The organism is Campylobacter lari (assembly GCF_900638335.1).
GTDB classification, from domain to species: Bacteria; Campylobacterota; Campylobacteria; order Campylobacterales; family Campylobacteraceae; genus Campylobacter_D; species Campylobacter_D lari_E.
Genome location: NZ_LR134508.1, coordinates 1,211,104 through 1,268,774, shown reverse-complemented (window position 1 = coordinate 1,268,774; position 57,671 = coordinate 1,211,104). Strand labels below are relative to the sequence as shown.

The window sequence follows — 57,671 nt, the reverse complement described above, 5'->3', positions numbered from 1 at the left end:
GGCTCTATCTATATTGCTAAGATAAGCAGTTCTTGCTAAAAGCGAGGTGCTTTGAGTAGAGTTTTTGGAGCTAATTTGTAAATTAACTTGCAAAAGATAGTAATTTTCTACTTCCATTTCAAAAACATCATCTATTTTATCAAAGTCATTATAAAAAAATCTCGCATTAGAGGCAATTAGCCTTTGTGCGTAAGAAAATTTTTTAAAATCTACTATATTGAGATAGATTTTATAATCACTTTGAGTATTATCTAAAACCAATCCCAAATTTTGTAATTTTTGAGTGAGTTTGGCTTCTAAATTTGTGTTTAATTTTGAAGGGTTGTTGATGTGTAAAGAAAAACTTTGATTTTTATTAGCATGTAGGAAAATACCCTCATTGTTTGTTTGGATAAAAGTTTGCATAGGGCCTGTGCAAGCACTTAAAAATAGTGCAAGCACAAGTAAGAAAAGATTATTTTTGAGCATCGATTATGGTTGGTACGGCACGAAGACCGAGTTTAGAGTATTTTGCAAAAGTTTCTCTTACTGCTTTAACCTCAGCCTCACTAGGCTTTTTATAATCTTTTAAGTCTTTATCATAGTATTTTTTCATGATAGCGATTTTTTGTGTATCATCTTTAATGTTTTTACTTTCTTTATAAATTAATGCAGATTTTTCAAATGCGCTTGTATCATGGATAGGAGTTAAGATAAATTTAACTTGATGAGTTTTTAGTGTTTCTTCTATTTTATCTAAATGCATTCTACAATATGGACATTCAGGATCGCTAAAAACATAAAGTAAAGGTTTGTTTTTATCACCTAAAGAAATAAACATTTTTTCTTTTTTAAGTTCCACTAGAGCTTTTTTTGAAAATTCAGCTTGTTGTTTTTCCATAAGTTTGGCTTGATAAACTTGAGAATAAAATTCACCTTTTTTTACATCAATTACTTCAGTTGTGATGATATTATCTTGAGTAAAAACGATTTCTTGGAAATTTTTACCACTAATTTCAAAATTAACTACCACAGCTTCAAAGCTAGTGTCAGGAATTTTTTCTCTACTAGAAACACTGATGTTTGCATTTGATAAATTTGGATTTTTCTTAAAAAAATTAATAATTTCTTCATTACTTGCAGCAAATAAAGAGCTAGCAAGAGTTAAAAGAGCTAGAGATTTTTTCATTTTTTTCCTTTATTTTAAATTTCCATACATTATAAAATGTAAATTTTAACACTTAGACTTTTAGCATTCTTTTTTCCTCAATTTTTATCACTTGAGGATAGTTTTTATCAAGGTATTCTAAATAAGCTATGGCATATTTTCTTGAAATTTGAAAATGATTTTTTACAAAAGCGACATCTAAATGATGATTTTGTAAAAGATTTAAAAACTCTTGCATGAGATTTTCAAGGGCATTTTTTTCTATAAAAAGATTATGTGCTAATCTTTTGACTTTGTTTTCTTTGGTGAGTTTTTTTAAGATAAGATCTCCATTTTTCCTATCAAGCTCTAAATATTCATAAAGATTGTAAGGTGCGGTAGGTTTTATGCCTTCTTTTTTTAAAATTTCATAAAGCTCACAATGAGCCTTTTCTTGTAATTTTTCAAAATTTTGTCCTTTTAAAAACCATATGCCATCTTTAAAATCTAATTTTTCTTGCATTTGCTTGAGTACATAAGCACAAAAACTCTCACTCGCCCAGCTAAGCCTTAAGGCGATAGAATGAGGCGAGATTAAAGCATAAGGATTTTTAGAGAAAATAAAATCAATAAATTCTTTCAAAGTTTGCATAGCATTTAAATCATACACATTTAAAGCTTGCTCATCAACAAAAACACGATCTAAGCTTTTTGCTAAGTTTAAGGCTTGCTCATGAGTGAGTTTAAAGCGTTGATAGCTTGAAAGCAAGCCAAAGCCAAGTTTGTGAGTTTGTTTTAAAAACTCAAATACTTTTTTAAAATCTTTTTGTTCTAAAAGTGCTAAATACTTAGCTTTTATATCTTTTTTTAAAGGCTCACTCACTGCATTTAATACCACACCACCACTTTTAATACGCCCATTTTCAAGCAAGATAAATTTATCATCAAAACACAAAGGTAGGCTTTTATCAAACTCTAAGCTAATATAAGTTTTATCTTCAAATTCTTTGATTACATTAATTTTTGCATTAAGCTTTTTTGAACCACTACAAAATTCTAAAATACTCCCATGTTTAATCTCTGTATTAAAAACAACCCCATCGATACTTTTAAAGCTTTTAAAAACACCTTTTTTGCTTAATACATAGCCTTTTTTTAATTCATGATAATCACAATTTAAACTCAAAGCAACTCTATTATAAGCTTTTGTTTCTAAAACATTTTCTTCATGAATTTGTATGTTTTTTACAATGATATCTTTTTGATTTTCAAGGCAAAAGGTTTTTTCATTTTTGCTGATTTTTCCTTCATTTAAGCTCCCTGTTACTACCGTGCCTATACCTTTTAGAGAAAAAACCCTATCAATGTAGTATCTAAAAATCAAATTTTCATCATTTTCTTTAGGCTTTAAACTAAGTAAATAGTTTTTTAAATTTAATATACTTTGCTCATCATAAATGCTTGTTGGGAAAACTTTTAAGATATTGATTTTAAAGGCTTTTAATTCTTTTAAAAGCTCTGTTTGTTTTTGCGCTAAATCTTTGCATAAATCAACCTTACTTAAAATAAGCACTACATCTTTTACGCCTAAAAATTCCAAAACCCTTAAATGCTCTATACTTTGAGCCTTTAAACCCTCATTTATATCTATGACAAACATACATACTCTAAAGCCAAAAGCACCACTTATCATAGTTTTAATTAAACTTTCATGCCCAGGCACATCGATAAAAGCAATATTTAAATTTTCACTTTTTAAATTTGAAAAGCTAAGATTAATCGTAATACCTTTTTCTTGCTCTTCTTTTAAATTATCACCTTCAAAACCATTTAAAGCTTTAATAAGCGAAGTTTTACCATGGTCAATATGCCCAGCAGTGCCTATGATGATACTATGCATGAAATACCTCTTTGATAGCGTGGATTAAACGGTTTAAATCTTTTTCTAAAATACTTCTAAAATCTAGCACAAAATGCCCATTTTCAACACGGCCAATCACACCTTTTTTTCTAAATTTTTCTTGTAAAAGCAAAGCTTTCTCATCAAAACTTAGCACAAAAGTATCTAAGCTTTTATCGGGCATAGATCCACCACCTACTAAACTTTTAGAAGCTTTCAACTCACATTTTGTAGGAATTTTTTCTTTAACAAAGAGTGCTTTTTTTTCTATGGTTTTTAAATCATCATTTAAAAGTTTTAGTGTAGGAATTTTTTCATATTCTTTTTCTAAGTATGCTTTGGTAGTTTCATTTAAAAAAGCTAGAGTGATTTTATCAACCCTTAGCATTCTTAGAAGTTGATTTTTCTTTAATTGTTGAATGTATTTTTTCTTTCCAAGTATAATGCCTGCTTGAGTAGAACCAAAAAGTTTATCACCGCTAAAACTTAAAATATCACAATATTTTAAAAGCTCTTTCACACTTGGCTCGTTTTTACTAAGTTGTTTATTAATTTTTTCACACCAGCCAGCACCCAAATCATAATAAGATATGAGTTTTTTCTTTTTTGTTAAAGCATGAATTTCACTTAAGCTTACTTCTTCAAAAAATCCTTTAAAAGCAAAATTAGAGCGATGAGTTTTTAAAATCATTTTAGTATTTTCATTGATGGCTTTTTCATAATCATACAGATGGGTTTTATTAGTCGTGCCTATTTCTTTTAGCTTAACACCAGCTGCTAGCATAACTTCAGGAATTCTAAAATTTCCCCCAATCTCAACTAGCTCACTTCTTGAAGTAATAACTTCTTCATTTTTTGCTAAGGTGTTTAAGATCAAAAATACAGCCGAGGCGTTATTATTAACAACCAAGCAATCTTCACAATCAAATAATATTTTTAAATTCGCACTAAGTGCATCATACCTTGAGCCTCTTTTGCCACTTTGCATGTTAAACTCTAAATTTGAATAAGAGCAGATGATTTCTTTAGTTCTTTCAAAAATACTCTCATCAATAATACTACGACCAAGATTAGTATGAATGATAACTCCAGTAGCATTGATCAAACTTTGACTTTGCATATTTAAAAACTCATCAATACTTTGAGCAATTTTACTTAGCAAATCTTGCAAGCTAAAATTTAAATTTTCATTTTTACTTAGTTCTTTTTTACAATTTGAAACAACTATTTTTGCAAAATGAGATCTTAAATATAAAGGATAATTAGCCAAGTTTTTATCGTTTATAAGTGTGTTTATGGGTGGAAAATTTCTAAATTTGTTCATCTTAAACCTTAAGAATAAATTAGTAAAATTATAACTTTTTTATAATGAAATTTATATAATTAAGATTAAAAATTTAAAAAGAGAGCATTATGAAAGATTTTGTATTTTTAGAAAATGAAGATTTAATTCCTTTAAGTGATGATATTAGCATAGTTCAAAAAGCCTGTAATGAAGAAGTTTTTATAGGAAATTCAAAGCTTTTAAACCCTGAAGTTTATGCGCCTGAGATTAATTTTTATCTTAAAAACTCACAAGATGATGTGCTAAAAAAAGCTAAAACCATTGAGTCTTTATACAAGATTAGATCTAAAATTTATGATTTGGGACTTGATTTAGAATACACCAAAGAAGTGGGTAAAAATGTAATTATTGTAAGCAATGAGAATCAAAATGAGCTTATAAAAAGTTTAAAAAAACAAGAATACAAGGTTTTAAAACTAAGCAATGAGCAATGTTTGGGTATTTTAGGTTGCGTAGGTGAGCTTTGTGTGATAGCTTTAAAAGATAATGAGCAAGTAGAGATTGATTGTGATTTTTTCTTATATGATGTAAAAAAAGAAAGTTTTGATCAACAAAGTGGTTGTTACGATTTAACCACCTTAAGTCAAGAAGAACTTATAAAACTTTTAAATTCTAATTCTCCAAAATATAAATTTAGAAATTATATTAGTTATGATGATAGCATTTGTCAATACCATGAAAGAAGAAGTGTTCATTGTGGAAAATGTGCTGAAATTTGTCCTAGTGTGGCTATTTTAAAAGATGATGAGCAAAGAAAATTAGAATTTTCTCATGTGGATTGTTTAAGCTGTGGTGATTGTGTGGGGGTTTGTCCTAGTGGGGCGCTTGATTATGCACCTATGCCACGTAATAGCTTTTATGAAATTTTAAAATTTTATGAAGATAAAATCATTTTAATAATCCCTGAGAAAATGTCTATAGAAAATTTAAATATCGCTTTAAAAGAAGATGTAATGCCTTTTATGATTAAAGGCGAAAACTATCTTGATCAAGCGCATTTTTTAGCTATGCTTCAAACAAGTGGTGCGAGTGTGATTTTTTATAGCGATGGCTTATCACAAGGTGCTTTAGAAGTGATAGCTTTGATGAATGAAATTTTTCAAAGAAAATTTAAACAAAATGCAATTTTTCTAGCTAAAGATGAAAAAGAACTTTTAGAGGCTATAAATCAAGCACATTTTATAGAAAATCTTAAATTTATATCTTATAATCCTGCGCTTTTAAAAAGAGAAGATTTTGCTATAAGATTAAGAGAGCTTATAAAAGAAGAAAATTTAGGCAATATTCCAAGTAAAGAATGGATACGCTATGGAAAAATCACTATCAATACAGATACCTGCACCTTATGTCTTTCTTGTGTGGGAGCTTGTAACGTAGGAGCTTTAGTAGCTGATGCTAAGGATAATTCTTTGAAATTTAATGCAAGCTTATGCACCACCTGTGGATATTGTGAAGCAAGTTGTGCTGAAAAAGATACTTTAATGCTTCAAAGAAGTGGGATAGACTTAGAAAAAGAGTATTTTTCTTTTATGGTTTTAGCTCAAGATGAGCTTTTTGCTTGTGTAGAATGTGGGAAAGAATTTGCTACTAAAAAGGCTATTGAAAAAATTGCTAGCATTATGAAGCCAAGATTTATGGGCGATGAAGCCAAGATAAAAACACTATATTGCTGTGCTGAATGCAAAGCAAAAGTAATGATACAAAGTATGAATGTGCTTTAAGCCAAAAGGCTTAAGCACTAAGTTTTAATCCCACAACTCCAATGACAATTAAAACAATAAAAATAAGTTTATTAATGGTTATTGTTTCTTTAAAGATTAAAAAGCCCACAACACTAATAAGTGTTATACCGCAACCAGCCCATATAGCATAAGCTATACTTAAATCAATTTTTTCAAAGCATAAAACAAGCCTGCTAAAGAAAATGAAAAAAATATCGCAAAAACAATTAAGTAAAGATTGTTTTTGCTAATGCTTGCATACTTCATTGAACTTGTCGCAATCACTTCAAAAACTATACTAATTGCCAAAACTAACCAATGCATTTTATATCCTTTTAACTAATTTAAAAATGAAATTACAAAAGGATAAAAGGTGGCGCAGTAGGAGTTATAAAATAACCATAAGATAATCTTATCTTCCATTTTGTCCATAAGCTAGTATAAAATTTTAAGATAAAAAATCCATAAGTCATTTATAACCTTGCAATAATTTATCTTATTTTAGCATTGTTTTTTATATCTTAGCTAAATTTAACGCAAAAGCTTTTTGACTTAAAAGTACTTCATCGTTTTCTTTAAAATCTTTAGCTTCTAAAGGACTTAGTGCTACTTGACTGATTTGATTACCTATGGCAAGTATGGCTATAAATATGCTATCTTGTTTTTGTAGTTTTAAAATGCGTGCTTTTATAGCAAATTTTTGCGAGCCTTGTGTCTTTAAAAAAACTTCATTAGGCGAACCTTTTTTGATGATGGCTCCATTTTCTAAAACAATGACTTTATTAGCCAGTTTATAAACTTCACTTACATCATGGCTGATTAAAATAGTAGTGATTTTGTAAGTTTTATGTATATTTAAAAGATAATCATGCAAGTGCAGTTTTATCTCATTATCTAAGGCGCTAAATGGCTCATCTAAAAGTAAAAGTTTGGGTTTTTGCATAATGGCTCTTGCTAAAGCTACGCGTTGTTTTTGTCCTCCACTTAGTTCTAAAATATGACTTTTTTTGTGTTTGCTTAAATTTAAAAGTTCTAAAAGCTCATTAGCAAATTTTAGATCTTTTTTGGCAAAAAGTAAGTTTTGCTCTACATTCATATTTTCAAATAAAGCATAATCTTGAAAAACAAAGCCAAGTTTTCTTTTTTGCGGGCTTAGAAAGTTTTTATCATCAAAAAATACCGTATTATTAAAAGTGCAAATTCCTTGCGCTTTTTCAAAACCTGCTAAAATTCTTAAAAGCGTAGTTTTGCCACTACCACTTTTTCCAAAAATAGCACAAAATTCTCCTTCTTTAACTTCAAAATTAACCTTAAGTTTGAATTCTTTTTCTTTATTTTTAAAGATTTTTTCAAAGTCAAGTTTTAGCATAAATACTCTTTAATAAATAAAGCACTAGGATGTACATAAACAAATACAAAATCATTTTTTTGATAATTTTGCTCTAAAAACTCATGGGTGCTAATTTGAGCTTCGAAAGTACAAATTTCATTTTCTAATCTTATTATAGTGATGATTTGTCCTTGAAAAATATCAATGATTTTTGCATAAAAGGTATTTAAAAATGAATTTTCTAAATTTTTTTTACTAAGCAAGCACTCGCTACTTTTAAAAGCAAGTAAAACTTCTTGGTTAATGCTTGCTTTTTCATCAAGTTCTAAAGCAAGCATATATAATTTATGTTTTTTTATAAGGAATTCTACCCAGCTTATATTTTCATGATTTTTTATAGTATTTATTTTAGCTTTAATCATGGGATATTATAGCCATAAGCTTTGAAAATTTCCTTAGCCTTTTTGCTTAAAATAAAATCATAAAATTTCTTAGCTTTGGCATTATTTTTACCATAAGAAGTGATAACAATGCCTTGATTGATTGGCTCATAAAGCTTTGGATTGATTAAAATATAATTTTTTCCTTCTTGGAGTTTATAAGATTTTAGCGTATCTTCATATAAAGCACTTGCTGCTATAAAACCCGCATCGGCTGCTTTTAGTGTTTGAGTAAGTGCTTCTCCTATAGATTTTGCTTCGATGATTTTAGCTTTTGCTTGCTCATAAATTTTAGCATTTTGTAAAGTTTCTATACTAGCTTGACCATAAGGAGCTGCTTTGGGATTAGCTATGGTAATGATTTTTATTTTTTCTTCTTTAAGTGTGTCTAATCCTTTGTTTAAATCCATTCTTACACTTAATAAAGCTAAAGCTCCTTGAGCATAAATAACAGGTTTTGTGCTAGCAAAATTATCATCATACAAGCTTTGTGCAAATTTCATATTTGCAGCCATAAATATATCAAATGGCGCTCCATTTTTGATTTGTGAGACTAAATTTCCACTAGCACCTAAGCTTACATTAATACTAATATCAGGGTTTTCTTTTTGAAATTCTTTTTGTAAGGCTTTAAAAGCATAAGCTACATTTGCAGCTGCAGCGATATTTACATCAGCGCCATAGCTAAAAATACACAAAAAAAGTAGAGCGAAAATTTTTTTCATTTTTTATCCTTTTAGTTGTAAATTTTGAAAAAATTATAGCTTATTTTTAAAAGCAAAAATAAATTTGTATTTTTTGCATATTTTCTAAGACTTATTTTATAAGCAAATAAAAATTTTTAATTTTTTTAAAGAATATTTTAAAAGCATATTAATGTAAAAATTTATTTTAATTTTTGTATAATTTACGATTTTAATTTATGAAATTTTAAAAGGAAAAACTTGTTAAAATATATACTAAGTTTGTGTTTATTTTTGAATATTTTAGTTTTAGCAAATGACTTTGAAGATTTTGAACAAGAATATCAAAAAAAAGAAGTCAAAGATAGCTTTTATACTTACAATAAAGCTATGAGTAAATTTAATTATGATCTTTATACTTATTTTTTAAGGCCAGTTGCACTTTCTTATAAAAGTGTTACTCCAAGTTTTATAAGAACAGGAGTAAAAAATGCTTTTGATACCACAAGATCGCCTTTTAGATTTATCAACCACCTTTTAAGTTTAGAATTTAGAAAAGCTGGCGAGGAATTTGGAAGATTTTGTGTGAATGTGATTTTTGGATTTGGTTTGTTAGATAGTGCGAGCAAAACTCCTTTAAAAAGTTATGAAGCAGACTTTGGAACAACTTTGGGTAAATGGGGAGTAGGTAGTGGACCACACTTAGTACTTCCACTTTTAGGTCCTTATAATGTAAGAGATGCTTTAGCTTTGCCTGTAAATTGGTTTATGGTGCCTGAGGGGTATATTGAGAATTTTTGGGTTGGTGTGGGTGTAAATGCTGCATTAAAACTGAATGAATTAAGTTTTGAACATGAAAAAATAGATGATATTTACCAAAATAGTGTAGATTATTATACTTTTATACGCGATGCGTATGAACAAAGACGCCAAGAACTCATCAAATAAGGAGAATAAATGAAAAAAATCATAGTTTTGCTTTTTAGCGTAGTATTTGCCTTTGCTTTAAATTTGCAAGATATTTCTAAAACCATGCAGGAAAAGATTGATGAGAGTTTAAAAATTTTAGATCAAAATAAAAACAATAAAGCCAAAGCAGCGGAAAAAATCTTTACTTTATTTGATGGTGTTTTTGATTATGAACTTATGGCTAAACTTAGTCTTTCTACAAGATATAAAAAATTAAGTGAAAACGAAAAAAATGAATTTAACAAAGCTTTTGAAAAAAACCTTAAAAAAAGTTTCACAGACAAGCTTGCTTTGTATGATTCTCAAAAATTAAAAGTAATTAATTTAGAAGAAAAAAATAAAAGAGCTTTTTTAAAAACTTCCATGATAGTAGATGGCAAAGAAAATTTTGTGATCTTTAAATTTTATGATAAAAATAATGATTGGCAAATTTATGATGTGGATATTTTTGGTATAAGTATCATACAAACTTATCGCTCACAATTTAAAGATGTCTTGCAAAATGGTGATTTTAAAACCTTGCTTGAAAAGCTTTCTAGTGTTGATTTTTCTAAATAATGCTAAGTAAAATTTTAAAAATCTTTCTTAATTTCCCAAAGCTAACTTTGGGAATTACTCTAATTTTTTGTATATTTTTTAGTTTTTTTGCTAAAAATTTAAGTGTTGATGCAAGTGCTGAAAGCTTGCTTTTAGAACATGATGAAGGTTTGAAACTATATAGAGAAGTTTCAGCACGTTATGGTAATGATAATTTTTTAATGCTTGCTTTTGCTCCTAAAGATAATGATATTTTTACTAAAGAAAATTTAGAAACTATAAAAAACTTAACTCTTGATTTAGAAAAAATCAATGGAGTACAAAAGGTATTTTCTATCGCTAATGCACCTTTGCTTGCAAGTTCTAAAGGTAAAGAGTTAAAAGAGCTTATCCAAAATATACCTAATATTTTTAGTCAAGATGTGGATGTTAATCTAGCTAAAAAAGAAATTTTAAACCAACCCTTTTATAAAGACAATATCATCTCAAAAGATGGAAAAACAACGGGAATTTTGATTTATCTAGCGCCTGATCTTGTTTATAATGACTTGATTAATTCAAGAGATAATGCAAAAAGCGAAAATGAAAAAGAGCATTTTAGAGCCTTGATTAAAAAGCACCAAGAAAACTCAAGAGAATTTAGCGCAAAAAGATTAGAAGAAATCACTAAAATAGTATCTAAGTATAGTCAAAATGGAGACTTCTTGCACCTTGGCGGTGTAGAAATGATCGCTAATGATATGATTAATTATGTAAAAAGTGATTTAAAAATTTATGGTCTTAGTTTAGTAGGACTTTTACTTATAGCACTTTGGTGGTTTTTTGGTTCTTTGCGTTTGGTGTTTTTGGCTTTGGGAATTTGTATGATTTCTCTTTTTACTTCAAGCGGGATTTTTGCACTTTTGGGCTTTGATATTACTGTGGTCTCTTCAAACTATGTTGCTTTAGTGCTTATTATCACTGTTTCTGTTGTGATACATTTAATCGTGCATTTTATAGAAAATTTACACAAACACCCAAAAGCTAGCGTTTATAAGCTTTTGCTTTCAACCTTACTTGATAAAGCAAGTCCTAGTTTTTTTGCTATTTTAACCACAGTTGTTGGATTTTTGAGTTTTGTTTTTTCAGATATTGAGCCTATTATCAAACTTGGTATTATGATGAGTCTTGGTATCAGTGTAAGTTTGATTTTAGCTTATATTTATTTTGCAAGTATTTTGATATTAATGCCGCGTTTAAATTTTAAAGAGCTTAATCAAAATTCATTGAAATTTTTAAGTTTTTGCGCAAATGTAAGTTTAAAACATAGAAAAGTTATCTATGGTATAAGTTTATTTTGCGTAGTTTTTGCTTTGTATGGAATTTTACAAATTAAAGTGGAAAATAGTTTTGTGAGTTATTTTAAAGATAGTTCTAGAATAAAACAAGGTTTGTTGATTATAGATAAAGAGCTAGGTGGAACTATGCCTTTAGATGTGATTGTCAAGTTTAAGCAAGATCCAAAAAAAAATGAAAGTTTAGATGAGTTTGAACAAGAATTTGATGATTTGGCCAAAGATGATAGGTATTTTTTTAGTAGTGAAAAAACAAGAATAGCTGCTAAGGTTCATGAGTTTTTAAGTAAGCAAAAATACGTAGGCTCTGTGCTTAGCTTACAAAGTTTGTTAGAACTTGGAAAAAGTATTAATGATGGTAAGGCTTTAGATGATTTTGCCTTAGCGTTTTTATATGAAAATTTAGATGAGAATTTTAAAAAGCAAGTTTTAGCCCCTTATGTAAGTGTAGAAAATAACGAGCTGCGATTTAGCGTGCGTATGCTAGATAGTGATCCAAATTTAAGACGCGATGTTTTTTTAAAACAGCTTGAAAAAGACTTAAATGAGCTTTTGCAAAATGATAATGTAGAAGTTAAAATCAGTGGTATTATGCCTTTGTATAATAATATGCTTCAAAGTCTTTTTTCATCACAATTTGACACTTTAGCCTTTGTGGTGCTTGTGATTTTTGCTTTGTTTGTGGTGATTTTTAGAAGTTTTGTTTATGCTTTTGTGGCGATTTTGGCTAATCTCATACCTTTGGCTTTAGTATTTGGCTTAATGGGTATTTTAAATATACCGCTTGATATTATGAGTATTACCATAGCTGCTATTTGTATAGGAATAGGGGTTGATGATATGATTCATTATATTCATCGTTTTAAAGAAGAATTAAAACATAAAAGCTTAGAAGAGGCTATAAAAGCTTCACATATGGGTATAGGAAGTGCAATTTATTATACTAGTGTTACGATTATTCTAGGCTTTTTAGTGATGATTAGTAGTAATTTTATCCCGACGATTTATTTTGGTTTGCTTACTGTTTTGGCTATGAGTTTGCTTTTATTTGGTTCGCTTTTTTTATTACCAAGTTTTATTTTAAGCTATCATTATCTTAAGCAAAATTATAATAAAACAACATCCAAATCACATAAAGCCCAAAAGCAATAAGCATATATTTTATAAATTGTTTCATTAATGCTCCATTTTTTCTAATGCTCTTAAAATATAAGTAGCAAACATTAGTGCTTGTGAGCGGTGTGAAATTTTTAATTTTACTTGCTCATCTAATTCACCTAAGGTTTTATCAAAACCTTTTGGGACAAATAAAGGATCATATCCAAAGCCATTATTACCCTTTGGAGTATCAATGGCAAGACCATGCATATATCCATGTGTGCTAAAATGTCCATACTTTGAGCTTATAGCTATGGCTGCAGTGTAAAAAGCTTTACTTTGGTGTAGATTTTTTTCATGTAAAGCTTGAATGAGCTTGTTTCTATTAGCCTCATCAGTGCCTTCTTGAGAGTATCTTGCAGAAAAAATTCCTGGTGCATTATCCAAAGCCTCTACGCTTATACCACTATCATCGCTTAAGGTAATAAATTCATCTTGTTTTTTGCCTAAGGCATTAAAAATAGCCTTAGATTTTATCAAAGCATTTTCTTTAAAACTCGCACCATCTTCGATGATCTCAAAAGGAGTGATGATTTCGTTTAAGGCATAAATTTCATAAGTAGTTAAAAAATTTCTGATTTCTTCTACTTTGTGTGCGTTAGAAGTTGCTAGAATGATTTTTAATTTTTTCTTCATAAATTACTCTTTTTATTTTAACTTTAAAAAAAGTTTATCAAAATCATAGTAAAATTATCCTTTATAAGGAGAGAAGATGTTAAAAACTGTTTTACCTTTGTCTTTTATCGTAGGAACTAGATTTTTTGGATTGTTTATAGTTTTACCAGTTTTAAGTTTATATGCTTTAAATTTAAAAGGAGCTAATGAGTTTTTAGTAGGGCTTTTAGTAGGCGTGTATGCTCTAACTCAAATGGCATTACAAGTTCCTTTTGGTATGATTTCAGATAAAATAGGACGCAAAAAAACCATGTTAATAGGACTTGTGGTATTTATCATAGGTTCTTTGGTGTGTTCATATGCTGATGATATTTATACGATGATGTTTGGAAGATTATTGCAAGGAGCAGGAGCCATAGGAGCAGTAGCTACTGCTATGATAAGTGATTTTATCAATGAAGAAAATCGTGGCAAGGCTATGGCTATCATGGGTTCATTTATAGGGCTTTCTTTTGCAGCTTCTTTGGTGCTTTCTCCATTAATGAGTGCTAAATTTGGACTTTCTAGTTTGTTTGATTTAAGTGCGATTTTGAGTTTAATTTGTATAGTGCTTTTATTTAGCGTTGTTCCAAAAGAGCATACAATAGTGCATGAAAATACTAAAACCCCATTAAAAAAACTTTTAAAAGAAAAAAACTTAGCTTTGATGAATCTTACTAACTGTATGCAAAAAATGCTTATGAGTATAGCATTTTTAAGTATCCCTTTGGTTTTGGTGCATGAGTTTAACTACCCAAGTGAGAATTTATGGCATGTTTATGTTAGTTCTATGGTGCTTGGGTTTTTAGCTATGGGTTTATCAGGATCTTTAGGAGAAAAAAGAGGCTTAAGTAAAGAAATACTACTTTTAGGTGTGGCATTTTTTATCATTGCTTATGTTATATTTGCCTTTTCACATAATGCCTTGGTGTTTATGGTGGGTGTTGTAGTATTTTTTATAGGGTTTAATTTGCATGAGCCTATCATGCAAAGTTGTGCGAGTAAATTTGCTAAGGTAAATGAAAAAGGCGCAGCTTTGGGTGTGTTTAATGCTTTTGGTTATTTTGGAAGCTTTTTAGGTGGTGTTGTTGGAGGGTATTTTTTACACCATTTTAGTTTAGTTGCTCTTGCTTTTATTTTGATAGCCTTGTCTTTGATTTGGTTTATCTTGCTTTTATTTTTACAAAGCCCAGCTGATTTTAAAAATATCTATTTATCTTTAGAAACAAAGCATGATTTAAACATGATTAAAAGTATAAATGGAGTTTTAGATGTATATAAAAACTCCAAATTTCTAGTGGTAAAATATAATAAAAAAATCATCAACGAAGAAGAACTTAAGTCTAAAATTTAGCACCATCCACTTAAGCACTTCTTTATAAATATAATATTAATATACATAAATTTTTATTAAAGGATTTATTATGTTAATATTTATTCCACGGGGGGGGGGAATCGAATAATTTTGATTTAACTTCTTCTTGTAAAAAACTTTCAAAACAAATTCTTCTTTCAAATATAGTAGCATCTTTGCTCTTTTCATCTTCTTTTGCTTTACCTAGTGGAGGTAAATTTACTCATGGCACTAGTGGGAGTATAAGTATTAATGGCAAAGAGATGAACATTGCAGGTAATAAACAAAACTCTATCATACAATGGGGTGGTGGTTTTAATATAGGTAAGGGTGAAAGTGTAAATTTTGGAGGTAAAAGCCAAAACTACCTAAACATTGCTCATGGAACAAGTAAATCTACTATAGAAGGGTTATTAAATGCAAATGGCAAAAATGTCTTTTTAATTAATCCTAATGGAGTAATCATTACTAAAACAGGAACTATCAATGCTAATCGCTTTGTGGCTTCGACTTCATCGATGGATAGTAAAAGTATGCAAGAGTTTGCAGATGGAAAACTTGCTTATAATACTTTTTCCCCTGTGTTTAAACCACATAAAGCAGGTAATGTAGTAAATATGGGTAATATTAATGCTAATGATGTATTACTTATAGGGAATAAGGTAGATATACAAGATGGTAAATTAGGTAATGAAAAATCTAAAACACATTTAGTGGGGAATAAAGTTTTTGTGGATTTTGGAAAATCTATAATTCAGTCTGATTATAATTTTATTAGTGCTTTAGATAAATCTCATGTATATATTAGTTCTGTAGATTATTATAATAATGTAAATAAATACAATAAAGCTAACTTCGTAAAAGGAAATTATCTAACCAATGCAAAAAATATTGAAAAATTTGTCAGTATAGGAAGTGATATAGATTGGTGGCACTTTGCAAAAGGTTGGAATGAAAACGAACAATTTAGAAATACCGCCAATGAATATCGATTGATAAATTCTATAGACTTTGGTGGTAATCAAGGTAAAAACTATGCTAATTATTGTATAGATGGTCTTGGTTGTACTTCTATGATAGTAGGAAATGGAGATAATCGGAGTTATTTAAAATCTTTTGATAAATCTTTTGATGGACAAGGTTATACTTTAAAAAATATCAATATAGATGCTACTGTATTATCTTTTGATGAAAATATGAATGTTGGTTTATTTGGAAGCTCAAAAGGAGCAGTATTTAAAAATATAAATATTGATTATATGAATGGTTCTATAAAATCTAATGGAGATTATAATTCTATCGCTATTGGTAGTTTTGTTGGGTATGGTGAAAATAGTAAATTTGACAAGATAAAGATATATAATATAAATAATATTGAAATTGAAAATAATATTAATGGTAATTATCGTCATGTTTTTGTGGGAGGATTTTCTGGTCAGTTAAATCGAAGTAATGTAAGCAATATAGAAATATCAAATATAAATAAAATTTACGGCAAGAATATTCAAGATTCTGCTAGTGCATTAGTCGGAGGATTTGTTGGAAGTGTTGCTGGAGGTAGTTATTCAAATATTAAAATATCAAATATTAACAGTATAGTTTCTAAAACAGAAGGAGGGGTTGCTATTGGTACTGGTAATGCCTCTAAATCCGGTGGATTTGCTGGACAATCTTATGGTTATGATGATGATTATATAAATTATAAAAATATTATAGTTTCAAATATTAAAAATATATATAGTGAAGCGAAAGATAACCAAGGGAGTTTTTCTGGAGGTTTTATTGGGGATATAGCTTATAGTGAAAGTGATATCTTTTCTAATATTGTAGTTGATAATATATCAAATATTATTGCTATTGGAGGAAAAGAGGGTACTCGTGGAGGAAAGATGAGTAATAGTGGAGCAGGTGGATTTTCTGGTAATATAGGGTTGTATTATGTTAACGACAAATCTAAATTTTCAGATATAAAAATAAATAATATAGAGTTAATAAAAAGTAGTGGCATGTTGTCTTCTGCTGGTGGTTTTACTGCAGATATTCATGGAGGAATATATAATAATATTTCTGTAAGCAATATCAAAGAAATTTCTAGTGACAACAACATAAATGGCGATCCTTTTGGCAATAGAGAAGCATCTTCTGGAGGATTTTCTGGAAATATAGCTTCAGGGGAATTCGGAAATATTGTTATAACTAATATAGGAAGTATTTTTAGTAATACCATGCAAAATGATTCTTATTCGGGTATATTTGTTGGTAATATAGAAAGTCCATATAGCAACCGTAATTTCTCCAATATTTTTATTTATATTAGTGATAATCACAATATAAGATCAAATAGTACTAATGGACAATCTTATATTGGTAAATTTTATGGTAATTTAAATGGACAGACAACTTTTAACAATATCCATGTTTATCATAAAGCTGGAGAATTAGGAAATGCTGTTGCTGATCAAAATAGTTGGGGTAATACTCTAGATAAAATAAATATCCACACATACACCAATACAAATTCAGGTTATACTGATTTTGAAAATAAAGTATCAGCAGAGTTAGATAAAGATGGATTACATAAAGATAAAGATGGAAATTTAGTTTTTACAAAAGATTTTAATATTAATTCTCCATCTAAACCTACTACCGACCCTGATGTTGTTTTAGAAAGTGATGATGTAATTAGTGCAAAAGATTTAAACCAATGGCTTGATGAAATATTTGCAGGAAATTACTGGGTGGATATAAAAGATCTTGATAAAATTCAAGGCCTAAGTGAAAGTATCATTCAAAGTATATCTTTCTTAGAAGCTTTATATGGTCAAGAAGGTATGAAAGAAATATTAGAAAAATTCCATAATGATTATAAAACAGCTTATTCTAAGTATGATAAATTTAAAACCAATAAAGCAGAACTTTTAGCTTTTATCAATGATAAATTAAAACCTTTAGTAAATTCAATCAACGAGGCTAATAAGAATTTCAATACGCAAGATTATTATAATAGACTTAATAAATTAGCCTTAGCTTATAATAAATATGTAGAATTAATTAATAAAGGTTTAGCAAATAAAAATGATCAAGCTTTTAAAGATATTAGCAATAAATTATTTGCTTTAATAGCTCAAGCACAAGGTGAAACCAAAACTATAGAAGAATTAATTAATAGCTTTGAAGATTTAAAAACACAAGCAAGTGAAAAATCTAACGGACATTTTATTGTTGAAGGAGATTTGCAAGCTTTAAATATACCTTATCCTATATTAGCTTCTATCAAAGATAATAACAATGGTAGTGGTGAAATAGATAAGCCAGAAAAACCTATTGATCCAATTGAGCCACCAATAGATAATAAACCAGATTTTTCTTTAAGTTTTGAACAAAGTTCTACTTTTAACTCTATAGGTAATGATAGTTTAGATGATGAGGAAGAACAAGAAGAAATAGAAGAAGCTTCTATGAATCAAAAAGGTAAAACCTGTATAGTAAGTGATAATTTTAAAACTATGAATCCTTGTGTGGTTGGAAGTTTTTAATAATCTATACTGCTTTGGCAGTATAGATTATAGGAAATGCTTTTCTTTTAAAATTACATATAATTTTAAAGTTGAAATAAAAAAAGTCAAAATAGCAGGCCCGAGGATAATACCCCAAAAACCAAAGCTTGAGATTCCTGCTATCATTGCAAAGAAAATTAAAAGTTCGTTAATTTGTGTTGGAATTTGAACAAGTTTTTCATTGATCCATTTAATGATATAAGGTTTTACTAAAGTATCTGCGATAAAAGATATCATTACCACGCTATAAATGAAAATCACTAAAGCACCACTTAGATTGTTATTTGCAAATTCGTATAAAGAAACAGGCACATAAACTAAGGCTCCACCTACTACAGGGATTAAAGAGCTAAAGCAAAATAATATCCCCATTAAAATCGCATCATAACCATAAAATTTAGTGATGATAGCAAAAAGCACCCCTTGTAAAATAGCATTTAGTACCATAGAATAAAACACAACAGACATTACATTACTCACTTCGCTTAAAATGCCTTGAGTTTCTTCTTTTTTCATAGGTATTATGGTTTTGATATAGCCAATGAGTTGAGCTCCATAAAGATTAGCAAAGAAATAAAACACACAAATTAACACCATATCAGTTAGAAATTTAGTCCCAAATTTAGTTGCACTTGAAAGATAGGTTAAAACATTTTTAGAAATAGAATTTAAGTCAATACTTGCTAACGCTTCTTTAATTTTAGGTTCTATAAAACTTAAAGATTCAGGTAGGTGTAAAGAATAATTTTTAAAATATTCTATAGTATTGTGGATATAACTTATATTAAAACCACTAGCCGCTTTTGCAAGTTCTATAATAGCATATACAAAAGGTATAAAAAATAAAGCCAGCATAAAAGCAGTAGTAGCTGCTGCAGCAACGACTTTTTTACCTTTAAAAATATTTAAGAATTTAACATTGACATTAGAAGTAGAAACAGCCATTAAACTTGCTATGGCTATATTCATCAAAAAAGGTTTAAATAAAAAAAGTACCCAAAATAAAATGATCAAAATAAAACTAATCAAGAAAAAATTACTACTTTTCATCAAACAAACCCTTGTTGTATTTTAATTTTAAAACATCAAAACTTTTTAAGCTTGCAATGCGACCTTTGGCTGTTCTTTCTATATAACCATTTGCTAGTAAATATGGCTCTATTACATCTTCTATAGTGTTTTCATCCTCACTTAATGCTGCAGCTATACTAGAAAGTCCTATAGGTTTTCTTTTAGCTTCAGTTAAAAGCTCTAAATACCGCAAATCCATCGCGTCAAAACCAAGCTCATTTACCCCTAAAGAATCAAGCGCTTCTTTAGCTCTTTTTTCGCTAATGATTTCTTCATCATTTACATCAGCAAAGTCTCTTACACGCTTAAGCAATCTTAAAGCAATCCTTGGGGTAGAACGGCTGCGTTTGGCTATTTCTAAAGAAGCTTTTTTTTCACAAGTTTTATTAAGCTTTAGAGCTGCTTTTTCTAAAATGATAGCAAGTTCTTCATTTTTATAAAATTCCAAGCGAAATTGCATACCAAAGCGATCGCGTAAAGGATTGCTTAGCATGCCTGCTCTTGTGGTAGCCCCTATGAGTGTAAATTTAGGCAAATCGATTTTGATTGTTTGTGCAGCAGGGCCACTACCTATGATAATATCAAGACGAAAATCTTCCATAGCAGGGTAAAGCACTTCTTCTATGGCGGGACTTAAGCGATGAATTTCATCGATAAATAAAATATCTCCTTCGCTAAGATTGGTTAAAATCGCAGCTAAGTCCCCGCTTTTTTCTATCATAGGTGCAGCGGTAGTTTTGATATTTGCATTCATTTCATATGAGATAATGTTTGCTAAAGTTGTCTTACCAAGTCCTGCAGGCCCGCTAAAAAGGATGTGATCTAGACATTCATTTCTTTTTTTAGCAGCTTTAATAAAAATTTCTAAGTTTTTTTTAATGTTTTCTTGTCCTATGTAGCCGTCAAAATTTGAAGGTCTAAGGCTTGTTTCATAAGTTTCATCAGGGGAGAATTTTTCAATCTCTACGATTCTATCCATATTTTTTCCATTTTATTTTGTAAGAAATTTTAATTTTATCTAAAATTTGCTAAAATAAATATTTAAACTTAGATTATAGAAGTTTTTATGGGAATTTTAGAGCAATTAGAGTTAGATTACGAGCTTGAAGAAATCGAGCGTTTTTTGTATTTTTTTAGAAGTCTTTGTGATGTTTTAGAGCCTTTGATAGTAAAGCTAAGTAGTGATAGCTCAAAATACAAAGAAGCTTTAAAAGACTTAGAGCAAAATATCCATAATGTGGTTTGGGCTGCTAAAAGATTAAATTTAGATGAAATTGCAAATTTTTGCACATTTTGTGAGGAAATTATGCAAGAAGCAGCTAAATTTGATGGTCCTGCTAGCGATGAATTTGTGGATTGGATGTTTTTAGTGGGTGAGCAGCTTGATAGATATTGCAGTGATTATGAAAAAAATGCTTCTTTTTTAAGTGTATTTAACCCTCAAATTGCAAATGTTCCTGATAAAATTTCTAAATAATGGGGACGACTTGGCTTCGACAGGAGTAGAGTGGCCTTGGTGGCATGTCGCTTTGAGCAAAGCGTATAAAGCTCAAATTAAAATTAAACGCAAACAACGTTAAATTTGCTCCTGCTTACGCTAAAGCTGCGTAAGTTCAGTTGAGCCTGAATTTTAAGTGATACTATCTAGCTTAGAATTTGGTCATTTTTGATAGTGTAGATTGAAATTTGACAAGTTTTGATTGAAGTTAAAGTCTTAGTCTAGCTTGAAATTTTGGAAGGTGAGTTTGGCTAGATGAAATTTTTCACCTTTGCTAAGCATGTAGATGCCGTGGTTGTTTTATTTTTGGACAGGGGTTCAATTCCCCTCGTCTCCACCAAATTTAATTTTTCATGTATGTTGATTTATTAGAATTTAATATTTTAATAATATAATCCTATCAAAGGTTCCTTGCTACTGATAAGACTTCAAGGAAGGCTTCTTTTAAATAGGCAGTGAGGTCTTTATTAATTCTAAATTTAAATTACATTATAAAGCTTGATAGTATTTCTTAGCATTTTAAAAAGTTCTTTTTGTTATCATTTTAAAAAATACTAAGGTTGTTCTATGAATTTTTATGAAGAAATTCAAAATAATGAAATTTATAAAACTCTAGCCAAAAATGCTTTATTGGTTAAAGAACTTTATGGTTTAAGTGATGATGAATTTTCTTACATGATAAGCACTTTTAAAGTCTTAAACGAAAAACAAAGCGAATATATAGCATTATTAAGGAATTAAGATGGGAGATAAATCTGTTTTAGAACAAATTATAGTTATTAGTCAAAATTTAATAAAAATATAAAAAAACACGAGGATGATAGAGGGTTTTTATCTCAAAATATACTTAATGAGTTAAGAAATCTAATAGAGCATATTGCTTTATATATTTATAATAGAGATACAAATAATAATTTTAGTAGTCACTATGATAATATAAAAGTTGCAATTGTGTATATAAGTGATAAGGCTAAATATGTAAATATTAGAAAAATGCATAATTTTTTACAAATAACATCTTCTCATTACACTCCAGATGAGGAAACTTCAGAAAGATTGATGTTAAAATATATTTCTATTTTAATTAAAATAAAGCAATTTTGTAAAAATAGTTTAAACATAGATATTTTGCAAAATATATATGAATTTCCTATTAAGCTTGATAATCTAAGTCTGCAATATTATGAAAGAGTTGTAAATAAAATCAATAATACAAGTATATTTGAAAGAGAAAGAACTGATAAATTTTATATACATAAAGTCAAGCCATTTGTTGTAGATAAAAAAATATATTATGAGGTAACATTTGCATTAGCTAAAAACTATACAAGTAAATTTGATAAAATTATAGCTTTTTCAAAAGAATATATTCCAGATAATTATGCTGTTGAATTAAAACTATATGATACTAGTATATGGTTGAAATCATTTAAGATACCCATTATATTAATAATCAATTGGAATGTAAGTATAAGACCTTGTGAGTTAAAGAATTTTTGTGCTATTTTTGGATTAGCTAATGTTAATTTTACAAGAAATGCAAAGTATGAGAGAATCATGCAATTTTTAAAATACAATGAATTGAGCTTGCTAGATATTGTAAAATTAAATGATATAGAATATCAAAACATCAAGAATGAATTTAGTGAAAATAAATTTAATGATTTTTTTAAATGTCTTGATAAGACAAGGGATATTATTACAAATAATAAAAAAGGAAAAAATATCCTTAGTTATTTATTAAATAGTATGAATAATGTTGTTGTAAAACATCAAAAAGGTGATTTTGTTAATGAAAAATTATCAAATTTATATTTAAAAAATTCTTCCATACCTTTTGAAGATATGCCTTTTTGTACTTCTTTGACAGGACATAATCCTAGATTAATTGACTTATATGAGTGTTTAGATGTGAAAGATAGAAAGCATGAATTATTAGCCAGAACTATTAAAAATAACTCTAAAATTCATGGAAACTTATATAAGGATATTGAGGATTTTGGGCAAATTTCTAAAGAAAATATTTTAGAACTAGTTAGAAAACACAATGATTCTATTAAGTATAAAGACCATAAGCCAAAAAGACATATAGAAATATTATATGAAAAATATTTATATATTAATGAAGATGAAACAGCGATAAAAAATATTATTTTAAAGCTTAAAAATTTTACCCAAAGTGGTATAGAAAATTATCAAAAAGATATAGAAAAATGGTTAAAGAATAACAACTTAGATTGTGAAGAAAAAAAGAATTTTCTAGAAAAAATGTTTTGCGATTCAAAATTAGCATTGATATATGGTGCAGCAGGAACAGGCAAAACCACATTAATAGAATATATTTCTAATTTTTTTAAAGATAAAAATATATTATTTTTGACAAATACTTACACAGCATTAGATAATATAAAAAGAAGAATAAAAAATCCATTATGGAGTTTTAATGTTGTATCTTCTTGCGTAAAAAAAAGAAAAGAGCAAGTATATGATGTTGTGATTATTGATGAGTGTAGTACGATTGATAATAAACATATGTTTGAATTTTTAGATAAAGTAAAATGTGATGTTTTGGTTTGTGTTGGAGATGTATATCAAATAGAGGCTATTGATTTTGGAAATTGGTTTTTATTTGCTCAAAACTTTTTCAAAGATAAGCAAATAGAGCTAAAACATATTTATAGAACTAATGATGAAAGATTGCAAGATTTATGGAAAGAAGTAAGAGAGCTAGGGGAGAATATACTTGAAAAGCTTTCTAAGAAAAAAATATCTGAAAAAATAGAAAATTTTAATTTTAATACGCAAAAAGAAGATGAGATTATTTTATGCCTTAATTATGGTGGGTTATATGGTGTAAATAATATAAATAGGCTTTTACAAGAAAATAATCCTAAACAATACATTCAATTTAATAGCTTATATTATAAAATAAACGATCCTATATTGTTTAATAATGAATCCTCTTCAAGATTTGGACAAGTCATTCACAACAACTTAAAAGGATCGATAGTAGATATAAAGAAAGGAAAAGGATATGCTTTTTTTGTGGTAAATGTTTATAAAAATATAAGTGAAGAGAGTGAAAAAGATTTTAAAATTACTAAAAAATTTAATAATGAATATACAGAAATTACTTTTAGGGTAAATGAAATAAATTCTGATGAAGAGGACGAAAAAGAGCATGCTGTTCCTTTTCAAGTAGCTTATGCTATTTCTATACATAAAGCACAAGGTTTAGAATATGATAATGTTTCTATAATTATTTCAGATGAAATAGAAGAACAAATAACACATAATATATTTTATACAGCTATAACAAGAGCTAAGAAAAGATTAAAAATATATTGGTCAGCCGAAACTGAAAATAAAATATTAAATTCATTAAAACTTAAAGATATTAAAAAGGATTATAGTCTTTTGTCATCTAAGTTAAAATAAGCTTTCTTTGCAAGGCTATCCTTGCAAAGAATTTATACAAATAAAGAATTCACGCTTTCATTATGATAAACTCTGCGTATTACCTCACCAAAAATAGGTGCTACGCTTAGGACTTTGATTTTATCCATTTGTTGTTTTAAAGGTATAGTGTCAGTTACTACTAGCTCATCTAATGCATCTTTAGCTATTCTTTCATAAGCTACACCACTAAGCACAGGGTGAGTGCAGCAAGCTATAACTGACTTTGCACCTTTGCTTTTAAACACTTCAGCAGCTTTTACTATAGTTCCTGCTGTATCGATGATATCATCTACTAAAATTACTTCTTTATCTTTTACATCACCGATGACATTCATCACTTCGCTTTCATTAGCTTTTTCGCGTCTTTTATCTACTATAACTATATCAAGCCCTAAAGCTTTTGCTACGCTTCTAGCTCTTGCTATACCACCTATGTCAGGACTTGCGATGATAGGATTTTTATAGTTTTTATTTTTAATATAATCGTTAAAAATAATACTTCCATAAAGATTATCCACCGGTATATCAAAAAAGCCTTGAATTTGTCCAGCGTGTAAGTCTATAGTAGCTACTCTATCTACTCCTGCTGATTCTATAAGATTTGCTACTAATTTTGCAGTAATAGGCACCCTAGGACTTGCTTTTCTATCTTGTCTAGCATAGCCAAAATAAGGGATGATAGCTGTGATAGAGCTTGCACTTGAGCGACGCAATGCATCTGTCATGATTAAAAGCTCCATTAGATTATCATTTGTTGGAGCACAAGTGCTTTGTATGATAAATACATCTTTACCACGCACGCTTTCATCTATTTGAATGCTAATTTCACCATCGCTAAAACGCTTCACACCTGCATTGCTTAGAGGTAGTGAAAGGTATTTTGAGATTTTTTTAGCAAATTCCTCATTTGCCGAACCAGAAAATATTTTATATCCACGCATATATAAGCCTTAGAAAGTTTTCTGTGATGATATAAAATTTTTTTTGAAAATACAATAAAACATATTAAAAGCCATGTAATCTTTTTAAATCCGCATCAATAGGAAATTTATTTCCATCTTTATCTACGCTTACATAAGTTACCACAGCTGAAGTTACATGCATACAATACACACGGCCATATTCATTAGCTCTTTGAGTAGCTACTTCTACTTCTACGGTGATGGATGTATTACCTGCTTTGATGATTTTTGCATAGCAAGATACTAAATCTCCTACAAAAATAGGTTCTTTGAAAATGATTTTATCTACCGCAACTGTGACAACTCTTTGTGGGGAAAGTTCTCTTGCGGCAATGGCTCCAGCTAGATCAATTTGTGACATGATCCAACCACCAAAGATATTACCAGCAGGGTTTGTATTGCTTGGCATAGCTATAACTCTTAGCTTAGGTTCTCCCATATCTTTCATACATTCTCCTTGTGTTTTAAAAAAAACATTATAATTAAGTTTTAAAAATAAAGAAAGGTAAAAAATGAATGATTTTAAGCAAATAGCAAAAATTGTGAAAAATAGGAAACAAAATATCAATAGTCTTTATAATATACTTCAAACTAATCAAAGTCATCCTTTGATAGATAGAGCCTTAGAACTAGCTAATCTTGAAAATGAAAAAAGCAATGTTTTGGCAATGTTGCGTCGTTTGGTGGATTTAAAAGAGGAAAATTTAGTCCAAGAGCTTGAGAAAAAAGGTTTAAATGAAGAAGAAATTTCTCAAATAAAATATAAAGTTTTTTCTTTAGTAAGAGCCTTTTATGAAGTAGAACACCAAGATTTAATCGATGAGATTAAGAGTAAAAATTTACTTGATGAGTTTTATTTGGCTTTAGTTCAAGGTGTGCATAATATAGGTGTAGTTATGAATTCTTTTGAGCTTGTTTGGAGTAAGCAAATTTTAGATACAAATAATAAAATTTTAAAAGAACAATTTCCAAATTTAAGCGATGCTTTGGAGTTTTTAAAACAAAATGAGCTTTATCAGCTTAATCAAGATGGAGAAATTTGTGAAAGAAGCTATGGGGCTTTAGTTAAAATAGGAACACTTTGGAGATTTTTACCTTATGCAAAAGCTTTTGAAAATGAAGTTTTAAAGCTTGAATATGAGTTTGATAAACTTTTAGAAAAACTAAGAAATTGTGCGTTAGATGATGAAAAAAATGCTTATATTGATTATATAGAAAAATTAAAATTTGCTTTTTGTGAAAAAGATAATAATGAAGTAGTTAAAAAATGGCAAGAAGCAGAGCTTGCGTGGATGGAAGTAAAATGCCCATTGCAAATTGGCCATCCTTTAGAATATTATGAAGACTCTTACACGCATGCAGTGGCACTTGAGTGGGATATACGCTTAGAAGATGAGAGTGATTTTAATGGGAGTGAGTTTAAAGATAAAATCAAAGAAAGTTTTGCAATGGTATATGCAAATTTAGATGAAGAAGATGAAGCTTTGTTTGATGAAGTGAATTTTAATCTTGAAAAAACTCAGCTTTATATTTGCATGCCTATGATTTTTTATGGAGCAGAGCTTAAGGGGCTTTTTTCTGCTCAAGTAGTGCCAAATGATGAGTATGTAAGCAATATAGCAGGTAAAAAGATCTTTGCTTTTTTAAATTACGTTTATGAAAATGCTAAAACCAAGCCTTTTATGAAGCTTTCTTCTATGGTGTTTGAAAAAGAATTTTTAGATTATGGTAGAGAAATTTTATTTTATAATGAAAAATTATGGAAAAGAATTTATGAAGTTTCTACTATAGGTCATGAGTTTGGGCATATTTTCTTTGTGGCAAATGATAGCGAAAAGAAAATGAATGAAAGTGGTGTATTTAAAAATATAGAAGAGTTTAAAGCTACTGCTGGTGGGCTTGTAAATTTCTTCTTACATGAAGAAGATGATTTAAAGCTTCCTGTATTTTATGAGCTTATTAAAAGAGCTATAGGATTGATCGCTTGGCAAAGAGTAGAGGAGGTTAAGCCTTATTATACCGAAGGTTTAATCCACTTGTCTTTATTGTTTAAATCAGGAGTGCTATCTTTTGCAAATGAGAAATTAAACATTAAATTTGATGAGGAAGCTTATGAAGCCTTTAAGGCTGTGTTTATGCAAAATTATTATAAGCTAGCAAGACATTATATGCTAAAAGAAGATGCTAAAAATTATTTAGATGAGTTTTGTGTTTTAGAAGATGAGGTATTTTTACCACTTAACAAAGAGTGTAAAGAATTTGTAAAATACTACTATGAATTACATAAACTTTATGGTAATGAAATCGATGAAAGCGGAGAGTTTGAAAAATACTCTAATATAAAATAAAATTTTTATCAAGAAGAACTTAGCTTTCTTCTTGATATTTGCTATTTTCTAATGCTTTTTCCATATCTTTTTGCGTTTTTAAAATCGCTTTACTAAAACCATTTAGTACTGAAAATGGAGCAAATTGCGCTGCTCTTTTTTCTCTTGGCATTGGTGGGAATTGTTTTGATTTTTGATATTTTTTATCTATTATATCTTTATACTCATCATGCATTATGACCTCCTATTAAAGAAGTAATTTCTTTAGTTTCATTATCTAAGCTTGAAGCTTTTAAAATAGCCTTTTTACCAAATTTTTGCATGATTTGAAGTCTTGCTTTTTGGAGCTTTTCTTCTTTTTCAAGTTGATTTTTTTCTTGCAAAATTGCATTAAAATCACTAAATAAATTTAATTCTTGGAAATTTTCTTGAGCTTTATCTGTGATATTATTTAAACTTAGGCTGATTTTTCTAATGCTTAAGTTTTTATCACTGATTTTGCAAAAAAGCTCTAAAGCTTTTTTATTGATGATTTTTAGAGAATGGGTAAAATTTTCTAAATTCACACTTCCATGAGCATTTTTAGGTATAGTTCTTCCGTAATTATCTTTAGTAATAGCTCCTTTATAAGAAGCTAAACGACTTGAATTTTCTAAATTACTTTTGTCATATTGTATATCTAGCGTGATATGGTTTGTTTTAAGGTTATTTTTTATAAGTTCAAGTACTAAATGATCCACAAGTTCTTTTAAAACTTTTATTGCTTGATTATTATCATATGCAAAAGGTAAAACCTTGGCCATGACTTTAGAATGATTTTGTGATTTGTAGTTTTTAATATCTTTCATCGTGCAAGTTTCAATACCCCATGCATGATCGATTAATAATTCAGCATTAACACCAAAATGTTTATAAAGCAAAGCTTCATGTTTTAAAGAAAATCTTGCAAGATCTCCCATAGTGTGAATGTTTAAATTCGCAAGTTTTAAAGCGATACCTTTACCTACACGCCAAAAATCTTTTAAAGGTTTGTGTTGCCATAATTTGTATCTATATAATTTTTCATCTAAAAAGGCTATAAGCAAGCCATTGTTATCTGCTTTTTGCCTTTTAGCAAGTATATCCATGGCAATTTTAGCTAAGTATAAATTTGTGCCTATACCTGCTGTTGCAGTGATTCTACTTGTGTGTAAAATATCAAGTAAAACCTTAGTAAGTAGCTCATAAGCTGAAAGTTTGTATTTTTCAAGATAAGAACTAAGATCGATAAAAACTTCATCAATAGAGTATATATGGATATCTTTAGCATCAAAATACTTCAAATAAATGCTGTATATTTTTGTACTAAATTCTATATAAGTAGCCATTCTAGGCTTAGCTATGATGTAGTCTAGTTCTAAATTTAAATTATTTTTAAGTTCTAATATATCAAAACTTTTAGCTTTGAAGTGGTGTTTTTGAATTTGTTTTAATCTTTCTTGGTTGATTGAATGAATTTTTTGTTTAAACTCAAAAAGTCTTAATCTACCGGGTATATTGTAAGTTTTTAGTGCAGGTGAAACAGCTAGTATGATGGTTTTATCTGTTCTTGATTCATCTGCTACAATAAGATTAGTTGTCAAAGGATCTAAATTTCTTAAAACACATTCAGCTGAAGCATAAAAAGATTTCAAATCAATAGAAGCATAAATTTGCATAGTATGTGAAGCTTGCCTTTAGATTTATTAAGTTTGATAGTATTAATTATAACAACAAAAACTATTAAAACAGATGAAAGAAAATGAATCTTATAAGGTGGCGGACAGAGAGGGATTTGAACCCTCGAGACCCGTTAAGATCTGCACCCTTAGCAGGGGTGTGGTTTCAGCCACTCACCCATCTGTCCATATTAAAAGAAAAAGTATATCTTATTGATTATAAGATATACCTTAAATTTATACACTAAGATAAGCTATGATTAAAGTTATAACAAAACCAGTACTTAAAACAGCAATTTGCTTTGCTCTATCTTTGCGTATAGCAATAAGCGTGATTAAAATACCGGAAATATAAAGCACTGCCATAGCTAAAGCAAAGGCTAAGCCAAGTACGGAAAAATACCACATACCTTTGTCTTTATGAAGCAAAATCATATTTCCAAGTAAACTTCTTTCTTTTGTAATAATTTCATAATTATTTTCATCTATTTTGACAATACTTGCAGTATAGTTTATAGCACCAAGCTCTATACCATCGCCTTTTTTGTTAAGTTTTGGTTCTAAAGATGAAGGAAGTTTTAAGTTATTTTTCTTTAAAAAATCAATTAAAAATTCAGCTTCAGCACCTTCTTGGATAATGGCTTGAACTTTTTGAGTTTTAATTTTAGCTCCACTTTCCCCATCAAAACCAGCTATATAAGCAAAACCAGTAACAGCATATAAAAATGCTAGCGGTAAAAAGAACAAACTAATATAAATATGAATTTGTCTGAATAATTTATTTTTATTCATTTTTCAACTCCTTTTTTTGAAATAATAAAAAGTATATTGTTAAAAAATGAAGTGAAAATAAAATTAATCTTTTTTAAATTTACGTGCTAGTGTAAAAAAACTACGTATAATTCCATAAAGTACATACAAACTAGCAATGATTAATGCACTTTCTAAAAAATATAAATAAAGCATAGAAAATAAAATCACTAAAAGAATAAGTACTTTCAAAACATTTGCACGTTTTAGATCGATTTTTTTAAAACTCGGGTATCTTATATTGCTCACCATTAAAAAAGCTAAAAGTATTTGAATACACACTATCACTAAAGAAAAATTATGCAAAAAATCATAATATAAATAAGCACTCACCCATAGAGCACTTACAACTGCAGCTGTTGGTATAGGAAGTCCTATAAAAACTGAAGGTTCATAAGTTCCTGTGGTGATATTAAATCTTGCTAAGCGTATAGCACCAAAAACTACAAATAATCCCGCTATTAAGGAGCCAAAACGACCATATTCATAGCCTATACTCATATAAAAAAGCATAGCAGGTGCAACACCAAAGGCTATTATATCAGCTAAAGAATCAAATTCAACTCCAAATTTAGAGGTAGAATTTGTAGCTCTTGCCACGCGACCATCTAAGCCATCACAGATTAGTGATAAAATAATATAAATCAATGCTTTGTCAAAGTTTTGATTTATAGAAGCTATTACTGAAATGATTCCTAAAAATATAGAAGCAGCTGTAAAAAGATTTGGTAAAATGTAAATTAGTTTAAAATTCATGGATTTAAATATCCTATTAATGCACCAATGCGTACTTTATCATTTTCATTTATACAAATTCTAGTATCTTTTGGGAGTAATAAACTTACACTACCATCAAACATAAAACCTATGTTTTGCCCATGGTTTAGATGGTGTCCAAAATCATCAATATGAGTTTTTCTATTTAAGGCACCAAAAATGATGCGTAATGCCCATTGTTTATCTTTAGAGCGTGCTAAAAATAATATTCTTTCACTCATTAAATTTGTGTTTTTCATAAATGGACATAAAAAAAGCCCGTGTCTTAGCCTAGTTTCTTCTATTTCCATATCAAGCGGAGCTATAATGCTTCCTTGAGAAAAAATATTATTAATAATTTGCACTTCTATACATTCACCAAGCTCTTTATACGAGCTTGTTTTGATGCATTTTATTTTTCCTTCTATAGGAGCTATGATAGTATTTGAATCTGCTATATAGCTGATTTTGCTAGTTCTAAAAAGACAAGCAAAAAGTATAAAAATACACCATAAAAGCCAAGAAAATCCCCATATAAATTGAGCTATTGCAAAAACTATGGCTAGAACTATGAGTAAATTCCAGCCAGCCTTTGCAATAAAATTTGTTTTCATTAGTTATCCTTAGTAGCTTCTTGCTCTTTTTCTTCTAAGCGTGTTGGAAGATTATTTTCTTCTTCATAATTTTTAATAATCTCTCTTACTTTGGCACCATCAATAGTTTCTTCTTCATAAAGTGCTTGTACCATTACTTCTATAGCACCGCTATAGGTTTTTAAAATTTCTTTTACGCCAGCATAGCGCTCATCTAAGGTTTTCTTCACATACTCATCTAAATCTTGTGCCATTTTATCAGAATAATCTTTGATAGTTTGTCCGCCACTTAAGAAAGTATTTCTTTGCTTTTCAAGCACCATTAAACCTGCGATTTCACTCATGCCATACATAGAAATCATAGCTTTTATAATGTCAGTTGCACGTTCAAGGTCATTGCTTGCACCAGTTGAAATTTCTTTAATGAAAATTTCTTCAGCCGCACGCCCACCTAAAAGCACATCAACTTCAGCTAAAAGTTCGTGTTTTTGCATTAAAAATTTATTTTCCTCAGGAGTGTTAAGTGTATACCCTAAAGCCGCTAAACCGCGTGGTATAACAGAAACTTTACTTACTTTTTTAGCACCTTTTGTAGTTTCAGCTATTAAAGCATGACCACATTCATGATAAGTTACGATTTTTTTCTCTTTATCGTTAATTCTACGTGATTTTTTCTCAAGTCCTGCTATAGCTCTTTCTACTGCTTCAACTAAGTCTTTTTGTTCTACATGTTTTTTAGAATCTCTACCTGCAAGTAAAGCTGCTTCGTTGATGATATTTGCTAAATCAGCACCAGCAAGACCTGCTGTTAATCTTGCGATATCTTCTACCTTTACTTCAGGTGAAATTTTAACATCTTTCATATGAACTTTTAAAATATCGCATCTACCTTTAAAATCAGGCTTATCCACTAAAACTTGTCTATCAAAACGTCCCGGTCTAAGCAATGCTGCATCAAGTACTTCAGGACGATTTGTCGCTGCTAGTACGATTACTGGTGAGCTTTCAGTGCCAAAGCCATCCATTTCTGCTAGAAGTTGATTTAAAGTTTGCTCTCTTTCATCATTTCCACCCATCATGCCACTTGCCGCACGTGATTTACCTATGGCATCAATTTCATCTATAAATACAATAGCTGGAGCTTCTTTTTTAGCATTTTCAAATAAATCTCTAACCCTACTAGCTCCAACACCCACAAACATTTCTATAAAAGATGAACCTGATACACTAAAAAATGGTACATCAGCTTCGCCTGCTACTGCTTTTGCAAGTAAAGTTTTACCCGTACCCGGAGGGCCTACAAGTAAAAGTCCTTTTGGAATTTTTGCGCCAAGATTGATGTATCTTTCAGGATATTTTAGAAAATCAACAATTTCTTTAACTTCTTCTTTTGCTTCCTCAACACCTGCGACATCATTGAATTTAACTTTTGGTTTTTCTGAATTTACAAGTTTTTTAGAGCTTCCTATACCAAGTATAGATCCGCCCATATTTTTTTGCATACGAGAGGCTAAAAACATCCATATACCAAAGAAAATAAATACTGGTAAAACCCAAGAAAGTAAGATATCTATAAACCAATTACTCTCATTAAAAGCCCCGTAAGAAACGCCTTTTGAATCAAGCAAAGGCACAAAAGTAGCATCATTTGGAACTTTTTTAGTAATATACACCATATTTCCTGCTTTAGATACAGCTTTTATGGTGGTTTGACCTATATTAACTTGGGCAATTTGATTATTTTCAATTAAAGTTTTCAACTCAGAATAAGTAACTTTTTTAGTATTTTCTCCGCCCATAATACCCATGCTACCATCATCTGAAAATCCTTTAAATAAAAGAATCATCACAATGGCAAAAATAGCAAAAATAAAAATAGGATTTTTATTAAAAAAGCTATTGTTGTTTGGATTATCTTTTGGTTCGTTTGGTTTTTTATTCATTATTTTGTTTCCTTTTTGTAAGCTAAACTCAACCATTCTCCTTTGTGTTTGCATTCTAACAAAGTCAAATCTTTGAATTTATCTTTAATTCTTTCTTCATATTTGTTTAAAATACCAGATAAGATTAAAATTCCACCTTCTTTGGTTTTTTCTTTAAGATCTTTTTCTAGTATGATTAAAATATCGGCAATGATATTTGCCACAACTATATCATATTTATGTAAGCTTTTATTAATAGAACCTACCCAAATATCATCAAAGCTAACTTGATTTAATTTTGCATTTTCCTTGCTTGCAACTATGGCTAGCTCATCTGTATCGCAAGCTTGCACTTTAGCTCCAAGCTTTGCCATGATGATGCTTAAAATCCCACTTCCACAGCCTACATCTAAACAAAATTTGGAATCATCTGTGTATTCTTGTAAAAATTCTATACAAGTATAAGTGCTTTCATGGTGTCCTGAACCAAAAGCTAAGGCAGGATCTATAATGATATTGATCTTATCTTGCATAGGTTTTTGCCAAGTGGTATGAATGTGAATATTGTCAATAGTTAAAGCTTGTATGCCTTTTTTATACTCTTCTATCCAGTTTTTATTTTCTTTTTTTTCTAAAGTAGAGTGAAAATAAATCTTAGTGTTAAATTTTTCACATAATTTTTGATGAAAATTTTGTAAGGCTATTTGAATGAGTTCTATGTCTTCTTCTGATCGTATATAAATACCATCGTTTTTTTCTTCTATGGCGTCTATATCTAGAGAAAAAATAAGATCAAGGAATAAATCTAAATATTCCTTGTCTGTTTGAAAAAAAAGTTCGTAATAATGTGTTTGCATAAAAACTTATAATTAGCCTTCGTTTGTCCCTAAAACATCTTCAAGTTTTTCTTTTAATACTTGAGGTGTAAAAGGTTTTACGATATAGTTATTTACACCTGCTTTTAAAGCTGTAATAACTTCTGCTTTACCACCTTCTGTAGTTACCATGATAATAGGCATATCAGCATATTTTTCTTCCGCTCTTACTTTTTTTACTAATTCTAAGCCATTCATTTCAGGCATATTCCAGTCGGTAATTAAAATTTTAATATCATCATTTTGTGAAAGTAAATCCCAAGCTTCAACTCCATGTTCAGCTTCTAAAACATCTTTATGACCTAATCTTACAAGAGTGTTTTTGATTATTCTTCTCATGGTAGAACTATCATCAACTACTAATAACTTCACTTTTTTTCCTTTATTTTGATGTAATTACATAAAATGTAATTGTATCGTTTTTATTTTTATTAATCAATTAAAAGTATATATTATACCATTTTAAAATAAAATTAGAATTTAATCACTCTCCATTTTTATTGTGATTAAATTCAGGCACAATTTCCTTTAAAACTTTTGCAGGATCTGTGCTTTGGAGTAATTTTTCTATTTCTTGATTTAAAATTTTTAAATCTTTAATTTCGCTAGTGGTAACAAAAATACTTTCGTATTGAGTTTTTAAATCATCTTTATGGATTAAAAGCTCTTCATAAAGTTTTTCACCTTTTCTAAGTCCGGTGATTTTAATTTCTAGCTTTTTATTAGAAAGTAAAAGCATTTTTTTAGCCAAATCCATGATTTTAACAGGTTCACCCATATCAAGTACAAATAATTCTCCACCTTTAGCAATAGCCGCAGCTTGTAAAACAAGTTGCACAGCCTCATCTACTAGCATAAAATAACGCACTATATCAGGATGAGTAAGAGTAAGTGGTTCATTAGCTGCAATTTGAGTTTTAAATTTAGGTATAACGCTTCCACTTGAGCCTAAAACATTACCAAAACGCACGCAAGCTACTTCAAAATTTTCACAACTTGAACTTAGCGCATAAAGCTCACAAATTCTTTTTGTGCAACCCATGATATTAGTTGGCCTCACAGCTTTATCAGTGCTTATCATAACAAATTTAGCAACCTTGTAAGTCTTTGCAAGATCGATTAAATTTTTAGTGCCTATGATGTTATTTAAAATAGCTGAATGTGGATTTTGCTCACATAAAGGCACGTGCTTGTAAGCTGCTGCATGTAAGATCAAATCTATGTTTTTTTCTTGTAAAAGTTTTTCTAAAGCTTCTTTGTCTAATATGCTCATCATAATAGGTTCGATTTTTTCTTTGTGTAAGCTTAATTCTTCATTGATTTTATATAAATTATACTCGCTATGATCAAGCATGATTAAATGCTTTGCACCAAATTTAATACATTGCTTACAAAGCTCGCTTCCTATAGTCCCACCAGCTCCACTAACTAAAACTACTTTATCTTTGATAAAATCAATCACGCAAGCATTATCCAAATCTTTTGGCTTACGTGCCAATAAATCTTCAATGCTTATATCTCTTGCTTCATTTTGCGTAAAAGAAAAAAGTTTTATATCATTAATCCCATAAGCAATAAGCTCATCAAAAAGCTTTTTGAGTTCTTCTTGTTCAAGTTTTAAAGCAATGATAGCAGTGTGAATTCCTTCAGCGGTATATTTTCTAATAGCTTCTTTTTCTTCAACTATAAATTTATCACAATAAGTACCTATTAAATTTTTACGTTCATCTACCACAGCAACAGGGAAAAGTCCTAAGCTTCCTTCTTTAGCTCCTTTTAATAAATGTAAAGCCTTTGAAGTGGCACCAACTACTATACAAGGATGTTCTTCATTATATTTTGGCTTTCTAAAATCAACAATCATTCTTTTGCTTATACGCAAACTTCCAATTAACATACAAGATAAAACAAAGTCTATCCCTATAACGCTTCTTGGAAAAGGATTAAAAAAATCATCATAAAAATAATAAATTGCTAAAAATACAAGTTCGGCTAAAGTTAAAGCAATAACTAATTTGCGCGCTTCATTAAGTGAGAAAAATCTCCAAGCAACTTGATAAATTCTAAAAAAAGCTAGAAAAACTATTTTAAGTAAAATCAAAATCACAGCACTTTTAAACATACCTTCATAAAACTCACTCGGGATGTCTGCACTAAAACGTAAAGAAAAAGACAAATAAATACTTATAACAAAAAGTAAAATATCAGCGCCTAGGAAAAAACCTAAGCGTTTGCTTTTATAATCCATTTTAGTCCTTTAAGGTGTTTAAGATTAAAGTAGAAACTTCCTCTACATCAGCTTTACTCATAGTAGTTGCACTTGGAAGACAAATTCCATTGCTAAAGAAAAACTCACTATTACCATTTAAGTAAGCATCGCAGCCTTTGTAAAGCTCTTGTAAATGCATTGGTTTCCAAAGCGGACGACTTTCGATTTTATTATCTTTTAGAACCTGCATGATTTCTAAAATTTTATCTTGAATTTGAACATTCTTATTTTCACATATACAATGTTTTTCATAAGTATTAAGTTTATTTAAATCAAAATCAAGTAAAGCAGTGCTTAACCAGCGATTTGACTTGGTATTTTCAAGCTCATCTAAAAAAGTAAAGGTGCCACTTAAAAATTCTTTATACCAGCTATAAATTTCACGCTTTTTACTTACTCTTTCTTCTAAAACTTCCATTTGAGCAGTGCCGATTGCACCTAAGATATTGCTCATTCTATAATTATAGCCATATTCTTTATGCTCATAATGAAGGCAATTTTCTCTAGCTTGAGTGCTATAAAATCTTGCTTTTTCAAGATTGGCATGATTTTCACTTACAAGCATGCCACCACCACCTGTTGTGATGATTTTATTACCATTAAAAGAATATACTCCAAAATCCCCAAAAGTACCTAAAGCTTTATTTTTGTAAAAACTCCCCAAAGCTTCAGCGGCATCTTCGATTAAAAAAACCTCATTTTCTTTACAAATTTGGACAATCTCATCCATTTTAGAAGCATTGCCATAAAGGTGTGTTAAAATGAGAGCTTTTGGCTTTTTAGGGCTTTCTTTGATAGCTTTTTTTAATAAATTTACATCTAAATTATAAGTTTCATCACAATCAATAAACACAGGCGTAGCATTCATGTAAGAAATGGGTGCTACTGAAGCAATAAAAGTAAAACTTGAAGCTAGAACTATATCGCCTTCTTTGATACCCAAAACTCTTAAAGCTAAATGAATAGCTGCAGTGGCTGCATTTAGAGCAAGTGCGTTAGAACTTTTTGTATAATCTTTAATACTTTGTTCTAAGGCATTGACAAACTCACCTAAAGGTGCTATATAATTACTTTCAAAAGCTTTATGTATGTATTCTAATTCTTTTCCGCTCATATGTGGTGCTGATAGAAAAAATCTCATTTTACCTCCTTAATTTTCTTAGCAGGAACTCCAGCATAAATACCTTTAGAAGTTAAGTTTTTAACCACAACTGCTCCCGCACCTAAAGTTATATCATCATTTAAACTCATACAAGGAATAACACTTGAATTAACTCCCAAAAAACAACGTTTTCCTATTTTTACATTTCCTGTTAGTTTAGCTCCAACGCTAATATGGCTAAACTCATCTACAAAACACTCATGCTCAATCACACAAGCAGTATTTAAAATCACACCTTTTGCAATGCTAGCTTTAGCATTAACTACGACATTTGGCATGATTAATACACCCTCATCATCTAAAAAAGCACTTGAGCTAATAATAGCACTTTTGTGTATCAAATTTACTAATCTAAATCCATCTTCTTTTGCTTTTTTGAAAAGTTTTTCTCTAATAGAGTTTGCACCAATAGCAATAAACATATCGTGTTTTTCTAAGTTGGGGTGATATTTTAAGCTTTTATTATCATCTAAAAAGATGATTTTTTCATATCCTAAATTTCTAGCTACATCAGCACAGACTAAACCATGCCCACTAGAACCATATATATAAATACTTTTAGTTATGTCCATTGAATTTATCCGTTGTAGCTACTCCTTCTTTATTAACCCCACTTCTTTTTAGAACTTTAATAATGGTCATAAAAAAGATTTTAAGATCAAATAAAAAAGAGCAATTTTGCACATATTCTACATCATATTTAAATTTTTGCTTCCAAGAAATAGCATTGCGTCCATTAATCTGTGCCCAACCTGTAATGCCTGGTCTTACATCGTGGCGTTTTTTTTGCTCTTGATTATATAAGGGCAAGTATTCTACAAGTAAAGGTCTTGGGCCTATGAAGCTCATATCGCCTTTTAATACATTAAAAAGCTGTGGTAATTCATCTAAACTCAAACTTCTAACTAGCTTACCAAAGGGCTTTAGGCGTAATTCATCAGGAAGTAATTCTCCATTTTCATCGGTTTCATCACTCATAGTTTTAAATTTATAAATATAAAAAATTTTTTCATTTAATCCTGGCCTTGCTTGTTTAAAAAGCACACTTCCTTGAACGATTTTTAAAACAATACCTATAAGCACTATAAAGGGTAAAAAAATAATCAATAAAATCAAAGCCAAAAAAAAGTCAAAAACACGCTTTAAACCATTTTTATACATTTGTAAAACCCCTATAAAAATCAAGATATTTCAAAGCTATGATATTTTCATCATAATTTTGCGCTCTAAGAAAAGCATTTTGCGCCAAAGTATTTTTTAGTTTTTCATTTTCTAATAAAACTGCGATTTTTTCGGCTAAATCTTTACTATCTTTGCATTTGAAAATTAAACCATCTATGGCATTATCCACTGCCTCAATGCAACCTTCAGCATCACTTACCACACATGCTTTTTTACAAGCTTGTGCTTCTAAAACCGTTCTTGGATAGCCTTCTTTATAGCTTGGTAAAACAAAAATATCGCATAAATTTAATAAATGTGCAATATCACTTCTTGCACCAAGATAAAAAACATCATTTGAGTTTAAAAATTCTAATGGTGCGCAAGATTTATTATCATCCCTTCCACCTACCAAAACAAAATTTGCCTTATCTTTTAAAATTTGGCTTGCTTCATAAAATTCTTTAATACCTTTATGCCAAAGTGCTCTTGAGATCATTAAAACGATAGGTTTATCAGGCATATTGTGTTCTTTTAAAAAAGCTTGTTTTTCTTCTGTGCTAATTTTTAAAGGTAAAAATTGTTTTAAATTTAGCCCTACGGATTTGATGATTTTGATTTTTTCTTCTTTTAAGCCTAAATTTTTCATAAATAAAGCATTGCTTTCATTGACAAAAATAAAACCATTAGCAAGTTTAAAAGAAATTTTATAAAGTAAATTAATACTCATTCTTACTAATTTGCTTTTAAAATCATCATCTATATAAAAACTTCCTAAGCCCTCAACCAAACCAAAAGTATATTTAATGCCCGCCATTTTAGCTGCTATAATACCTGTTGTATTGCTTTTGTGAGCGCTTGTTTGTAAAAGATCTAAATTTAAACTTTTGAGTGTGTTTTTTAAACTAAGTAGATTTTTAAAAACAATCAAAGGATTAACACTTGATCTAGCTAAATCATAAAAGCAAACCTTATAACCTAGCTCTTGTAATTTAATAGCAAAATCATCTTTTGGAGTGATGATTATAACTTCATGGTTATTTTTTTCTAAAGCTTTAATGAGTGCAAGACGAAAATAATACACGCTCATTGCACTATGGGTTAAAATTCCTATTTTCATCTTTTTAGCCTATAAATTTTTGCTCTTGCATCATTAGTGACTTGTTCAAATAAATCTTGATCATATTGATTTAATAAAAACATTTGTATATAAGTGCTATTATAAAGACTTTCATCTAAAATCACAAAGCTTTTGTATTCTCTTAAAAAGAGTAAATAAATTTGAGCTTTTGAGTCAATTTCATTGTAATAAAATTTGCCATTAGTGATGGATTCTATATCCACAAAAGCTTTTAAAGGTATACTTGCACCTTCTACTTTTAAGGCTCTAAAATCATTAATAATTTCCACTCCATTATCAAGCATAACAGAACCTGTGGTTTTATCTTGAGCTATGGCATTAGCTTGGGAGAAAAATAAACTTTTTTCTTGCTCTCCATTGTCAGGATTTGTATTTGCAAATTGTGCTACCACAGGCATGATACGCAACATTCTATAAGGCATGTAAATATATACATCTCTAGTTTTATTGGTATCAAATTTAAAATCTTTATCATTTAAACTTTCTAAAAAATCTTTAGCACTTGTTTGGTTATAATCTTTAACCATAGCTTTTAAAACATCAGGATAGTTTTCCTTGAAAGATTTTTCAGTGTATTCTACGCTAAGTCTTGCCATGTTAGCTGCTGGAATTTGTTCTTTACTTAAGACAAAAGATGAGAAAAAATTATCTTTTCCTAGGTGTTTTCCACCATCGATTAGGGTTTTTACATCACTATAATAGCGTATTGGGTAACCATAATCCCACCAAGCAACGACATAATCTTCTCTTTGAGCTTTATTTTTTAAATCATTTAAAATACTAGCTTCATAAGAAGTAAAAACAGTAGAGGATTTATAATAATAAATATGCATCAAAGCAGGGCTTATACTAAAAAATGCAATGAGTATGAGTAAGATATTTTTATTTCTTAGACTAAGTTTGATTTGTTTTTTTTCTAAAAAATTAAAAAATATATATAAAAAATACCCAAAACCCAAAGCCATCACAGGAACTGCATAAATGGTAAATCTAAGCCCAGCTCTTAAAGCCATAAAACCTAGTGCAAGCATAGGTAGAGCTAAAAGCATGCTTTTATGATCCTTACAAAGTAAGATAAAACCTATAAAAGAAAGGATAAATACTAAAACACTAGAGCTAATTCTTTGCATAAATACTTCAGGATCGATAGTATTTACTTCCATAATAGTTTCATTAACATTAAAATACATAAAGGCAGCATCTTTTAAATTTTGCACATCAGAAGCTTTAAAAACATAAAATTTAAGTTGATATAAAACAGGATCTAAGCCACCACTTAAATGTAAAATCAAAATGCTAACAAAAATCAAAGCCCAAATCATATAAAAATTGATTTTTTCTTCTTTAAAGGCAAAAATAGCAAATAATAATACAATCAAAGCAAGTTTATATTGCCATGCTAGCATACTTAAAGCTATGATCATCAAAGCAATAGCTAGATAAAAAATCTTTTCTTTTCTATGAAACACTAAAGTATAAAGTCCAAAAAGTCCTATCATAGCAAAATTTAAAGAATAACTTGATGGATACCACCACAAATAAATCATAATAAAAATCGGACTTAAAAGTAGGGTGAAAATGTCTTTATTAATAGTTAAGCGTATAAAGGTAAGCAAAATAAGCATTGGTAAAACTAACACTAGCATATCTGTATCATAATACCCACTCATAGTGCGGTTATAATAACTATTTGCAATGCTTCCAAGTAAAGCTGCTATAAAGCCATAGGTAGTGAGTTTATACTCTCTTGCGATTAATATAATAGGCACAACAATCAAAGAAGCAAAAAAAGTACTCATGTATAAAATAATACTTTCAAAGCTAAAAGGTAAAATACTATAAAGCCAATAAGTCAAAGTAGAAAGTGAGCTTCCAAAATAAGATAAGTCATTAGGTTGATGAAAACCTGCTATCATATCTCTTGCACCTTCTGCAAAAGCATAGCCATCGTTAGTGGTAATCATAAGTTGATCGTTAAAGAAAAACTCATAAAACTCACTTGCCCAAGCCACCCAGTATAATCTACACAAAACACTAAAAGCAAAGGCTATAAGGATTAAAATACAAGTATATTTTATAGAATTATTATCAGTAAAATTTTGTTGTAGTTTCATTTTATGCCTTGTTGAAAAATTCAAATAATTGCTTTGCTATGCTAATTTTATCAAATTCTTTTGCACGCAAAAAAGCCTTTTGTCTATATGAAGCTTTTAATGCTTCATCATTGCACATTTTTTCTAAGCCTTCTTGCATGGCTTTTTCATCATCTACTTTTACTAAAAGTCCAAACTCATCATCTAAAAATAACTCTCTTGCGCCACTTTTATGATCAGTACAAAGCACGGCAGTATTACAAGCTAAGCACTCGATTAAAACATTAGAAAAGCCTTCAAAACTTGAAGCAAAAGCAAAAAAATCACATTTGCTCATGTATTTATAAGGATTTTTATCAAAACCTAGTAAAAAGACTTTGTCTTTTAAATTTAAAGTTTCTATTAAAGCTAAAAGCTCATCTTTTAAAACACCCTCGCCTAAAATGACTAATTTTAAATCAGTTTTAACTTTTGCATAAGCTCTTATAAGCATAGCATGATTTTTACCATGATCAAGTCTACCAACGCTTAATATAAAAGGATCTTTAAAGTCTATTTCTTCTTTAGATTTTTCTATAATGTTTTCTAAGTCTATGGCATTGTATAAAATATCACATTTTTTTGCTTCTATGTTGAAATTTTGTATTAAATCTTCTTTATTTCCTATAGAATTTGCTAAGATTAAATCTGCTTTGTTATAAAGTTTTTTAATAAGAAATTTATTGATAAAAGAATTTAGATTATTATGCTTGTAAATCACACTTGGAGTGGTGCATTCATTGATAATAAGGGTTGATTTAAGTCCTAGGGATTTTGCCATTAATGCAATATAATTAGGTCTGTTTAATAATACAAATTGTAAATTGATTTTTAAATCTTCACAAAGTTTTTTGTATTTCATAGCTAGTAAGGGTAGTTTTAAAAATTTAGCTAAGTTACTTTCGCTTGGACTTGATTTTTCAAGGTAGTGGATATTAACTTCAGGAATATCATAGGATATTTTATCATTCATTAAAATCAAATGTACTTCATATTTTAAATTTAACACAGGTAATAGCGTAGATACAACCCTTTCAGCACCACCACTTCCTAAAGAATAAATAAAAATTGCTAGTTTTTTCATGTTAAACCCTTACTTCTTTGATTAAATCAAGCCATTTTTGTGCTACATTGGCCACTTCATAATCTTTACATCGCTGTTGTGCATTAAGCACTAGTGTTTTTCTTAAATTTTCATCTTGCATTAAAAGGGTGAGTTTTTCACTTAAAGCTTTTTCATCATCTAAATCTACTAAAAATCCATCTTTTTCATCATCAATTAAATCTTTATGGCCACTTGTGTATTTAGTGCTAATGCGCGCTACTTGGTAATATAAACTTTCAAGCAAAACCGTTGGCAAGCCTTCTATGAAAGAGCAAAGACAGATTATTTTTGCTTTTTTATAAAGTTCTTGCATATTTTCAACTTTACCTAAAAAATTAATCTTGATATTTAAATTCTTAGCTTCTTGTTCTAAATCTTGTCTTAATTCTCCATCGCCTGCTATGAAAAAACTGTATTGATTTTGTAAATTTGTATCTAGTTTTGCTATGGCTTTTAAAAACATAGAAGCATTTTTATTATGATCAAGTCTGCCTACGAAAATGACATTATTTTCTTTTTCTAAATTTTCTTTAATAGGGCTAAAATGACAAGGATTTGGCATATTGATAACTTTTTTAACAAAGTTTTCATAGTAATTTTTATCATCATTGCTTAGCACGGTTAGAGCATTTGCATGAGGAAAACTTATACGGCGTAAAAACTTCCAAATTTTAGATTTTAAATAAGTATAAGAGCTATGCTCACTAATGATTAAAGGTGTATTAGAACCTTTATTTGCCCAAATACAAGCGATATTAGTGGTATCTAAAAATGAGATAAAAACATCACTTTTATGCTCTTTAAGTGCTTGTTTTAAGGCTTTGAATTTTTTAATGCGTGAAGCTATTTTATTATAAAGAGTGGAAAAGTCAAACTGCTTTAGGGTAAAAAGTTTGATTTTTGGATCAAGCTTGTAAAAAGAGCCTTCTTTGTGAAATTTGATAATATTTATTTCATGATTTTTGCAAAGTTCATTAGCCAAAGTAACTAAAACCCTTTCAGCACCACCTGAATTTAAAGTAGCTATAATGAAAGTGATTTTCATACTTGTTCCTTTAAATGCCCATGATTTACTTCAAATACTCTATCACAACCTTGTATAGTTGAGAGCCTATGGGCTATGATGATGAGGGTTTTATCTTTTGAAATTTTATAGATTTCTTCCATGATTTTTGCTTCGCTTTCTTGATCAAGAGCGCTAGTTGCTTCATCTAAAACTAAAATTTCAGGTTGTTGGTAAAGTGCTCTTGCTATGGCTATTCTTTGTCTTTGACCCCCACTTAAAAACGAACCTGAATCACCCACCTTAGTATGCACCCCATCTTCAAGTGAATTTACAAAGCTTTCAAGATTAGCTTGCTTGATTACCTTATATAAAAGAGCTTCATCTACTTCTTCTCCAAAGCTAATATTTTTAGCAATAGAATCATTAAAAAGATAAATTTGTTGAGGTATGTAGCCAATTTTACTTCTAAAACTTTTTATATTGCTCTCATCAAGCTTAATTCCATCTACAAAAATAGCTCCATCGCTTGGTTTTAAAAGCCCTATAATAAGATCAACTAAAGTACTTTTACCACTTCCACTTTTACCTATAAAAGCGATTTTTTCATTTTTCTTAAGCTCAAAATTTAAATTTTTAAATAAATTTTTCTTACCCTTATAAGCAAAGAAAAGATTTTTCAAAACGATTTTTTCTTTAAATTCAATATTTTCATCGCCTAGCTTTTCTTCTTTTTCATTAAGCATGTTATAAATAATATCTAAAGAGTTTTTATAATATGTGATTTCATTATAACTTGTGATGATACGATTAGCACTTGGCATAAGTCTATAAAGAGCTACTACGAAAATGGTAATAGTTGCCAAGATAGATGAAATATCACTTTCGTATCTTAAAACTAAATACACCACAATAAAGCAAAGCATACAAAAACCTATACCTTCAAGGTAAATTCTAGGGATGCTTGACATGCTTTCATTGCTAATGTTTGCTTTAGCAAAAAGCCCACTTTGAAGTTCATAAAGCTTTTGTGTACTTTGTTCTTTAGTTTTGAGTTTGATGATTTTAAGATTGTTTAAATTTGCATTTAAAATTTCAAAATAATTTTTCATCGCTTCTTCTCTAGCTATGGAAGCTTTTTTTACTAAGGGCGAGAGGATTTTGATCAAAATAAAAGCATTTAAAAGCAAAAAAGCACTTAAAGCTAGGGTGATTTTATAGTTGATAATTAGCAATAAAGTATAAAGCAAAAACACCACAAAACTTTCACTTAGCATAAGTAAAAATGCACTAATTAAAGTACTTAAATGAAATACTTCTTGAGTGATGGTTTTTAAAAGTTCTGATTGATTTTTATTAGTAAAATTTTCATATTCAAGGTGTAAGTATTTATCAAAAATACGACAAGCAAGGCTGTGATAACGCCCTTTAGAAAAACGCGCAAGCAAATGAAAATAAAAGGCATTTAAAAAGGCTCTAAAAATATAAAAGGCGATTAATATACAGCCAAAATAAGCAATAATCTTATAACTTGGTAAGTTTAAATACTCATATGTAGGTTGAAAATAGGAGCTTTTTTCTAAAAGCTCAAAATTACTCGCTACCGATACAAAAGGCATGATTAAAGAAATGGCAAAGCTTTCTATAAATCCTATAAAAATAGAAAAAATTAGCAAAGCAAATAAAAATTTCTTATCATGAGCATTGAGTATGAAAAAAAGTTTTTTTAACACTGTTTTTCCCACTCATAAGCGCTTTTGCAGATTAATTCTAAATCATCATATTTTGGTTTCCAGTTGGTTAGGGTTTTGATTTTATCCGCATTTGAAATAAGCACAGAAGGATCTCCAGCTCTTTTTGGTGCAAGTTCTACTGTGAAATCCACCCCGCTTACTTTTTTCATAGTTTCAATAACTTCTTTTACGCTAAAGCCATGTCCATAGCCTACATTGAAAATATTACTTTCATTGTTTTCTAAGTATTCTAAAGCAGCTAAATGCGCACTTGAAATATCATCAACATGGATAAAATCTCTAATGCAAGTGCCATCTTTAGTATTATAATCATCGCCAAAAATATAAAGCTTTTCTCTTTTTCCTGTGGCTACTTCAGCAGCAACCTTGATAAGCAAAGTAGCTTTTGGATAGCGTTGACCTATAGGATAACTCATGCAAGCACCTGCTACATTGAAGTATCTTAAAATGCAGTATTTAAATTCAGGATTTGCCATATTAGCATCTTGTAGGACTTTTTCACTCATAAGCTTGCTTTGTCCATAAGGATTAATCGGTGCTAATGGACTTTGCTCATCTACGATAGGAGTTTGTGGCTCTCCGTAAGTAGCTGCGGTTGAAGAAAAAATGAATTTTTTCACACCTGTTTCTAAGCAAGTTTGGATTAGATTACTTGTATTTGCGGTATTGTTCATATAGTATTTTAAAGGATTTTCCATACTTTCAGGAACTTCAATGCTAGCTGCAAAATGCACAATCGCATCAAATTTTTCTTCTTTGAAAAGTTTTTTAATCCCAGCATAATCGCTTAAATCTTGCTCAAAAAACTTAAAAGGTCTGATTTTAGAAAGTTCATCTAAGCTTTTTTTACTGCCTTTTGAAAGATTATCTAATACACAAATTTCATGATTTGTTTCTAAAAATTGTTTTAAAGTATGAGAGCCTATGTATCCTGCGCCACCGGTGATTAAAATTTTCATTTTTATCCTTTTTGTGATATTTAATAATAGTTATTTTAATATACTTTTCTTAATTAATTTAAAACTTGCTCTTTTCTTTTTCTATGGCTTCTAAAAATGGCTTTTGATAGCTTTTATCACTATGTTTTTGCAAAAGCTCTTCTTTGAAATTTTCTAAAATATTAAGATAATCTTCTTGGGTTAAATTAGCTTTGATGAGTTCGTATTTTAAAAATAACATATAGGTGTTTAGCACATCACTCTCGCAATACTCGTGAATTTTTTCTAATTTGTTTTGATAAAAAAGTTCTAATACTTCATTTCCATGTACATCATACTTTCCAGGAAGTCCTGCCATAGCACAAAGTGTGTCAAGTCTTAAGCCTTTTTGGCCAAAACTTCCTAAAGATTCTAATAAATCACAATGTTTATTTTCTACAAATTTACTTTTGTAGTTATTCCATTTATCGCTTGCATCTAAATAAGCACTTGCGTTGATATTGTATTTTAATGCTCTTATAACAAGCAAAGGCATATCATAGCTTTTGCCATTAAAACTTACAAGGCGGGGTTGGTGCTTGTCTATGAAGTTAAAAAACTCTTCTAGCATTTGTTTTTCATTGTCGCCTTTGATTTTATTGACTTTGATGAAATTTCCAAATTTATCTGCAATCACTGCACAAATGCTTACAACTTTATGAAAAGGCAGGGGTAAAAACTCGCTTCCACTTTCTTCTTTTTGTTTTTCTAAAGCTTGCTTGCTAATGTTTAAATCATCGCCATTAAAATCATAAAGATGTTTTATCAATTCTACATCAGGAATGCTCTCACAATCAAAAACGCAAATATATTCTTGCATGATAAACCTTTTTTTAAAAAAATCTTTGTTAAAATCATAACAGAAAATTTAAAAATAAAGTAGCACATGAAAATAGGTTTGGTTAAGTTATCCGCACTTGGAGATATCATCCATGCGGTGATTGTTTTGCAATTTATTAAAAAGCACTATCCTAAGGCGAGTATTGATTGGTTTGTAGATGCAAGATTTGCAGGATTGTTGCAAGATCATCCAATGATCAATGAAGTATATGCCCTGCCTTTAAAAGATAGAAAATTCAAAGAAGTTTTTGCTATGCTTTTTGAAGCTAGGCAAAATAAATATGATGTTGTGATTGATTTGCAAGGTTTGATTAAATCTGCTTTAGTAAGTAAATTTTTATGTGCTAATACCTTTGGTTTTGATCAAGAAAGTATCAAAGAGGGTTTTGCGAGCAATTTTTATACACATAAATTTGCGTGTAATTATGAAGAAAATATTATTGTACGTAATCTTTCTTTGGTAGCTTATGTATTAAATGAGCATTTTGATCATAGCGACATAGAGTTAAAACAAAGCTGTTTTAGCGTAGATGATGAGTTAAAAGAAAGCTTAGAACAAAGGCTTTCTTTAAGTGAAAGTGCACCAAATATACTCATACATGTAGGCTCATCTATGCCTAATAAAATTTATCCAAAAGAGCGTTTGATACTACTTTGCAGAATGCTTTTAGAGTATTTTACTAGTGCAAAAATCATGCTTGGTTGGGGTAATGTTAATGAGTTTAATTTTGCTAAAGATGTAGTTTTAAATTTAAAGCATTTGAAAATAGAACTTGCGCCAAAATTAAGCTTAAGTGAGCTTTGTGCTTTAACTAAGGCAAGTGATTTGATTATCGGAAATGATAGCGGGCCCACTCATTTAGCCTTTGCACTAAACAAGCCTTCTATAACGATTTTTGGTGCTACTCCTAGTCAAAGAAATGCTTATGAAACAAATATCAATAAAACAATCAATGCGGGTAAAAAAATACTGCATTCAAAGCATATAGATAAAAGTGATTTTTGTATACAAAATATCGATGAAAAAGATATTTTTAAACTTGCTTGTGAGCTTTTAGAAAAATGATAAATTATGTATATCTAAGCCTTTTTTACATGTTAAAAGTTCTTGTGAAAATTTTACCTTCAAAGCTTTTGAACTCTTTTGCAAATTTGGTTGCTTTAATCACTTATAGGCTTAATCACAAACATCGTAAAATCATTGACACAAACTTAAAAATTTGCTTTCCTGAAAAAGATCAAAAATGGCGTGATGAAACTAGTCTTAATATCTATAAAAATTTTGCTAAATTTGGGATTGATTTTATCAAAAATCAAAATGCAAGCAAAGAAGAAATCATCAATAAAATTTGCTTTGATGATGAGGAGCAAATTTTAAATATAATGCAAAGTAAAAGACCCTTGATTGTAACTACGGCTCATTATGGTAACTGGGAACTTTTGGCTTTATCTTTTGGGGCTAAATTTCAAGGAATTTCCATAGTTGGAAGAGCGCTTGATAGTGTGATAATGGATAAAATTTTAAGTAAAAATCGCACGCAATTTAATATAGAACTTATAGAAAAAAAAGGCGGCCTTAAAAAAATGCTAAAAGCCTTAAAAGAAGGCAGATCGCTTGGAATTTTAACCGATCAAGATGCGGTAGATGGTGAAAGTGTAAAAATACAATATTTTAACCAAGAAGTAAATTTTATAGCAGGTGCAAGTGTGCTTGCTAAAAAAACAAATGCTATGATTTTACCTTGTTTTGTGTATCAAAAAGATGAGAAATTTTTTGTAAAAACTTTTAAGGCTTTAGACGCAAGTAAGGCAAGTGTAGAAGAGCTTACTAAGTATCAAGCAAAGTGTTGTGAAGAGATGATTAAATTTAAACCTGATGAATATTTTTTCTTTCATAAGAGATTTAAAAGATACAATCATGAATTATATTTATAGGATATAAAATGGATTTAAAGCAAATTAGTGTGATAATGATTGTTAAAAATGCTCAAAAAACCTTAAAAACTTGCTTGGAATCTTTGCAAGAATTTGGCGAGATAGTTTTAATAGAAAATGATAGCAATGATGATACTTTGAAAATTGCTTATGAATTTAGTAAAAACTATAAAAATATCAAGATTTATCAGCATAAATTTATAGGTTTTGGACCTTTGAAAAATTTAGCCATAAGTTATGCTAGTAATGATTGGATTTTTAATATTGACGCAGATGAACTTGCTAAGAAAGAATTTTTACAAGAATTAGGGCAGATTGAGCCTAATAAAGAAGATATTATAGCCTTACCAAGAGAAAATTTATACAATGGAGAGTGGATTAAAGCTTGTGGATGGTGGCCTGATCATGTAATGCGGGTGTTTAATAAAACCCATACTAGTTTTAATGAAAATTTGGTACATGAGAGTTTGATTTTATATGAAGATAGCAAAAAGATTAAGTTGCAAAATGGCTTGAAACATTTTGCTTTTGATGATATCGATGATTTATTAGATAAGCTTCAAAAATATTCCAAGCTTTGGGCTTTGCAAAATTTACATAAAGAAAGTAATGTTTGCAAGGCATTGCTAAGAGGAATTTGGACTTTTTTTAGAAATTATGTTTTAAAAAAAGGAATTTTCTATGGTTATAAAGGCTTTATCATAAGTACTTGTAATGGACTTGGAGCTTTTTTTAAATATATGAAATTGTATGAACTTAAAAAGCAAAAGCCAAAAACTTGTGCTTTGATTATCACTACTTATAATCAAAAAGAAAGGCTTGCTTTAGTGCTTGATAGCGTTAAAAATTTAGAGCCTTTACCAGATGAGGTTTTAATAGCTGATGATGGAAGCAGGGAAGATACAGCCAAGCTTATACAAGCTTATCAAAAAGATTTTCCTTGTAAGTTAGAGCATATTTGGCAAAAAGATGAGGGATTTCGTGCTGCGGCAAGTCGCAATAAGGCAATTAATGCCTCTAATAGCGAATATATCATCTTAATCGATGGGGATATGATTTTAGAAAAAAACTTCATTAATGATCATTTAAAATTTGCTAGCTTAAAGACTATTTTGCAAGGCTCAAGAACTATTTTAAATGAAAAAGAAAGCAAAGAACTTTTAAGAAAAAATGATTTTAGTTTGGCATTTGATAAAAAAGGTTTTAAAAATAAAAGAAATATTTTTTTAGCCAAATGTGTATATAAATTTTCAAAATTAACTAAGAAATTTTTTAAAAAATCACAACTTGTTAAAGGTAGTAAAACTTGCAATATGAGTTTTTATAAAAGTGATTTTGAAGCCATTGAGGGATTTAATGAAAAATTTATAGGTTGGGGTAGGGAAGATAGTGAGTTTGTAGCCAGATTTTTATTTAATGATGGAGTGTTTAAAAGACTTAAATTTAGCGCTCTAGCTTATCATATCTATCATGAAGAAAATAGCAAAAATATGCTTGAAATCAATCATCAAATTTATCTTGAAACTATAAAAAATAAAAAAACAACTTGGAGATAAAGCATGAAAAAAGTAGGCGTAGTAATCCCCATATACAATGTAGAAAAATATCTAAAAGAATGTTTAGATAGTGTAATCAATCAAACTTATACTAACTTAGAAATCATACTAGTAAATGATGGCAGTACAGATGAAAACTCACTCAATATTGCAAAAGAATACACTTTAAAAGATAAAAGAATTACTCTTTTTGATAAAAAAAATGGTGGTTTAAGCAGTGCTAGAAATACAGGTATAGAATTTTTTTATGGAGAATATGAAATACAATATATTGAAAAAGAAAATGAATTAAATATTTTTAAGATTGTTGGCGATAATCCACAAAATATTTATAAAATTTATAAGTATAAAAATGCTTTAGCGAGTGATAAGCTAGAAATTCCAAAGATTGATTATATTATTTTTTTAGATTCTGATAATTATTGGGAGTTAAACTGCATAGAAGAATGCGTCGCGAGAATGCAAAATGTAGATGTATTGTGGTTTGACCATGCTTGTATTTATGATGATGGTATAGAAGATAAGGGTCAAAAAACAAGGATGAATGTATTTAATTTTACTCAAGAATGCACTATTACTCCAAGAGACTATGCTAAGCAGGCTATAAAAGTAGGTTCGAGGGATATTTCATTTAGTTGGGGTGGTATGATAGATTTTTCATTTTTAAAACAATTAAAACTTAAATTTATCAACAAAATCATCAATGAAGATATTCATTTTGGCATGGTTTTGTTTGCGAGTGCTGATAGTATCTATATTTTACCAAAAAGATTGTACTTATGCCGTTTGAGGGCAAATAGTATATCAAATCATGATAAAAAAGTTACAAAGGCAAATGTGTCAGAATATTTTAAAGACTTGTATGAATTTTTTGGAGAAAATGCTAAAGAGGCAAAAAACTATTTAAAAGCAGCAAGTAGGATGATAACAGCTTTGGAGTTGATAGAATTTTTTAAAGATCAAAAAAGTGAAAATTCTCAAGCCATAAAAGAGGCTTTTTTGCCTTTTTATGTAAAAAAGGCTTTGATGATTAAAAAATTTAAAAAAGATCCTTTAAATTTAAAGGAAAAATTACCTATAATAAAACCTTTTATCCAGACAAAAATCCCTTACGATCTTTGGAAAATTTGCCAAAAAATAAAAGGTATTTTTAGATAAAATCAACTTTGCAAGATGATTTTATCTATCATTGAATCTTTTTTTATAGATTTAAAATGTGTGAGTTTGTGTAAAAAACTTTGTTTTTGAATTTCTTCCCAAAGAGTTGAATTAAATTTTTCTTTGGCGCTAAATTGCAATAAATGACATTCTATATCGCTCATGTTTTTATAAGTATCATTTATAAAGCCATGTTCTTTTAAAAGTTCAAAGATAATTTGAAAAGTAAAATAATAAAAGTTATTAGAATTTTTCTCATTTGACCAATAGTATATAAGTATGTCTTTCATAGCTTGGATATTTTTATGATGAGATTTTGAGACTATAAAACTATTTAGTATTTTAACCTTAAAATCATCATTCCAGTTAAAATATCCGTAAGAAAAATATCCACTTTTGATAAATTCTTTCAATTTTTCTTTACCAGGTTTTATTTTTGACCTTTCAAAAGTAAAAAAGTCTTTATCATAAAGTTCACTAGGAATTTTAGAGCTTAAAAATATACTTGCATCACACCATATGCCACCATAAGTTGCAAGCAAGCATACTCTTAAAAGATCTGAAAAAAAAGTTATAGTTTTTTCTCCAAAAAAATTATTTTCTAATTTTTCTATAACGTATGGTGGAAAATCAAGGTAATCTTTTATATTATCTTTATCTAAAATGATGATTGTGTAATCATCTTTCATTTGATTTTGCACTGAATTGAAACATTGCTGTATCATAGGTGAAGCTTGATTTTTACCTTGGTACCAAAATTGCCAAATGATTTTATCGTTTTTAAAATGATGTTTTTTTTCAAAATCAAAATGAGGAATTTTTCCTTCTAAAAAAGGATTGATATAGTTGTTTAAAAGATAATTAGCTACTTTAGGGTGTTCTAACTTATATTGGATATGATTTCTTAATTTTCTTCTTGTTGATTTTATGGGTATAAATGAGCTTAATTTTTTTGTTAGATTATTATAAAGCAAATGGTTGTTTTGATATATTTGCATAATAAATTCCTAAAAAGTTTTTTTGATATAATATCAAAAATAATCAAGGTTATGCATATATGAAAACCATCGGCGTAGTAATCCCCATATACAATGTAGAAAAATATCTAAAAGAATGTTTAGATAGTGTAATCAATCAAACTTATACTAACTTAGAAATCATACTAGTAAATGATGGCAGCACGGATGAAAACTCACTCAATATTGCAAAAGAATACACTTTAAAAGATAAAAGAATCACTCTTTTTGATAAAAAAAATGGTGGACAAAGCACAGCAAGAAATGTAGGTATAGAATATTTTAGCGGAGAATATAAACTCAAAAACAAAACCCAAACTATAAAAGAAAATTCTTTAATAGAATTTAATATAGAGGATAATAATCCTTATGAAATATATACTGTATATAAAAGCTATAAAGCTTTTAATGATGAACAAGATTTAACAAGCTTTACTTATCCTATTATAGATTATATTATCTTTTTAGATTCTGATGATTATTGGGAATTAAACTGCATAGAAGAATGTGTACCTAGAATGGATGGGGTAGATGTGGTTTGGTTTGATGAGGCAAAATACTATGAAATATCTTGTAAAAATCAAAGTCAAAGTAGTAGGCTAAAAGACATTAATATAAAACAAGAAAAAAAGATTACTTCGTTAGAATGGTTGCGATATTTAGCAAGAAGCAAGATGAAAGATTTTTCTTTTGTTTGTTCGGGTATGATAAATTTTAACCACATAAAAAATAAAAAAATAAAATTTAAAGATGGTATTTTTGCTGAAGATCATTTATTTGGAATTTTGCTTTTTTCGCAAGCTAAAAATATTTATGTTTACCCTAAAGTATTTTATTATTACAGAATTCGAACAAATTCATCAACAAATCAAGATAAGATAATTATTAAAGATAACATACTTCCTCATTTTAGGAATATATTAGATGCTTTTAATGGAGATGCATTTTTAGCAAAGGAATATTTTAGATATTCTAGTTGGGTGTTAATAGCCTTAGAGTTAATTAATTTTATTAGTTGTTACCCAGATAAAACAATTTCTTTATTTTTAAAAAAAGTGATTTTATATTTTTATATTAAAAATGCATTTAAGATTTGTAGTTTTAATAAAGATCCTTTAAAGGTAAAAGGAAAAGTTAATATATTAAAGGCCTATAAGAAAACAAAAATTCAATACATGTTTTTAAGACTATATTTAAAATATTTTAAAGCTCCCATTTGTTAAGAATCTTTATTATTTCTAAAATTTCATCTTGTGTCATCACAGGTGAAATTGGTATTGATAACACTTCATTGTGAATTTGTTCGGTTATAGGTAATGAAAGATTATTGAAATCTTTATAGCATTCTTGTTTATGCGGTGGTATAGGGTAATGGATGATTGTTTGTATATTGTTTTCGTTGAGGTATTTTTGTAGTTTATCTCTAAATTTGGTTCTTATGACAAATAAATGCCATACATGATCGATGTCTATTTTAGGTAAAATGATATTTTCATTTTTTATATTTTTCATGTAATAATCAGCTATTTCTTTTCTTTTTTGATTGTCACTGTCTAGATGTTTTAATTTAATATCTAAAATTCCAGCTTGTAATTCATCAAGTCTTGAATTTAAACCTGCGTATAAATTTTCGTATTTTTTATGAGAACCATAGTTTGCTAAAGCTCGTATTTTACTAGCTAATAAATCATCATTTGTTGTAATACAACCCGCATCACCCAAAGCACCTAAATTTTTTCCAGGGTAAAATGAAAACCCTGCTGCATCACCCAAACTACCAACTTTTTTTCCTTTAAAATTTGCCCCATGAGCTTGTGCACAATCTTCTATGATTTTAAGATTGTATTTTTTTGCTAAAGCATATATTGGCTCCATATTACAAACTTGTCCATAAAGATGAACCACCATGATAGCTTTTGTTTTGTTTGTGATTTTTTCTTCGATTGATTTTGCATCTATATTATAAGTATTTATATCAGGCTCTATTAAAATCGGCTTGCAAAGATTATCAGTTATAGCTAATATAGAAGCAATGTAAGTATTTGCAGGAACTATGATTTCATCGTTTTTGTTAAATTCATAAGCTTTGATGATAATTCTTAATGCATCAAGACCATTTGCAACACCTATGCAGTGTTTTACGCCACAATATTGTGCAAAATTTGTTTCAAAATTTGCACATTGCTTTCCAAGTATATACCAACCACTATTAATAACTTCATTTATTTTATCTTTTATTTTATCTTCAAATCTTGCGTTAATTTTGTGTAGATCTAAAAAACTAATCATATCATCATCCTAGCAATAAAATACATATAAACATCAAAGTAATTATACTTAAAAATACAAGAGAATAATTAAAAAGCTTTTTATATTTTCTATATTTTTTCTCTACTCTATCATCATCACACAGGATAGATAAGGAGAGTAAATCTTTAAAGGTAAAATTATACTTTTCTAAAAGAATTTTAACATTGTTTTTATCGTTATAAAAATGTATTATTTTATGATAACCCCAATATTTTCTAGTTTTTTCTTGAGATTCTATCGCCATTCTTCCAAGAAAAAACTCTATGGTATTTTCAAAAGGCTTGATTTTTAATTTTTTAATTTCATCTTTGAAAATTTCTTTTAAAAATTCTATATCTTGAATTTTTAGAAATGAATCCATTAAAAGTTCTATCTCTAAATTTTCTCTAGCTTTTGTGGAAGCATTAGGTGTGCTTATATTTGCTTCATTGGCTCGAATTCTGTATTTTACTAAAGTTTCTTTTAAAAAATGGATCTTAGCTTTTTGAGCAAGTAGGCTTATATGCATTTGAGTATCTTGGTGATTGCATAGTGCATTTGGTAAAGGATAGATTTTTTTAAATACTTCTTTTTTTACAGCCATCCCTGGAGAAAAAAAGCAATTCCCTTTAAAAAATAAATGCCTCAAAGCTTCAAGATTTGATCTTTGAGTGATAAAATTTTTTGAAATTTCTATGTTTTCATCGTTTATAATACTCATGCTAGGATATATTACATCTACTTCTAAAGAGTTGAAAATTTGATGAATTTTTTCTAAAGCATTTTTTTCCAGCATATCATCACTAGCGCAAAATACTATATAATCTCCACTTGAATTTTCAAAAGTGGTATTTAAAGCCCCATTTATACCTTGGTTAAAATCATGCTTTATGAGTTTTATTCTTGGATCTTGAAATTTTTGAATTTCTTTTGCGCTGTCATCACTTGAGCAGTCATCTACTATAATAAGTTCAAAATTTTCAAAGCTTTGCTCTAAAATACTTTGTATAAAATATTTAATATATTTTTCATGGTTAAAACAAGGTGTTAAAATCGATACTTTATTGATCATTTTTTAATTTTTTATAGTAAAATTTTAAATAATGAAAAAGAACAATAGATTTACCAAATTTATCCTTTTCTTTTCTGACGAAATAATCTGCAAATATTCTATATGGCTCTATAAGATTTAAATTTTCATTTAAATACATCTCGATTAATTTTTGTTCTTGTTTACTGAAGTTGTTTTTGTTAATTAAATATTCTTCTTGCATGTTATAGAATTGTTTTATTCTGAGTTGATTAATTTTACGAATAGTTTTTGAATCGAATTTCCATTTTTTTGCTAATTTTTCAACCATATACAGTGTTTTATGAATATTAAATTTTCTAGGTTTTAACTTATGAGTTATGCTTTCATTGATTTGATGGTAAATATATATACCATTTTTTGCAAAGGCTATTTTTTTAGAATTAAGAAGAAATTCTCTAACAGAATACTCATCTCCACTAATACCTTCTTCATAAAAACCTAGCTTTTTAACAATTTCAGTCCTATAAAATGCAAAAGTAGCTATATCCCAATTAATGCTTAGTTTAAATGCTTCTGTACCAGTTAGAATTTTATCTTCACTATCTGGAATATTTTTAATTCCGCAATACATATAGTTTTTATCTTGATTTTCTTGAAAAAAAATCAATGATCTAGGAATAATAGCATCTATGGAATGATTTTGCAAGGTTAATTCGTTATATCTTGAAATGAAATCACTTAATAAAACATCATTTATCTCATCGTCATGTCCTAATAAAAAAATAAAATCTCCAGTAGCATGTTTTAATGCTAGGTTTAATGCGGGTGCAGCCATACCGCTATTGTTTTTTTTAAATACTTTTATTCTTGAATCTTGATTAGTAAAATTAATTAAAAGATTATAGGTGTCATCGGTTGATCCATCATCTATGCATATCAATTCCCAATTCTTATAATCTTGTTTTAAAACAGAAGTAATACTTCTATCTAGATATTTTGAAGAATTGTAACAAGGCATAAGAATTGAGATTTTCATTGTTTTTTAATTCCTTCTTTTTTTAT

The 57,671-nt window shown here is 29.0% G+C and carries 49 protein-coding genes, 1 tRNA gene, 1 other RNA gene and 3 pseudogenes (2 of these 54 only partly in view); 16 read left to right on the top strand and 38 right to left on the bottom strand.

Going from position 1 to position 57,671, the window contains the following annotated elements; all coding sequences use genetic code 11:
* The 4 genes in view from EL235_RS06455 to selA are tightly spaced (at most 52 nt apart) and all read right to left on the bottom strand, a layout consistent with a single transcriptional unit that may run on beyond the window.
* Window positions 1–468, bottom strand: partial view of a hypothetical protein gene (locus tag EL235_RS06455; RefSeq protein ID WP_126341070.1) — the 5' portion only. Its footprint begins 60 nt before the window's first position; 468 of the gene's 528 nt are visible here — the first part of the coding sequence; the start codon lies at window positions 466–468; its stop codon lies beyond the left edge, outside the window.
* A complete protein-coding gene (locus tag EL235_RS06450) occupies window positions 455–1,168 on the bottom strand; it encodes a bifunctional thiol oxidoreductase (protein ID WP_126341069.1) in 714 nt (237 codons plus the stop codon). The genes EL235_RS06455 and EL235_RS06450 overlap by 14 nt, the downstream gene beginning before the upstream one ends.
* A gap of 52 nt (window positions 1,169–1,220) precedes the next feature.
* Window positions 1,221–3,026 (bottom strand): selenocysteine-specific translation elongation factor, encoded by a 1,806-nt coding sequence (selB, locus tag EL235_RS06445; RefSeq protein WP_126341068.1) that lies wholly within the window; start codon window positions 3,024–3,026, stop codon window positions 1,221–1,223.
* Complete coding sequence (gene selA / locus EL235_RS06440) at window positions 3,019–4,350, bottom strand: L-seryl-tRNA(Sec) selenium transferase (protein WP_114640597.1); 1,332 nt, start codon at window positions 4,348–4,350, stop codon at window positions 3,019–3,021. Before selA ends, selB begins: the two co-directional genes overlap by 8 nt.
* 89 nt (window positions 4,351–4,439) lie before the next feature.
* On the opposite strand from selA, the gene EL235_RS06435 reads away from it, so the two are divergent.
* The gene (locus EL235_RS06435; RefSeq protein WP_114640596.1) at window positions 4,440–6,092 is read left to right on the top strand and encodes a 4Fe-4S dicluster domain-containing protein; all 1,653 of its coding nucleotides are present in this window, start codon (window positions 4,440–4,442) and stop codon (window positions 6,090–6,092) included.
* Between the two features lie 10 nt (window positions 6,093–6,102).
* Here EL235_RS06435 and EL235_RS08125 read toward each other — a convergent pair.
* From EL235_RS08125 to modA, 4 genes and pseudogenes are all read right to left on the bottom strand, one after another.
* A pseudogene (locus EL235_RS08125) lies at window positions 6,103–6,359 on the bottom strand (DMT family transporter).
* A gap of 247 nt (window positions 6,360–6,606) precedes the next feature.
* The gene (locus EL235_RS06425) at window positions 6,607–7,461 is read right to left on the bottom strand and encodes a sulfate/molybdate ABC transporter ATP-binding protein (protein WP_114640595.1); all 855 of its coding nucleotides are present in this window, start codon (window positions 7,459–7,461) and stop codon (window positions 6,607–6,609) included.
* The gene (locus tag EL235_RS06420) at window positions 7,455–7,844 is read right to left on the bottom strand and encodes a hypothetical protein (RefSeq protein ID WP_039626933.1); all 390 of its coding nucleotides are present in this window, start codon (window positions 7,842–7,844) and stop codon (window positions 7,455–7,457) included. The genes EL235_RS06425 and EL235_RS06420 overlap by 7 nt, the downstream gene beginning before the upstream one ends.
* Window positions 7,841–8,587 (bottom strand): molybdate ABC transporter substrate-binding protein, encoded by a 747-nt coding sequence (gene modA, locus EL235_RS06415; protein ID WP_114640594.1) that lies wholly within the window; start codon window positions 8,585–8,587, stop codon window positions 7,841–7,843. The genes EL235_RS06420 and modA overlap by 4 nt, the downstream gene beginning before the upstream one ends.
* Before the next feature lie 219 nt (window positions 8,588–8,806).
* Between modA and EL235_RS06410 the strand changes: the two genes are divergently transcribed.
* Genes EL235_RS06410 through EL235_RS06400 form a run of 3 tightly spaced genes read left to right on the top strand, consistent with a single transcriptional unit; the run spans window position 8,807 to window position 12,537 of the window.
* A complete protein-coding gene (locus tag EL235_RS06410) occupies window positions 8,807–9,493 on the top strand; it encodes an MlaA family lipoprotein (protein WP_114640593.1) in 687 nt (228 codons plus the stop codon).
* Between the two features lie 9 nt (window positions 9,494–9,502).
* Window positions 9,503–10,072, top strand: coding sequence for a transporter, toluene tolerance family (locus EL235_RS06405; protein WP_039626928.1), 570 nt, complete (start codon window positions 9,503–9,505; stop codon window positions 10,070–10,072).
* Window positions 10,072–12,537 carry an efflux RND transporter permease subunit gene (locus EL235_RS06400; RefSeq protein ID WP_126341067.1) on the top strand — a complete coding sequence of 822 codons (2,466 nt, stop codon included), beginning with the start codon at window positions 10,072–10,074 and terminating at the stop codon, window positions 12,535–12,537. The genes EL235_RS06405 and EL235_RS06400 overlap by 1 nt, the downstream gene beginning before the upstream one ends.
* A 24-nt stretch (window positions 12,538–12,561) precedes the next feature.
* Here EL235_RS06400 and EL235_RS06395 read toward each other — a convergent pair whose 3' ends face one another.
* Window positions 12,562–13,179, bottom strand: a complete 618-nt coding sequence (locus tag EL235_RS06395; RefSeq protein ID WP_039626924.1) for a non-canonical purine NTP pyrophosphatase — start codon at window positions 13,177–13,179, stop codon at window positions 12,562–12,564.
* A gap of 76 nt (window positions 13,180–13,255) precedes the next feature.
* Here EL235_RS06395 and EL235_RS06390 point away from each other — a divergent pair, with 76 nt between their 5' ends.
* Together EL235_RS06390 and EL235_RS06385 are read left to right on the top strand one after the other, a co-directional pair.
* Window positions 13,256–14,551 (top strand): MFS transporter, encoded by a 1,296-nt coding sequence (locus EL235_RS06390; RefSeq protein ID WP_039626922.1) that lies wholly within the window; start codon window positions 13,256–13,258, stop codon window positions 14,549–14,551.
* A 176-nt stretch (window positions 14,552–14,727) separates the two neighbouring features.
* Window positions 14,728–18,087, top strand: a complete 3,360-nt coding sequence (locus EL235_RS06385; protein WP_164717499.1) for a two-partner secretion domain-containing protein — start codon at window positions 14,728–14,730, stop codon at window positions 18,085–18,087.
* A 27-nt stretch (window positions 18,088–18,114) separates the two neighbouring features.
* On the opposite strand, the gene EL235_RS06380 is transcribed toward EL235_RS06385, so the two are convergent.
* On the bottom strand, window positions 18,115–19,158 hold the full coding sequence (locus EL235_RS06380) for an AI-2E family transporter (RefSeq protein WP_114640589.1): 1,044 nt from the start codon (window positions 19,156–19,158) through the stop codon (window positions 18,115–18,117).
* Window positions 19,148–20,158 carry a Holliday junction branch migration DNA helicase RuvB gene (ruvB, locus tag EL235_RS06375; RefSeq protein ID WP_039619088.1) on the bottom strand — a complete coding sequence of 337 codons (1,011 nt, stop codon included), beginning with the start codon at window positions 20,156–20,158 and terminating at the stop codon, window positions 19,148–19,150. Before ruvB ends, EL235_RS06380 begins: the two co-directional genes overlap by 11 nt.
* Before the next feature lie 87 nt (window positions 20,159–20,245).
* Between ruvB and EL235_RS06370 the strand changes: the two genes are divergently transcribed.
* The 4 genes and pseudogenes from EL235_RS06370 to EL235_RS06360 all read left to right on the top strand — a co-directional run bounded on the left by EL235_RS06370 (window position 20,246) and on the right by EL235_RS06360 (window position 24,115).
* Window positions 20,246–20,656, top strand: a complete 411-nt coding sequence (locus EL235_RS06370) for a hypothetical protein (RefSeq protein WP_039619086.1) — start codon at window positions 20,246–20,248, stop codon at window positions 20,654–20,656.
* A 1-nt stretch (window position 20,657) separates the two neighbouring features.
* Window positions 20,658–21,017: a transfer-messenger RNA gene (ssrA, locus tag EL235_RS06365) on the top strand.
* A 239-nt stretch (window positions 21,018–21,256) separates the two neighbouring features.
* Window positions 21,257–21,418, top strand: a pseudogene (locus EL235_RS07890) (hypothetical protein); the annotation flags it as partial.
* Window positions 21,419–21,628: 210 nt separating this feature from the next.
* The gene (locus EL235_RS06360) at window positions 21,629–24,115 is read left to right on the top strand and encodes an AAA family ATPase (protein WP_197719672.1); all 2,487 of its coding nucleotides are present in this window, start codon (window positions 21,629–21,631) and stop codon (window positions 24,113–24,115) included.
* Between the two features lie 32 nt (window positions 24,116–24,147).
* Here the strand turns inward: EL235_RS06360 and EL235_RS06355 are convergent, their stop codons facing one another.
* Together EL235_RS06355 and EL235_RS06350 are read right to left on the bottom strand one after the other, a co-directional pair.
* Entirely contained in the window at window positions 24,148–25,077 is a 930-nt protein-coding gene (locus EL235_RS06355; RefSeq protein ID WP_039619082.1) for a ribose-phosphate pyrophosphokinase, read from the bottom strand.
* A 64-nt stretch (window positions 25,078–25,141) separates the two neighbouring features.
* Window positions 25,142–25,546, bottom strand: a complete 405-nt coding sequence (locus tag EL235_RS06350) for an acyl-CoA thioesterase (protein ID WP_126341065.1) — start codon at window positions 25,544–25,546, stop codon at window positions 25,142–25,144.
* 64 nt (window positions 25,547–25,610) lie between these two features.
* Between EL235_RS06350 and ciaB the strand changes: the two genes are divergently transcribed.
* Entirely contained in the window at window positions 25,611–27,446 is a 1,836-nt protein-coding gene (gene ciaB / locus EL235_RS06345; protein WP_126341064.1) for an invasion protein CiaB, read from the top strand.
* 19 nt (window positions 27,447–27,465) lie between these two features.
* Here ciaB and EL235_RS06340 read toward each other — a convergent pair whose 3' ends face one another.
* The 20 genes from EL235_RS06340 to EL235_RS06245 all read right to left on the bottom strand — a co-directional run bounded on the left by EL235_RS06340 (window position 27,466) and on the right by EL235_RS06245 (window position 47,602).
* A complete protein-coding gene (locus EL235_RS06340) occupies window positions 27,466–27,660 on the bottom strand; it encodes a hypothetical protein (RefSeq protein WP_087690067.1) in 195 nt (64 codons plus the stop codon).
* On the bottom strand, window positions 27,653–29,122 hold the full coding sequence (locus EL235_RS06335) for a Y-family DNA polymerase (protein WP_126341063.1): 1,470 nt from the start codon (window positions 29,120–29,122) through the stop codon (window positions 27,653–27,655). The genes EL235_RS06340 and EL235_RS06335 overlap by 8 nt, the downstream gene beginning before the upstream one ends.
* A 98-nt stretch (window positions 29,123–29,220) precedes the next feature.
* Window positions 29,221–29,310 (bottom strand) — tRNA-Ser (locus tag EL235_RS06330).
* 49 nt (window positions 29,311–29,359) lie between these two features.
* Window positions 29,360–29,914, bottom strand: a complete 555-nt coding sequence (locus tag EL235_RS06325) for a membrane protein (RefSeq protein ID WP_039626903.1) — start codon at window positions 29,912–29,914, stop codon at window positions 29,360–29,362.
* Window positions 29,915–29,977: 63 nt separating this feature from the next.
* Complete coding sequence (gene pssA, locus EL235_RS06320; RefSeq protein ID WP_039626901.1) at window positions 29,978–30,688, bottom strand: CDP-diacylglycerol--serine O-phosphatidyltransferase; 711 nt, start codon at window positions 30,686–30,688, stop codon at window positions 29,978–29,980.
* Window positions 30,685–31,302 (bottom strand): phosphatidylserine decarboxylase, encoded by a 618-nt coding sequence (locus EL235_RS06315; RefSeq protein ID WP_126341062.1) that lies wholly within the window; start codon window positions 31,300–31,302, stop codon window positions 30,685–30,687. Before EL235_RS06315 ends, pssA begins: the two co-directional genes overlap by 4 nt.
* The gene (gene ftsH, locus EL235_RS06310) at window positions 31,302–33,224 is read right to left on the bottom strand and encodes an ATP-dependent zinc metalloprotease FtsH (protein WP_039619068.1); all 1,923 of its coding nucleotides are present in this window, start codon (window positions 33,222–33,224) and stop codon (window positions 31,302–31,304) included. Before ftsH ends, EL235_RS06315 begins: the two co-directional genes overlap by 1 nt.
* A complete protein-coding gene (locus tag EL235_RS06305) occupies window positions 33,224–34,060 on the bottom strand; it encodes a 50S ribosomal protein L11 methyltransferase (protein ID WP_126341061.1) in 837 nt (278 codons plus the stop codon). The genes ftsH and EL235_RS06305 overlap by 1 nt, the downstream gene beginning before the upstream one ends.
* A gap of 12 nt (window positions 34,061–34,072) precedes the next feature.
* On the bottom strand, window positions 34,073–34,450 hold the full coding sequence (locus EL235_RS06300; RefSeq protein ID WP_039619063.1) for a chemotaxis response regulator CheY: 378 nt from the start codon (window positions 34,448–34,450) through the stop codon (window positions 34,073–34,075).
* Between the two features lie 112 nt (window positions 34,451–34,562).
* The gene (gene pglF / locus EL235_RS06295) at window positions 34,563–36,326 is read right to left on the bottom strand and encodes a UDP-N-acetylglucosamine 4,6-dehydratase (configuration-retaining) (protein ID WP_126341060.1); all 1,764 of its coding nucleotides are present in this window, start codon (window positions 36,324–36,326) and stop codon (window positions 34,563–34,565) included.
* A gap of 1 nt (window position 36,327) precedes the next feature.
* Window positions 36,328–37,488 (bottom strand): UDP-N-acetylbacillosamine transaminase, encoded by a 1,161-nt coding sequence (gene pglE / locus EL235_RS06290; RefSeq protein WP_126341059.1) that lies wholly within the window; start codon window positions 37,486–37,488, stop codon window positions 36,328–36,330.
* Window positions 37,485–38,081 (bottom strand): UDP-N-acetylbacillosamine N-acetyltransferase, encoded by a 597-nt coding sequence (gene pglD / locus EL235_RS06285; RefSeq protein WP_126341058.1) that lies wholly within the window; start codon window positions 38,079–38,081, stop codon window positions 37,485–37,487. Before pglD ends, pglE begins: the two co-directional genes overlap by 4 nt.
* Window positions 38,068–38,670: an undecaprenyl phosphate N,N'-diacetylbacillosamine 1-phosphate transferase gene (pglC, locus tag EL235_RS06280; RefSeq protein ID WP_126341057.1), complete on the bottom strand. Its 603-nt coding sequence runs from the start codon at window positions 38,668–38,670 to the stop codon at window positions 38,068–38,070. Before pglC ends, pglD begins: the two co-directional genes overlap by 14 nt.
* Window positions 38,663–39,790, bottom strand: coding sequence for a N,N'-diacetylbacillosaminyl-diphospho-undecaprenol alpha-1,3-N-acetylgalactosaminyltransferase (gene pglA / locus EL235_RS06275; RefSeq protein ID WP_126341056.1), 1,128 nt, complete (start codon window positions 39,788–39,790; stop codon window positions 38,663–38,665). The genes pglC and pglA overlap by 8 nt, the downstream gene beginning before the upstream one ends.
* Window positions 39,787–41,925, bottom strand: a complete 2,139-nt coding sequence (pglB, locus tag EL235_RS06270; protein ID WP_126341055.1) for an undecaprenyl-diphosphooligosaccharide--protein glycotransferase — start codon at window positions 41,923–41,925, stop codon at window positions 39,787–39,789. Before pglB ends, pglA begins: the two co-directional genes overlap by 4 nt.
* Before the next feature lies 1 nt (window position 41,926).
* Complete coding sequence (gene pglJ / locus EL235_RS06265; protein ID WP_114640579.1) at window positions 41,927–43,027, bottom strand: N-acetylgalactosamine-N,N'-diacetylbacillosaminyl-diphospho-undecaprenol 4-alpha-N-acetylgalactosaminyltransferase; 1,101 nt, start codon at window positions 43,025–43,027, stop codon at window positions 41,927–41,929.
* 1 nt (window position 43,028) lies between these two features.
* A complete protein-coding gene (pglH, locus tag EL235_RS06260) occupies window positions 43,029–44,093 on the bottom strand; it encodes a GalNAc-alpha-(1->4)-GalNAc-alpha-(1->3)-diNAcBac-PP-undecaprenol alpha-1,4-N-acetyl-D-galactosaminyltransferase (RefSeq protein WP_126341054.1) in 1,065 nt (354 codons plus the stop codon).
* Complete coding sequence (gene pglK, locus EL235_RS06255; protein WP_126341053.1) at window positions 44,090–45,784, bottom strand: BC-type lipopolysaccharide transporter PglK; 1,695 nt, start codon at window positions 45,782–45,784, stop codon at window positions 44,090–44,092. Before pglK ends, pglH begins: the two co-directional genes overlap by 4 nt.
* On the bottom strand, window positions 45,778–46,764 hold the full coding sequence (galE, locus tag EL235_RS06250; RefSeq protein ID WP_039626879.1) for a UDP-glucose 4-epimerase GalE: 987 nt from the start codon (window positions 46,762–46,764) through the stop codon (window positions 45,778–45,780). Before galE ends, pglK begins: the two co-directional genes overlap by 7 nt.
* Window positions 46,765–46,822: 58 nt before the next feature.
* Window positions 46,823–47,602, bottom strand: a complete 780-nt coding sequence (locus tag EL235_RS06245; protein WP_126341052.1) for a 3'-5' exonuclease — start codon at window positions 47,600–47,602, stop codon at window positions 46,823–46,825.
* 66 nt (window positions 47,603–47,668) lie between these two features.
* On the opposite strand from EL235_RS06245, the gene waaC reads away from it, so the two are divergent.
* The 4 genes and pseudogenes from waaC to EL235_RS06225 all read left to right on the top strand — a co-directional run bounded on the left by waaC (window position 47,669) and on the right by EL235_RS06225 (window position 52,290).
* On the top strand, window positions 47,669–48,688 hold the full coding sequence (gene waaC, locus EL235_RS06240; protein ID WP_126341051.1) for a lipopolysaccharide heptosyltransferase I: 1,020 nt from the start codon (window positions 47,669–47,671) through the stop codon (window positions 48,686–48,688).
* Window positions 48,685–49,557: a lipid A biosynthesis lauroyl acyltransferase gene (locus EL235_RS06235; protein WP_126341050.1), complete on the top strand. Its 873-nt coding sequence runs from the start codon at window positions 48,685–48,687 to the stop codon at window positions 49,555–49,557. The genes waaC and EL235_RS06235 overlap by 4 nt, the downstream gene beginning before the upstream one ends.
* An 8-nt stretch (window positions 49,558–49,565) precedes the next feature.
* On the top strand, window positions 49,566–51,113 hold the full coding sequence (locus EL235_RS06230; protein WP_126341049.1) for a glycosyltransferase family 2 protein: 1,548 nt from the start codon (window positions 49,566–49,568) through the stop codon (window positions 51,111–51,113).
* A gap of 3 nt (window positions 51,114–51,116) precedes the next feature.
* Window positions 51,117–52,290: pseudogene (locus tag EL235_RS06225) on the top strand (glycosyltransferase family 2 protein).
* Here the strand turns inward: EL235_RS06225 and EL235_RS06220 are convergent.
* Window positions 52,274–53,269 carry a capsular polysaccharide synthesis protein gene (locus EL235_RS06220; RefSeq protein WP_126341048.1) on the bottom strand — a complete coding sequence of 332 codons (996 nt, stop codon included), beginning with the start codon at window positions 53,267–53,269 and terminating at the stop codon, window positions 52,274–52,276. The pseudogene EL235_RS06225 and the gene EL235_RS06220 overlap by 17 nt on opposite strands.
* A gap of 59 nt (window positions 53,270–53,328) precedes the next feature.
* Between EL235_RS06220 and EL235_RS06215 the strand changes: the two genes are divergently transcribed.
* Window positions 53,329–54,510 carry a glycosyltransferase family 2 protein gene (locus EL235_RS06215; RefSeq protein WP_126341047.1) on the top strand — a complete coding sequence of 394 codons (1,182 nt, stop codon included), beginning with the start codon at window positions 53,329–53,331 and terminating at the stop codon, window positions 54,508–54,510.
* Here the strand turns inward: EL235_RS06215 and EL235_RS06210 are convergent.
* The 4 genes in view from EL235_RS06210 to EL235_RS06195 are tightly spaced (at most 22 nt apart) and all read right to left on the bottom strand, a layout consistent with a single transcriptional unit that may run on beyond the window.
* On the bottom strand, window positions 54,491–55,576 hold the full coding sequence (locus tag EL235_RS06210) for a DegT/DnrJ/EryC1/StrS family aminotransferase (protein ID WP_126341046.1): 1,086 nt from the start codon (window positions 55,574–55,576) through the stop codon (window positions 54,491–54,493). The genes EL235_RS06215 and EL235_RS06210 overlap by 20 nt on opposite strands.
* Before the next feature lie 4 nt (window positions 55,577–55,580).
* Window positions 55,581–56,645 (bottom strand): glycosyltransferase family 2 protein, encoded by a 1,065-nt coding sequence (locus EL235_RS06205; protein WP_126341199.1) that lies wholly within the window; start codon window positions 56,643–56,645, stop codon window positions 55,581–55,583.
* Complete coding sequence (locus tag EL235_RS06200; protein ID WP_126341045.1) at window positions 56,638–57,645, bottom strand: glycosyltransferase family 2 protein; 1,008 nt, start codon at window positions 57,643–57,645, stop codon at window positions 56,638–56,640. The genes EL235_RS06205 and EL235_RS06200 overlap by 8 nt, the downstream gene beginning before the upstream one ends.
* Before the next feature lie 22 nt (window positions 57,646–57,667).
* A protein-coding gene (locus EL235_RS06195) for an N-acetyltransferase (protein WP_126341044.1) crosses the window boundary here: on the bottom strand, window positions 57,668–57,671 show its end. The gene runs 446 nt beyond the window's last position; the window shows 4 of its 450 coding nt (coding positions 447–450); its start codon lies off the right edge, out of view; the stop codon is at window positions 57,668–57,670.

Coding starts and splice junctions, on each gene's coding strand:
- EL235_RS06215 (WP_126341047.1), top strand. CDS start 53,329: ATGAAAACCATCGGCGTAGTAATCCCCATATACAATGTAGAAAAATAT.
- selB (WP_126341068.1), bottom strand. CDS start 3,026: ATGCATAGTATCATCATAGGCACTGCTGGGCATATTGACCATGGTAAA.
- pglD (WP_126341058.1), bottom strand. CDS start 38,081: ATGGACATAACTAAAAGTATTTATATATATGGTTCTAGTGGGCATGGT.
- ruvB (WP_039619088.1), bottom strand. CDS start 20,158: ATGGATAGAATCGTAGAGATTGAAAAATTCTCCCCTGATGAAACTTAT.
- EL235_RS06350 (WP_126341065.1), bottom strand. CDS start 25,546: ATGAAAGATATGGGAGAACCTAAGCTAAGAGTTATAGCTATGCCAAGC.
- EL235_RS06435 (WP_114640596.1), top strand. CDS start 4,440: ATGAAAGATTTTGTATTTTTAGAAAATGAAGATTTAATTCCTTTAAGT.
- EL235_RS06355 (WP_039619082.1), bottom strand. CDS start 25,077: ATGCGTGGATATAAAATATTTTCTGGTTCGGCAAATGAGGAATTTGCT.
- EL235_RS06450 (WP_126341069.1), bottom strand. CDS start 1,168: ATGAAAAAATCTCTAGCTCTTTTAACTCTTGCTAGCTCTTTATTTGCT.
- EL235_RS06400 (WP_126341067.1), top strand. CDS start 10,072: ATGCTAAGTAAAATTTTAAAAATCTTTCTTAATTTCCCAAAGCTAACT.
- pglB (WP_126341055.1), bottom strand. CDS start 41,925: ATGAAACTACAACAAAATTTTACTGATAATAATTCTATAAAATATACT.
- EL235_RS06235 (WP_126341050.1), top strand. CDS start 48,685: ATGATAAATTATGTATATCTAAGCCTTTTTTACATGTTAAAAGTTCTT.
- EL235_RS06390 (WP_039626922.1), top strand. CDS start 13,256: ATGTTAAAAACTGTTTTACCTTTGTCTTTTATCGTAGGAACTAGATTT.
- EL235_RS06200 (WP_126341045.1), bottom strand. CDS start 57,645: ATGAAAATCTCAATTCTTATGCCTTGTTACAATTCTTCAAAATATCTA.
- pglA (WP_126341056.1), bottom strand. CDS start 39,790: ATGAAAATAGGAATTTTAACCCATAGTGCAATGAGCGTGTATTATTTT.
- EL235_RS06380 (WP_114640589.1), bottom strand. CDS start 19,158: ATGAAAAGTAGTAATTTTTTCTTGATTAGTTTTATTTTGATCATTTTA.
- selA (WP_114640597.1), bottom strand. CDS start 4,350: ATGAACAAATTTAGAAATTTTCCACCCATAAACACACTTATAAACGAT.
- pglJ (WP_114640579.1), bottom strand. CDS start 43,027: ATGAAAAAACTAGCAATTTTTATTTATTCTTTAGGAAGTGGTGGTGCT.
- pssA (WP_039626901.1), bottom strand. CDS start 30,688: ATGAATTTTAAACTAATTTACATTTTACCAAATCTTTTTACAGCTGCT.
- EL235_RS06325 (WP_039626903.1), bottom strand. CDS start 29,914: ATGAATAAAAATAAATTATTCAGACAAATTCATATTTATATTAGTTTG.
- EL235_RS06210 (WP_126341046.1), bottom strand. CDS start 55,576: ATGATTAGTTTTTTAGATCTACACAAAATTAACGCAAGATTTGAAGAT.
- EL235_RS06405 (WP_039626928.1), top strand. CDS start 9,503: ATGAAAAAAATCATAGTTTTGCTTTTTAGCGTAGTATTTGCCTTTGCT.
- EL235_RS06305 (WP_126341061.1), bottom strand. CDS start 34,060: ATGCAAACACATTATTACGAACTTTTTTTTCAAACAGACAAGGAATAT.
- EL235_RS06315 (WP_126341062.1), bottom strand. CDS start 31,302: ATGAAAACAAATTTTATTGCAAAGGCTGGCTGGAATTTACTCATAGTT.
- pglE (WP_126341059.1), bottom strand. CDS start 37,488: ATGAGATTTTTTCTATCAGCACCACATATGAGCGGAAAAGAATTAGAA.
- pglC (WP_126341057.1), bottom strand. CDS start 38,670: ATGTATAAAAATGGTTTAAAGCGTGTTTTTGACTTTTTTTTGGCTTTG.
- pglH (WP_126341054.1), bottom strand. CDS start 44,093: ATGAAAATCACTTTCATTATAGCTACTTTAAATTCAGGTGGTGCTGAA.
- pglF (WP_126341060.1), bottom strand. CDS start 36,326: ATGGATTATAAAAGCAAACGCTTAGGTTTTTTCCTAGGCGCTGATATT.
- EL235_RS06420 (WP_039626933.1), bottom strand. CDS start 7,844: ATGATTAAAGCTAAAATAAATACTATAAAAAATCATGAAAATATAAGC.
- EL235_RS06340 (WP_087690067.1), bottom strand. CDS start 27,660: ATGCATGATGAGTATAAAGATATAATAGATAAAAAATATCAAAAATCA.
- modA (WP_114640594.1), bottom strand. CDS start 8,587: ATGAAAAAAATTTTCGCTCTACTTTTTTTGTGTATTTTTAGCTATGGC.
- EL235_RS06220 (WP_126341048.1), bottom strand. CDS start 53,269: ATGCAAATATATCAAAACAACCATTTGCTTTATAATAATCTAACAAAA.
- EL235_RS06245 (WP_126341052.1), bottom strand. CDS start 47,602: ATGCAAGAATATATTTGCGTTTTTGATTGTGAGAGCATTCCTGATGTA.
- ftsH (WP_039619068.1), bottom strand. CDS start 33,224: ATGAATAAAAAACCAAACGAACCAAAAGATAATCCAAACAACAATAGC.
- EL235_RS06425 (WP_114640595.1), bottom strand. CDS start 7,461: ATGCTAAAACTTGACTTTGAAAAAATCTTTAAAAATAAAGAAAAAGAA.
- galE (WP_039626879.1), bottom strand. CDS start 46,764: ATGAAAATTTTAATCACCGGTGGCGCAGGATACATAGGCTCTCATACT.
- EL235_RS06335 (WP_126341063.1), bottom strand. CDS start 29,122: ATGCAAATTTATGCTTCTATTGATTTGAAATCTTTTTATGCTTCAGCT.
- EL235_RS06395 (WP_039626924.1), bottom strand. CDS start 13,179: ATGAAGAAAAAATTAAAAATCATTCTAGCAACTTCTAACGCACACAAA.
- EL235_RS06370 (WP_039619086.1), top strand. CDS start 20,246: ATGGGAATTTTAGAGCAATTAGAGTTAGATTACGAGCTTGAAGAAATC.
- ciaB (WP_126341064.1), top strand. CDS start 25,611: ATGAATGATTTTAAGCAAATAGCAAAAATTGTGAAAAATAGGAAACAA.
- waaC (WP_126341051.1), top strand. CDS start 47,669: ATGAAAATAGGTTTGGTTAAGTTATCCGCACTTGGAGATATCATCCAT.
- EL235_RS06230 (WP_126341049.1), top strand. CDS start 49,566: ATGGATTTAAAGCAAATTAGTGTGATAATGATTGTTAAAAATGCTCAA.